Here is a 53,767-nt window from a genome sequence, read left to right on the forward strand (position 1 = left end):
TCGAGCGGGGCGCGTACGGCGCGCCGTCCGGACGGACCGTCCGGATCGCCGACGACCTCGAACGATCCGTGCGCGACAGCGTCCTGCACACCCCGGAGGAACTGGACGCGCTGCTGGCCGCCGGGCCGTCCCGCGCGGCGGCCGAGCCCGACCGGGGGACCCGGCTCGAGGTCACCGGCGAGACGACACTGGCGGCGGCGAGGCGCCTGGGCGACGCCTCGGAAGTGCCGTTCGCACTCAATTTCGCCTCCGCCAAGAATCCCGGCGGCGGCTTTCTCAATGGCGCGCACGCGCAGGAAGAGGGCCTCGCGCGCTCCTCCGGCCTGTACGCGTCGCTGCGCGCCCGGCGCCGGTTCTACGACTTCCACCGCGAGCAGGGCGACCTGCTCTACAGCGACCACATGATCTACTCGCCCGCCGTCCCGGTGTTCCGCGACGACGCGGGCCGGCTGCTGGAGGAGCCGTACCCGGTGGCCTTCCTCACCTCGCCCGCGCCCAACCGCGGCGCGATCCGCGACCCGGAGAAGACCGCGCTGATCCCGGCGGTGCTGGCGGAACGGGCCCGCAAGGTGCTGGCGGTCGCGGCCGTGCACGGCCACGGGCGGCTGGTGCTGGGCGCGTGGGGCTGCGGGGTCTTCCGGAACGACCCGCGGGAGGTCGCCGCCGTGTTCGCCGGGCTGCTCGGCCCGGGCGGGGAGTGGGCGGGCGCGTTCGAGCACGTGGTGTTCGCGGTCTGGGACACCGCCGAGGGCGCGCCCAGGCACGCCGCGTTCGAGGAGGTCTTCGCCGGTCTCACCGGCTGAGCCCCGAGGTTCTTCCCGGGACGGGCCGCCTCCCGTTCGCACGGGGGCGGCCCGCGCCCGCTACAGCTTGGCCAGGATCTCCGCGGCCACCAGCTCCAGGTGATCGAGATCGTGCGGGTCCAGGACCTGGAGGTACAGGCACTCGGCGCCCAGCTCACGGAACGTGCCGATCTTCTCCAGCACCTCGCCGGGCGTCCCGGCCAGGCCGTTCTCCCGCAGCTCGGGCACCGCGCGGCCGATCGCGTCGGCCCGCCGCTTCACCTCGGCCTCGTCCCTGCCGACGCACACCACCTGCGCGGCCGAGTACACCATCGGCTTGGTGCGCCCCGCCTCCCGGCAGGCCGCCCGCACCCGGTCGAACGCCGCCGCCGTGTCCTTCGCCTGGTGGAAGGGCACGTTGTACTCGTCGGCGTGCGCGGCGGCCAGGCGCGGCGTGCGCTTGGCCCCCACCCCGCCGATCAGCACCGGCGGCCCGCCGTCCTGCGCCGGCTTGGGCAGCGCCGGAGACTCGGCGAGCCGGTAGTAGCGGCCCTCGAAGTCGAAGGTGGAACCGGCCGGCGTCCGCCACAGCCCGGTGATGATCTCCAGCTGCTCCTCCAGCCGCTCGAAGCGCTCCCGCAGGCCGGGGAAGGGAATCCCGTAGGCGGTGTGCTCGGCGTCGAACCAGCCGGTGCCGATCCCGAAGTCGACCCGGCCGCCGCTCATCTGGTCGACCTGCGCGACCGAGATCGCCAGCGGGCCGGGCAGCCGGAACGTCGCCGCCGTCACCAGCGTGCCCAGCCGGATCCGGCTGGTCTCGCGGGCCAGCGCGCCCAGCGTGACCCAGGAGTCGGTGGGCCCCGGCTCCCCGGACACGTCCCCCATCTTGAGGTAGTGGTCGGAGCGGAAGAAGGCGTCGAAGCCGAGGTCCTCGGCGGCCTTGGCCACCGCCAGCAATGTCTCGTACGCGGCCCCCTGCTGGGGCTCGGTGAAGATCCGAAGACGCATGATCCCATCCTCGTACGAACGGCCGGCCCCGCGCGCCGCGGGGCCGGGAAACGTCCCGGATCCCGCCGGGCGTCAGTCCCGCCAGGACGGCCGGTACTTGGTCGACTGCTCCTTCTGCTTGGGCTGGTACTTCGTCGCGGGCCGCCCCTCCGGCGCGGAAGGCCGGCCCTGCTGGCTCTGCTGACCTTGCTGACCCTGGCTCTGCTGGCCCTTCTGCGCGGGCGCGGCGCCGTCCACGGTCGTGCGGACCTGAGTCCGGTTGTCGGTCAGGTCCGTCTCGCGGGTCGAGGTCGTCACCCGCACCGGCGCCCGCAGGACCGTGCCGGGCCGCACGTCCTGGGACGGCCGCAGCGTGATCCGCATCGACCGCTCCTCGCTCGCCTCCAGCGTGCCGATCGAGCACGCCACCGTCGCACCGCCGCGGGTGCACGAGCTGTGCTGGAAGTCCCCCATGTTGTCGGTGCGGACGGCCCCGTCCGGCAGGCTCGCCGTGAGGATCACGTTCCGCGCCCGGTCCGGACCCGCGTTGCGGACGGTCACGTCGTACGGGACCTCCGCGCCTGGCCGGACCCTGGCCGGGGCCTCCGCCTCCACCGAGACGTCGGCCACGTCCCGCGCGCCCCCCGTCGCGTGCGCCGCAGCGTGCGCGCCCGCCGGCGCGACGGCGCCGAGCAGCGGCGCCGCGGCCAGCACGGCGAGACGGAGCGCGGCCGCGCGCCCCTTCGATGCGTCGTTGTTCATGTCGCCCCCCGTCGACCTGGCCGGACACCGGTCGGGTCCAGCCGATGATCTTCGTTCTAGCGGCTGCGCGCTTGATCATCTAGCCCGGGCGCGGCGTGTCCACCGACGCGGACGGTCAAACTTCGGCCAAGCCCGTGCGCTATCCGGCCGTGAGCAGCACGATGGCCGCCGCGACCCCGGCGAGCCCGGCCGCCTGCGCCCGGCGGAGCCGCTCGCGCAGCACGGTGACGCCCAGCAGCACCGGGATCGCCGGGTACAGCGAGGACAGCACGACGGCCACCGCGACCAGTTGCAGCCGGGCCGCGAGCATGTAGCAGACCAGCGCGAGCGCCGCCAGGCCGCCGGTCAGCGCCGCCCACGGGACGAGCCGCGCGGGCAGGCCGCGGGCCCCGTCCGAGGTCCGCGGCGAGGTCCGCAGCAGCGGCAGGATGGCCAGCGCCGCGGCGCACCGGCCCGCGACGACCGGCCAGAGCCCCGACTCGGGGCCGGCCTGGGCCAGCGCGAGGTACTGCACGCCGATCCCCACCCCGGCGATCATGGCGTCGATGGTCGCGGCCCCGCTCCCGGGACCGCCCTCGCCGTGCCCTCCGTCGCCGTTCCCCGCGTCCCGCGAGACCAGCCACAGGGCGGGCACCGCGACGGCCACGCCCAGCCAGGCCGGCGCCGACGGGCGGTCGCCCAGCAGCACGACCCCGGCCAGCACGGGCAGAGCGAGCCCGTTCACCGCGCTGACCGGGACGACCACGCTCATCGTCCCCCGGCTCAGCCCCCGGTAGAGGTAGAGCATGCCGAGCCCGGTCCCGACGCCCGACAGCGCCGCGGCCGCCAGGGTCAGGACGAGCCCGCCGAGCTGCCCGGCCAGGGCGACGGCGGCGAAGCCCGCGCGGCGCGACAGCAGCCCGCCCGCCACGTCGGCGATCCCGTACAGCACCGCCGAGGCCAGCGCGAGCAGCGGCCCCATCAGCCGCCCTCCCTCCCGGCGCCGTCGTCCCGCTCCCGGGTACGGCGGCGCTCGGCCGCGCCGACGGGGCAGGCGGCGCCGGCCGTGCAGGCATCGCGGTCGCACAGCCGGCACATCCGCTCGGCGTCGCCGACCTCGTTGTACAGGCGGGTGAGCAGCCGGGACAGCAGGTCCGCCAGGGTCTCCCGCTCGCCCGCGCCGAGGGCGTCCAGCGCGGCGGCCAGCGGGGCGTCGCGGGCGGCCAGCAGCTCGCGCGCCGTGCTCCGTCCCCGCCCGGTGAGCCGGACCGGCACCGCGCGCCCCGGCCCGCGGCCGCGCTCGACCAGGCCGGCGGCGGCCAGGCCGTCCACCATGCGGACCGCCGCCGACTGCGTCAGCCCGACGCGCCGCCCCAGCTCGGTGACGGTGACCTCGGGGGAGGCGGCCAGGACCACCAGCGCCGCCGCCCCGCTGGGCGCGACACCGGCCGCCCGCGCGGCCCCGGCCAGGACCAGGTCCGTCACGGCGAGCGCGGTCGCCCCGAGCAGATTCGCGGTCCGGCTGTCATGCATGACTCATGCATACCCGCGAGAATGCGCCGAAACGCCAAGCTCCGCGTCCGTCACGGCTCCTGAGGCCCGCCCACGTCCGCGACGCCCGCGCCGGAGCCCGCGACGCCCGCGCCGGGCCCCTCGCGGACCGGCAGCCGGACGGTCACGACCAGCCCGCCGCCCTCCCTCGGCTCGGCGGCCACCGACCCGTGATGGGCCGTCGCCACCGCCCGCACGATCGACAGCCCCAGCCCCGACCCGCGGTCCGAGCGCACCCGGTCCTGCCGCAGCCGGCGGAACGGCTCGAAGATCGTCTGCACCTCGTACGGCGGCACCGCCGGCCCCGTGTTGGCGACCACCAGCTCCGCCGCGCCGTCCCGCCGCCCGGTGGCGATCCACACCTCGCCGCCGTCGCGGTTGTGCCGGATCGCGTTCTCCACCAGGTTCTGCACCAGCCGCTCCACCAGCACCGGATCGCCCGCGGCGGGCGCCGCCCGCGCGGTCTTCCGCACCGTCAGCCGCCGTTCCGCGGCCTCGGCGGCCGCCTGGTCCAGCACGTGCCCGGCCACGTCCGCCAGGTCCAGCAGGGCCGGGTCGCTCACCGCGTTCTCCCCGCCGGCCAGGGTGAGCAGCCCGTCGATGAGCCGTTCGTGCCGGCCGTTCACCACCAGCAGCGACTCCCCCAGCCGCCGCACGTCGTCGGTGGCGTCCGGGCGGCGCAGCGCCACGTCCACCAGCGTCCGGTTGATCGCCAGCGGGGTGCGCAGCTCGTGCGAGGCGTTGGCGACGAACCGGCGCTGCCCGTCGAACGACCGCGCCAGCCGCTCCAGCATCGTGTCGAAGGTGTCGGCCAGCTCCCGGACGTCGTCGCGCGGCCCCCGGTAGGCGATCCGCTCGGTGAGGTTGTGGCCGTACGCCACCCGCCGGGCGGTCTCGGTGATCGCGTGCAGGGGACGCAGCGCCCGGTCCGCCAGCAGCCAGCCCAGCCCCAGCGCCGCCGTGCCCACCACGGCCAGCGCGATGCCGCCCTGGGTCAGCAGCGACCGCGTCGTCGTCTCCTGGTAGTCCTGGCGCTCCCGGATCAGCACCCCCTCCACTTGGCGCATCGTGAAGTCGTGCGCCGGCGGCGCCGCACGCCCGGCCCCCTCCGGGACGGGACCGCTCGGCGCGATGGCCGTCCTGACCGCGCCCGCCGGCTGCATGGTCTGCCGGAGGTTGTTCTGCACCAGGAAGTAGGTGAGGGCCAGCAGGACGATGCCCGCGGCGATGAACAGCCCGCCGTACAGCAGCGTGAGCCGCACCCGGATCGTGGGCCTGAACCTGTCGGCGGCGATGAGCGTCATGGGATGCGGTACCCCGCTCCCGGGACGGTCTCGATCACTGGCGGGTCGCCCAGCTTGCGGCGCAGCTTCATCAGCGTCACCCGCACGGTGTTGGTGAACGGGTCGGCGTGCTCGTCCCACGCCTTCTCCAGCAGCCGCTCCGCGGACACGACCGCGCCGCCGGCGCGCAGCAGCTCGGCCAGCAGCCCGAACTCCTTGCGGGCCAGGTGCACGTACCGGCCGTCCCGGTAGACCTCGCGGCGGGCGGGGTCGAGGCGGACGCCGGCGCGCTCCAGCAGCGGCGGGTCGGCCGGGCGGGCGCGGCGGCCCAGCGCGTGCACCCGCGCCACCAGCTCCTCGAACGCGAACGGCTTGGTCAGGTAGTCGTCGGCGCCCAGCCGCAGCCCGTCCACCCGCGCCGGGACGGCGGCGGCCGCGGTGAGCATCAGCACCCGCACCGGCGCGCCCGATTCCACGACGGCGCGGCACACGTCGTCGCCGTGCACGATCGGCAGGTCCCGGTCCAGGACGAGCACGTCGTAGTCGTTGACGCCCAGCCGCTCCAGCGCGGCGTCGCCGTCGTTGACGACGTCGACGGCCAGCGCCTCGGCCCGCAGCCCCTCGGCGATCGAGTCGGCGAGCATCCGCTCGTCCTCGGCGATCAGTATCCGCACGGTCCCGTCCCCATCCACCCGTTCGTACCGGTCCGCGCCACAGCATCCGGCAACCGGCGTAACGCGGGCATAACGCGAACCGGTTACGCGGGGGTTACCGGCCGCCGACTGGACTGCTCCCCGGATTCGGAACCCGCCGGGAACGGCCCGGCGGGCGGTCACGAGGAGATCGATCGATGCGACGGCAAGCGCTCGCGGCGCTGGTCATGGTGCCGCTGCTCGCTCTCGGGGCGTCGTCCTGCGGGGGCGGGGACGGCCAGGGGAACGGCACCGCCACCGGCAAGCCCGCCGCCAAGGAAGCGGACAAGATGCGCGAGTTCGCCAGGTGCATGCGCGCCAACGGCGTGGACATGCCCGACCCGGACGCCGAGGGCCGGGTCTCGATCCGGCACTCGGGCCCGCCCACCAGGATCGACGAGAAGATGAAGACGGCCCAGCAGAAGTGCCGCCATCTGATGCCGAACGGCGGCAAGCCGCCCAAGCCCAAGCCCGAGCAGCTGGCCAAGATGCGCGCGGAGTCCAAGTGCATGCGGGAGAACGGGGTACCGGACTTCCCCGACCCCGACCCCGCGTCCGGCGGCATCGCGATCAAGGCCCGGAAGGGCGGCGGCCTGGACCCCGACAGCCAGACGTTCAAGAACGCGCAGAAGAAGTGCGCCCCCGCCGGCGCGCGGATGGTCACCCACGGCGGCGACGGCCCCGGCCTGAGCGGCAGCGGGGACGGCAAGTGAGGAGGTCGCGCGCCGCGGCGCTGAGCGCCGCCGGGGTGGTGGTGGTCGCCGGCGCCGGGCTGGCGACCACCGGCCTCGGCGGCGGTGGCCGTCCCGCCCCCGCGCGAGGGGCGCTGCCGCCCGACACCACGGCCGTCGAACGGACCACGCTGGTGGAGACGCAGCAGGCCGACGGCACCCTGGGCTACGGCTCGGAGCGCACGGCCGCGGGCTCCGGCGGCGGCACCGTGACCTGGCTGCCCCGGCCGGGCGACCGCATCACGCGCGGGCGGACCGCCTACCGGGTCGACAACCGTCCGGTGCCGCTGCTGTACGGGTCGCTGCCCCTCTACCGGACGCTGTCCGAAGGCCGCGAGGGCCCCGACGTCAAGCAGCTCGAACGCAACCTGCGGGCCCTCGGCTACACCGGCTTCACGGTCGACGGCTCCTTCGAGTCCGGCACCACCGCCGCCGTCAAGCGCTGGCAGGACGATCTCGGGGTGCCCGAGACCGGGACGGTGGCACCCGGCTCGGTGCTGATCGCGTCCGGCGAGATCCGGGTCGCCCAGCGCAGAGCGACCGTCGGCGACCGGCTCGGCGGTGCGGTGTTCACCTACACCGGCACCGCCCGGAAGGTCAGCGTCGACCTGGACGTGCAGTACCAGCGGCTGGCCAGGAAGGGCACGGAGGTGGAGATCGAGCTGCCGGAGGGCGACACCGTCAAGGGCACGATCACCGCCGTGGGCAAGGTCGCCAAGCAGGGGCGGGGCGAGGACCCGACCACGGTGGCGGTCACGGTCGCGGTCGAGGGGCAGGGCTCGCTCGGCTCCTACGACAAGGCGCCGGTGACCGTGCGCATCACCGCCGACCGGCACGCGGGCGTGCTGGCCGTGCCGATCGCGGCGCTGACGGCCCGTCCGGGCGGCGGCTACGCGGTGCAGGTGGTGGAGGGCGGCCGGGTCCGCACCGTGCCGGTGGAGACCGGCGTGTTCACCGGCGGCAAGGTGGAGGTCTCCGGATCGGGCCTGGCCGAGGGCATGCGCGTGGGGGTGCCCAAGTGAGCGAAGCGGTCGTGGAGCTCCGCGAGGTCACCAAGACCTATCCGGGGGACGTCACCGCGCTCGACGCGGTCTCGCTGTCGGTCGCGGCGGGCGAGCTGGTGGCGATCGTGGGGCCGTCCGGCTCCGGCAAGTCCACCATGCTGCACATGATCGGCACGCTGGACCGGCCGAGCTCGGGCACCGTCCTGGTCCGGGGGCGGGACGTGTCGCGGCTCCCGGACCGGCGGCTGTCGGCGCTGCGCGCCCGCCGGATCGGGTTCGTGTTCCAGCAGTTCCACCTGGCGCCCGGGGTGACCGCGCTGGACAACGTCGCCGACGGGCTGCTGTACGGGGGCGTCCCGGTGGGCGGGCGCCGCCGCCGCGCCCGCGCGGCGCTGGAGCGCGTCGGGCTGGGGCACCGCCTCGGCCACCGGCCGCACCAGCTGTCGGGCGGTGAGAAGCAGCGGGTGGCGATCGCCCGCGCGGTGGCGGGCGAGCCGGCGATGCTGCTGGCCGACGAGCCGACCGGCGCCCTGGACTCGGCGTCCGGCGCCGGGGTGCTCGATCTGCTGCGCGAGCTGGCGGCGGGCGGCACGACGGTGTTGCTCATCACCCACGACCGGGACATCGCGGCGACGCTGCCCCGCCGGGTGCGGATGCACGACGGCCGGATCGTCGGGGACGACCGCGCCGTCCCCGGCGGGACCCCGGTGGAGGCCGCTCGATGACCACCACCGTGGACGACGACGCGCCCGCCCGGCTGGGCGCCGGCGACGTGCTCCGGGTCGGCGCCGCGGGCCTGCGCGCCCGCCCGCTGCGGGTGTTCCTGTCCGCGCTCGGCATCGCGATCGGCATCGCCGCGATGATCGGCGTGGTCGGGATCTCCACCTCCAGCCGCGCCCAGCTGCAGGCCACCCTGGACCGGCTCGGCACCAACCTGCTGACGGTGGCGCCCGGCCGGGACTTCTTCGGCGCGGACGCCGGCATGCCCGAGGAGGCGGTCGGCATGATCGGCCGGATGGCGAAGGTGGAGTCGGCGTCGGCGACCGGCAAGGTCACCGACACCGCCGTCTACCGCAACGACCGCATCCCGGAGGGCGAGACGGGTGGGATCAGCGTGCTGGCGGCCCGGGTCGACCTGCCCCGCACGGTGGGCCTCACCATGGCCGCCGGGACGTGGCTGAACGACGGCACCGCCCGGTACCCGGCCGTGGTCCTCGGCTCGGCCGCCGCCGAGCGGCTCGGCGTGGCCGCGCCCGGCGCCCAGGTCTGGCTGGGGTCGCAGTGGTTCACCGTCGTGGGCATCCTGGAGGCCAACGGCCTGGCGCCCGAGCTGAACGCGGCGGCGCTGGTGGGCTGGGACGCGGCGCGGGCCCGGCTGGGCTTCGACGGCCATCCCACGACGGTCTACACGCGCGCGGAGAAGCACGCGGTCGAGGAGGTGCGGGAGCTGCTCGCGGCGACCGCCAACCCGGAGTCGCCCAACGAGATCGAGGTCAGCCGGCCCTCGGACGCGCTGGCCGCCCAGAACGCCACCGACCAGGCGTTCACGGGCCTGCTGCTGGGGCTGGGCGGGGTCGCGCTGCTGGTCGGGGGCGTCGGCGTGGCCAACACGATGGTGATCTCCGTCCTGGAGCGCCGGGCGGAGATCGGCCTGCGCCGCTCGCTGGGCGCCACCCGGGGGCAGATCCGCCTGCAGTTCCTCACCGAGTCCCAGCTCCTGGCGGCTCTGGGCGGGGTGGGCGGGGTCGGCCTGGGCATCGCGGTGACGGCGGTCTACGCCGTCAGCCAGGACTGGCCGACGGTCGTCCCCGCGTGGGCGATGGCCGGGGGGATCGTCGCGACCCTGGCCATCGGCGCGGTGGCGGGCCTCTACCCGGCCATCAGGGCCGCCCGCCTCTCTCCCACCGAAGCCCTGGCGGCCCCCTGACCCCGGAGACGGCGGGGAAGGCGCGTCAGCCGACCTCGGCGCGGGCCTGCACGGTGCCGCCGGACGTGAACGTCACGGTCTTCGGCGTGAAGTCGCCCTTGGCGCACACCTTGCCGATGACCATGTTGCCGGGGCCCAGGGTCACCGACTCCAGCTCGGCGGCGTCCTGGCCGAGCGCCCGGCCCGCGTCGCGGACCGCCCCGTCGGCACCGGCGAGGGCGAAGTACATGGGGTTGACCTCCAGCGTCCCGGGGGTCCGGTTGACGACGGTGACGCGGGCGCAGGAGAAGTCGCCGCCGTGGTAGAGGGTGCTCGGGCGGAACCCGGCCTCCGCGGCGCCGAGCCCGACCGGCCCGGTCGCGTTCCGGCCGATCGCGGGTGGGGCGGACTGGGCGGCGGTCGGGTCGGCGTCTTCGGTGCAACCGGCCGCGAGCAGGGGCAGGGCCAAGGCCAGGACCAGGGGCAGGGCGGCGGCCAGGGCCAGGTTCGTCACGATGGTGCGCAAGCGGTTCGTCCCCGTTTCTCAGGCATGCGTGCATGACCTGACGGGGACGTCCGCGCACCGTGTGCGGCCGGCCAAACCGCGGTGCCCGGGACGTGAGTCATGTCGGGCACGACCGAGTCTACGTACGAATCCGCAGGTCAGCGCCCCTGCGGGTAAAAGCGGGTAAAAACTAGCCCTTGACGAGGGTGTTACCGGCTCATCGTTCACGGCGGCTCCTCAGATGGGCCTACTTGCTGCCCGAGTTCGAATCGGGCTCGGGTACGGGCTCGGCGAGGATCTCCAGCGCCTCGTCGACCTCGTCCGGGTTCCCGCGGAACGGATCGGACTCGGTGCCGAGGTTGCGCATCAACCGATCGAACGCCGCGGCCTTCCGGCCGACACGCGCCCGCTCCGCGTCGCTCACGACGTCGCCCTCCGCAGGACCGCGTCCAGCTCGCGTCCGAGGTAGTCGACGGCGCCCTGCAGGTCGTCGCAGCGGGCCATGTGCGCGCCCGTGGACGAACGGAACCACGCCCCGCTCGCCGCCATGCTCACCGTCTTGCCGGTCTCCGGCAGGGACGGGTGGACGACGCGCAGCCGCACGGGCAGCTCGTGCGGGCGGACCTCGACCCGCCAGCCCGCCTCGGCCAGCGCCCGGCCGAGCTCCCGGAGGATCTCGACGTCGGTCATCGCCAGCCGGCGCAGCCGGTTGCCCAACTCGTCCGCGGTGACGGCCTCGACCTCGGAGACCGCGTGCTGTGCGGGCCAGCCCGTTGCCCGGTCGATCTCGGGCAGGCGGATCGCCCACCAGTTGCCCCGGTCGGTGTGGATGATCGACCAGCCCGGAAAGTCCCGGACGAGCTGAGCTTTGGTCTCCTCGTCCGTCGCCGACGCCGTCACCGGCCCACCCCGCGCAGCACGTCCTGGATTCGGTCGGCCACTGCGGAGAGTTCGGTGACCGGGCCTACGCCTTGGCCCCACGCGAACCGGACGACCCCGTTCTTGACGACGAACGTGTCGTTCAGGGCGGGGTCGTCGGGGTTGGTGACGTGCAGCACCGTGCGGCTGCGCGCCGTCCGCGCCTCAGCCGGCCAGCCGCGCGCGACGAACTCCTCGTGGAGCTTGTTCAGGTGGGCGATGTCGTCCATGCCCACGGACAGTAGGCATGCGAACACACTCCGATTTCACAAGTGTGAAATCGGGGGAAGAAAGTCAGTGCGGGATGCCCATCCGTGCGACCATCCCGCGCAGTTCCCGGGTCGTCGCGCGCGCGTGCGCCTGGGTGTAGAGCACCGCCACCGCCTCCTGGACCGGCTTGTGGTTGCGGATCCACTGCGGCGCGGCGTACTCGGCCCGCAGCAGCCACCGTTCTGCCTGGCCTTGGGTCTTGCGGTCCCGCGCCAGGCCTCGGCCCACGTCGGCGAGGAAGGCGGCGTACCGGCCCCGGCGCCCGGCAGTCTGGCGGTCCGGGGCGCCGGTCAGCTTGGACTCGTCCACTCTGCTCGCGAGTTCGAGGACGGCGCCGCCGCGCTCTCCGTACTCCACGTTCACCGCGACGTCCCAGACGCGCACGTTGGTGGTGGAGAAGCTCATCCAGTTCTCGTCCGGCGTGTCCGGCTGGTGTACGGCGAGGGCGGCGGCCTCGCTCAGCCAGCTGCGCGCGCGGTCTGCGTCCTTCTCGACTGCCGCGGCCAGCGATGCCGACAGGCCGAGCATGCCCAGGACCTGCTGGCCGCGCGTCCCGGTGGCGTGGGCCTGGAGTGCTTCGGCCGCGCGTTCGGCGGCCGCCAGCGTCCTGTTCCACGAGCCGACACGCGGCATCGTGTGCACGCGGCAGAACGCGGCCTGCCCAAGGCGGACCGGGTCGTCGAGGATCGCCGCGGCTTCCTCGGCACGGACGGCGGCCAGGTGCGCCAGGTCCGGGTATCCGAGGTCCTTGCTGGTGAACGTCGCCGCGGTGCACGCCTCGACCAGCGTCTCGAGCGCGACGCGGTAGGCGGCCTCGTCGGCGGGGTCGGCGGCGTGCAGGTGGAGTTCGTCCAAGAGGTCGGGCAGGGCGCGGCCCACGGCCACGTAGTCGCACGCCTGGTGGTGTGCCTCGATCTCGACCATCTCGGCGACCAGTTCGTCCAGCGGCCGGGCGCGTTCGGCGGCCGGCGCCACGAGGCTGTTGGTCTGGAGCGCGAGCCGGATCGGGGGGATGACGGCGTGCGGGTCGGACTGGGCGGGGTCGCGGCCCAGGTGGGGTCCGCCGACCAGTTCGGTCTCCGACACGCGCAGCGCGCCGGCCAGCGCGGAGATGTGGGAGCGGCGGTCAAGGGACCGCAGGCCGCGCTCGGCCATGGACAGGAACGAGACGGACAGGTCGGCCTGCCCGGCGAGCTGGGCGAGGCTCATCTGCCGCCACCGCCGTAGGGCCCGAAGTCGGGCACCGACGGTAATCCCATCGTGCATTGGCCCTGCACCTTCCTGAGTGGTCGCGCCTTCAGGCTAAGGCGCAGGGCCGAATCTCGTCAGTGCGTCAGGCCACTTCGGCGCGGGCCAGCTCCTGCAGCAGCTCATCGGTCATCGCCACGATCGCCGGGGTGAACTTCCCCTTCGCGCATACGGTGCCCTTGGCCGTCTCGCCGGGCGCCAGCGTGGTCGTGGGCACCTGCCCCTGGTAGTCGCCCAGGGCGTCGCTGCTCTCGTGCTTCTCGCCCTTGCCGTCGACGAGGGAGAAGTACAGCGGGTTGACTGCGAGGTTGCCCTTGCGCTGGTTGGTGATGGTGACGCGGACGCAGGACAGGGCGCTGCCGTCGCTGAGCACGCTGGCCTTGGCCTTGGCCGGCGTCGCGGCCAGCTTCACCGTGGTCTTCTTCTTGGGCTTGGCCGAGCCGGCACCCTTGTCGGCGGGCTGGACGGCGGTGGGCTCGGCGCCCTCGATTTCGCAGCCGGTCACGGTGAGGACCGCGGTGAGACCGAGGGCGACGGCGGTGATGGAGGTGCGCATAGTGGATCCCCGTTCATCAGGATGGTCCGTGGCGGGGGCGTGGCCCCCGCGAAGCACGGTGATGATGAGACGAAACGATCACGGTCCGCGTTGACGCGGTCAGCGTTCTGTCACCATGCGGCCATGCGGGTCAGAGCGAGGGACTAGCCCTTGACCAGCACCGCCAGGCACTCCACGTGCTGGGTCATCGGGAAGGCGTCGAAGGCGCGCAGGGTCTCCAGGGTCCAGCCCCGCTCGCTGAAGTAGGACAGGTCGCGGGCCAGGGTGGCGGGGTCGCAGGAGACGTAGGCGATCTTGCGGTCGGCCAGCCGGGCGATCTGGTCGACGACCTCGCGGCCCGCGCCCGCGCGGGGCGGGTCGAGGACGACGACGTCGGCGCCGCGGACCCGGGCGCCGCGGTGGTGGCCGCCGCCGCGCTTGGACTGGGTGCGGTCCGAGCCGTCGGCCCGGCCGAACTCCAGGTCGGGCAGGACCTCCTCCACCTGGCCCCGCTCCACCGCCGCCTGCGGCAGGTCGCGCAGGTTGAACTTGGCGTCCCGGACGGCCTGGGCGTCCGACTCGACCCCGACCACCAGGCCGTCGGAGCCGACGCGCTCGGCCAGCAGGGCGGCGAACAGGCCCACGCCGCAGTAGAGGTCGACGGCGATCTCGCCCGGTTTCGGGTCGAGGGCGTCCAGGACGGCGTCGGCCAGCAGCTGCGCGGCGCCGGGGTGGACCTGCCAGAACCCGCTGCCGCTCACCTGGAACAGGCGGCCCGACACCTCCTCGCGCACGTACGGCACCTGCGCGGGCGCGCCGCCCGGCCCCGGCTTGCGGGGCGGGCCCTTGCGGACCAGCCGGACCGGGACGTCCAGCCGCGGCACCCGGGCGTTGCGGCGGCCCTTGAGGGAGACCAGCCGGTCGCCGGTGGTCGCCGACACGATGCCCTCGACCGACGACGCCCCCGGCCAGCGCTTGCGCTCGATGCCCATCAGCTCCACCCCGGGGTGGGCGATCAGGCACTCGTCGACCGGCTCGATGTCGTGGGAGCGGTGGCGGCGCAGCCCGATCACGCCGTCCACGGCGGTGAACTGCACCCGGGTGCGCCAGCCCAGCCCGGGGCCGCGGTCGATCTCGGCGGGCGGAGAGGGGACCTCCTCGACGGTGACGCCGCGGGTGATGCCGGCCACCCGCTGGAGCTGCTCCTCGACCACGGCGGCCTTCAGGCGGCGCTGGGCGGGCAGCGAGGCGTGCTGCCAGTCGCAGCCGCCGCAGCGGCCCGGCCCGGCGAACGGGCAGGGCGCCGGCACCCGGTCCGGGGACGCCTCGAGGATCTCCACGGCGTCGGCGCGCAGGAAGTTGCGGGTGCGGTCGGTGACCCGGGCCCGGACCCGCTCCCCCGGCAGGGCGTGCCGGACGAACACCACCCGGCCCTCGTACCGGGCCACGCAGAATCCGCCGTTGGCGACGTTGCCGACCTCCAGGTCGAGCAGGTCGGGGGTTTCGGGCTCGAGATCAGTCACGGTCCGAAACGATACCGCCGCCCGGGCGTGCTCCCTCCTGATCGGACGGCGCGCGCGGGGGACGGCGCGAGGCGCCCGGCGCGACCGGCTCGGGCCGGCCCTTGAGCCGGTCGGACGAGCGCAGCTGCCACGGCACGCTGGTGACCATGACCCCGGGCACGAACAGCAGCCGGCCTTTGAGCCGCAGCGCGCTCTGGTTGTGCAGCAGATGCTCCCACCAGTGGCCCACCACGTACTCGGGGATGAACACGGTGATCACGTCGCGGGGGCTCTTGCGGCGCACGTTCTTGACGTAGTTGAGCACCGGCCGGGTGATCTCCCGGAACGGCGAGTCGAGGATCTTGAGCGGGACGGGGACGTCCAGCGCGTCCCACTCCTCCTGGAGCCGCCGCGACTCCTGCGCGTCCACCGCGACCGTGACGGCCTCCAGCGTGGACGGCCGGGTGGCGCGGGCGTACGCCAGGGCCCGCAGCGTCGGCTTGTGGATCTTCGACACCAGCACGATCGCGTGGTTGCGGGCGGGCAGCGCCACGTCCTCACCGCTGGGCACCAGTTCCGCGGCGACCCGGTCGTAGTGCCGCCGGATCCCCTTCATCAGCAGGAACAGCACCGGCATCGCGATGCAGACGATGTAGGCGCCGTGGGTGAACTTGGTCACCAGCACGACGACCAGGACCGTTCCCGTCATCATCAGGCCGAAGGCGTTGATCGCGCGGGCCCGTTTCATCTCGCGGCGCGCGGCCGGGGCGGTCTCGGTGGCCAGCAGCTTGTTCCAGTGCCGCACCATGCCCGTCTGGCTGACGGTGAACGACACGAACACGCCCACGATGTAGAGCTGGATCAGCTTGGAGACGTCGGCGTCGTAGGCGTAGATCAGCACCCCGGCCGCGGTGGCCAGGATGATGATGCCGTTGCTGAAGGCCAGCCGGTCGCCGCGGGTGTGCAGCTGGCGCGGCAGGTAGCGGTTCTGCGCCAGCACCGAGCCCAGCACCGGGAAGCCGTTGTAGGCGGTGTTGGCGGCCAGCACCAGGATCAGCGCGGTCATCAGCGTGACGAAGCCGAACATCACCGGGGCGTTGCTGAACACCGTGTGCGCGACCTGGGCGACCACCGGGTCCTGCTGGGAGACGTCCCGTCCGGTGGCCGGGTCGATCAGGGTGCTGCCGTGGCTGGGGTCGGCGAACTTGGCGTCGGTGATGTAGGCCAGCGCGGTCACGCCGCAGAACATCGTCATCGCGATCACGCCGAGCAGCAGCAGCGTGGTCGCGGCGTTCCGGCCCTTGGGCTTGCGGAAGGCGGGCACGCCGTTGCTGATCGCCTCGACGCCGGTCAGCGCGGCGCAGCCGGACGCGAACGCCCGCATCAGCAGGAAGATCAGCGCGAAGCCGCCGACGCCCATCTCCTCGCCGCGGACCTCGAAGTGCGCGGTCTCGGCCTGCAGGTCGGCGCCCATCAGAAGCCGGCCGAACCCCCAGACCAGCATGGAGAAGATGCCGAACATGAACAGGTAGGTCGGGATCGCGAAGGCCATCCCGGACTCCTTGAGCCCGCGCAGGTTGAGCACGGTCAGGATGACCACCAGGATGATCGCGGCCGCGACCTTGTGCTCCCCCACGATGTGCACGAAGGCCCCGAGGTTGGCGACCGCCGAGGAGATCGACACCGCGACGGTGAGGACGTAGTCGACCAGCAGGGCGCTGGCCACCACCACCCCCCAGTTGCCGCCCAGGTTCTCGGTGGCGACCTCGAAGTCGCCGCCGCCGCTGGTGTAGGCGCGCACGTTCTGCCGGTACGAGGCGACCACCGTGAGCAGGATGACCACCACGGCCAGCGCCACCCAGGGGGTGAACTGGTAGGCGGCGAGCCCGGCGATCCCCAGGGTGATGAGGATCTCCTGCGGGGCGTAGGCGACCGAGGACAGCGCGTCGCTGGCGAACACCGGCAGCGCGATCCTCTTGGGAAGCAGCTGCTCGTGCTGCTGGGCGCTGCGCAGCGCGCGGCCCAGCAGTGCGCGTTTCACAAGGTCGGGAACCTTCGACACGGAAGGAGACTCTAGCCCCCGCGGCCGACGTCCCTGTGATAAGCCCACCCCTTGGGGGCGAATCGCGTCCAGCCGCTGGTGGGCGTGGCGGGCGGCGGTCCGGCCGGGTAGTACTTGTCTGGGCGGATGTGTAGTTTTGCAGCCCGGCAGCAGCAGTGAGTGAGCGATCCCGCGTAGGAACGGGGAAGGAACGGGAACGGGCGTGCATATCGTGATCATGGGGTGCGGCCGCGTCGGGTCGACGCTCGCCCATATCCTGGAGGACAAGGGTCATTCGGTGGCCATCATCGACCAGAACCCGGAGGCCTTCCGCAGGCTCCGCAGCGGGTTCAAGGGCCGCCGCGTCACCGGTTTCGGCTTCGACCGCGACGTGATCGCCGAGGCCGGCATCGAGCACGCCTCCGCGTTCGTGGCGGTCAGCAGCGGCGACAACTCCAACATCATCTCCGCCCGGGTGGCCCGGGAGACCTTCGGCGTCGACAACGTGGTGGCGCGGATCTACGACCCCCGCCGCGCCGAGGTCTACCAGCGCCTGGGCATCCCGACGGTGGCGACGGTGCGGTGGACCGCCGACCAGATCCTGCGGCGGCTGCTGCCCGAGGGCGCCGAGCCGCTGTACCGCGACCCGACCGGCGAGGTGGTGCTGGCCGAGCTGGACACCGGGCCGATCTGGGTCGGCGACAAGGTGACCACGCTGGAGGAGGCCGCCGACACCCGGGTGGCGTTCCTGTCGCGGATGGGCGAGGCGCTCGTCCCGCACGCCGACACGGTGATCCAGGACGGCGACATCGTGCACATCATCGCCCGTGCCGGCGATCTGGAACGGATCAACGCCGCGGTCGCGGTGCGCACCGAGGAGGACGCGTGATGCGGGTCGCGATCGCCGGGGCGGGGGCGGTGGGCCGCTCCATCGCCCAGGAGCTGCTGGAGAACGGCCACGAGGTGCTGCTGATCGACAAGAGCCCCAAGGCCATCAAGGTGGAGATGGTGCCGCGGGCCGAGTGGCTGCTGGCCGACGCCTGCGAGATCGCCTCGCTGGACGACGCCGCGCTGGAGCGCTGCCAGGTGGTGGTCGCCTCCTCCGGGGACGACAAGGTCAACCTGGTGGTGTCGCTGCTGGCCAAGACCGAGTACGGGGTGCCGCGCGTGGTGGCCCGGATCAACCACCCCAAGAACGAGTGGCTGTTCAACGAGTCGTGGGGTGTGGACGTGGCCGTCTCCACGCCGCGGCTGCTGTCGGCCCTGGTGGAGGAGGCGGTCAGCGTCGGCGACCTGGTCCGGCTGATGACCTTCCGGCAGGGCGAGGCCAACCTGGTGGAGCTGACGCTGCCGGAGGACGCGCCGCTGGGCGGCGAGCGGGTCGGGTCGGTGGACTGGCCGCGCGACACCGCCCTGGTGGCGATCCTGCGGGAGGGGCGGGTGCTGGTGCCAGCCGCCGACGACACGCTGGAGCCGGGCGACGAGCTGATGTTCGTGGCCAGCCAGGACGTGGAGGACGAGCTGGCCGAGCTCCTCGGCGCCCGCTGAGCGACGGCGCCCGCGGCGTCCCGGGGCCCGCCGGGCCCCGGCCGTCAGCGGGCGCCGGGCCCCGGCCGGAGCGGGGTGCGGCCGCGGGCCAGCACCCAGACCATCACGGCCAGCGCCGCCACCTGCAGCGGCCAGCCCATGGCGATCTTGGTGGCGCCCAGCAGCGCGCTCTGGTCGCCGTCGGCGAGGTAGATCGGGTACTGCACGACCACCCGCAGCACGCAGGGCGCCAGCAGGATCCAGGTCAGCCGGGAGCACAGCCGCAGGATCTGCGGGTCGGACCGCCAGCCGGTCGGGTCGCCGGTGACCGAGCCGATGATGAAGCCCACCACCGGCCAGCGGGCCAGGATGGACACCAGCATCGCCACCCCGTAGCCGGCGTTGACCAGGATGCCGGGCATGAAGGCGTCCTCGGCCTTGCCCGAGCGCAGCGCGAAGAACGCCGCGATCGCGATGCCGAGCAGGCTGTTGAGGACGAACTGCGGGTTGGAGCGCTGGACGAGCCGGACCGCCAGCAGCAGCACGGCCGCGCCGATGCCGACCGTGACGGCCGTCCTGACCTCGTGGGTCACGACGTAGGTGGCGGTGAAGCCGATGGTGGGGACGGCGGCCTCGACCATGCCGCGGACGCCGCCGAGCGCCTTGGACAGCTGCGCCCGCACCGCCGCCTCGACGGTGTCGTGCGCGCTGCCGCCCCGGGCCGCCGCGGTCGCGCCGCCGTCCGCGCCCTCCGCGGCGTCCGCGGCGTCCGCGCTCTCCGCGGCCTTGGCGGTCTCGGCCTTGGCCGTCTCGGTCTCGGCGCTCTCGGTCTCGGCGGCCGCGCCGGTGGCCGCCGGTCCCTCGCTCATCGGTCGCAAGGCGTCCTCTCCCGCTCGGATCGTTCGGTGGGTACGTCCGTCACGAGCCGCCGCGCAGTTCGTACCGGGGATTGAACATGACCTTGCGGCCGTCCTGCACGCTCACCAGGCCCTCGGCGTGCAGCCGCCGGCCGGGGTCGATCCCGGCGATCTTCCGCCGGCCCAGCCAGACCAGGTTGATCACGTCGGTGCCGTCGTAGAGCTCGGCCTCCAGGGCCGGGGCACCGCCGCGGGGTCGCAGGGTCACGGTCCGTAGCGTACCCGCCACGCGGGCGCGCTTGCGCGCGGCGCACGCCGTGATCGGCGTGGCCCCCTCCTCGTCGGAGGTCTTCTGCAGTTCCTCGGCCTCCAGCTCGGCCTTGCTGGAGGCCATGCGGCGCAGGAAGCGCCGCAGCCCGCCGCGGCCGCGCCCGTCCTCGGGAGCGGCGGTGGAAGCGGGCTCGCCCGTTTCCGGCTTCCTGTCGGCCGGCACCTCGTCCATGTTCGAAACCCTAAGGCATCACACCGCCCGACGAACCGCCCGACGGCCGACGAAGCTCCAGATGAGCGGATGGATGGCGAGATCTGGGGATCTCGTCCTGACCCCCGGGGCCTTCACCGAACCGAGACCGCGCGGGCGGCCCGGCACGGCCACGCCGGGACGGCCGACGGGCTAGGTTGGCGTGCGTCTATCACTCTGAGTAAACAAATCACTACGAATCAGTACGGAATTGAATGAACGCGGCAAAGGCAACGGGGGCGGCAATGCTGCGACGCGCGTATCGGCTGGTACCGGCCATGGTCCTGGTGGCGCCGGGGGCCGTGGCGTGCGGGGGCGGCGACGGCGGAGGGGACGGGTCCGGGGGCCCGGCCGGGCGGGCGGCGCCGTCCCCGCCCGCCCCGATCCGGTTCACGCCCGGCGACGGGGCCCGCGACGTGCGGCCCGACCGGCCGGTGATCGTCACGGCGGCGCGCGGAACGCTCCACAAGGTGGTCCTGCGGGGCGGCGGCGACCGCGCCGACGGGCGGCTGTCCCCCGACCGGCTCACCTGGCGCACCCGCTGGACACTGCGTCCCGCCACCACCTACACGGTGACCGCGACCGGCACCGGCGCCAGGGGCGAGCCGACCGCGCTCACCGGCCGGTTCACCACGCTCCGGCCGCCGGGGACGTTCGCGATCAGCGACGTCACGCCGCGCGCGGGCGAGGTGGTCGGGGCGGGCATGCCGCTGATCGTCACCTTCGACCGGCCGATCGCGCGCCGCGCCGCCGTGGAGGAGGCCCTGGAGGTCCGCATGCGGCGGGCGGTGCCGGGCGCCTGGCGCTGGACGGGCCCGCGCCAGGTGGTGTTCCGCCCGCGCCGCTACTGGCCGTCGGGCCAGCGGGTGACGCTGCTGGCCCACACGGCCGGGGTGCGGGCGGCCCCCGGCGTGTACGGGGCGTCCGGCCGGACGGCGGGGTTCCGGGTGGGCGTGCGCCGGATCAGCACCGTGGACGTGCGGCGGCACCGCATGACCGTCCAGGAGAACGGCAGGACGGTGCGGTCGGCGGGCATCAGCGCGGGCAAGGGCGGGACGCGGGCGTACACCACCACCAGCGGCGTCCACCTGGCGATGAGCAGGAACGACCCGATCACCATGACGTCGGCCTGGATGGGCGTGACCGACGAGGACGACCCCCGCTACTACAAGAAGAGCGTGCGCCACGCCGTGCAGATATCCAGCAGCGGGGAGTACGTGCACGCGGCGCCCTGGTCGCTCCGGCAGCAGGGGCGCGCGAACGTCAGCCACGGCTGCGTCAACGCCTCCCCTGAGTTCGCCCAATGGTTCTACGCGCGTTCACTGCGCGGCGACATCGTGCACGTGACGGGCACCGACCGCGCCCTGGAGCCCTACAACGGGTGGGGCTTCTGGCAGCTCTCGTGGAAGCAGTGGATGGCGGGCAGCGCCCTCGAGCGCCCGGTCGTGGACGGTCGCGCCCACTGATGTCCCGGTTCGGTCAGTGCGGGATGGGGACGGCGGTGCCGGAGACGCGGACGCGGGTGTCGTCCTCGCGCAGTTCCACGTGCAGCACGCCCGGCCGCCGCATGTCCTCGCCCTGGTGGAGGGTGAGCCGGGCGGCCGGGGCGACCTCGACCGCGCCGAGCCGCCGCAGGTAGGCGCCGAACGCGGCGGCCGCCGCCCCGGTCGCGGGGTCCTCCACCACGCCGCCCACCGGGAACGGGTCGCGCACGTGGAAGGTGTCGGGCGTCTCCCGCCAGGCCAGCTGCACGGTGGTGAGGTCGCGGGCGGTCATGTACGCGGCGAGCCGGTCGAAGTCGTAGTCGAGGTCGGCCAGCCGCCGCCGGGTCCCGGCCGCCAGCACCAGGTGCCGCGCCCCGGCGTAGGCGACGCGGGGCGGCAGCGCGGGGTCGAGGTCGGCCTCGTCCCAGCGCAGCGCGGCCAGCGCCTCGGCGAGGTAGCTGGGGCTGATCTCCTGGACGTAGGGCTCCACGCTGGTGAGCGTCGCGCGCGGCAGGCCGTCCGGGCCCGCCTCCACCTCGACCGGGACGAGCCCGACCTGGGTGGCGAACGAGATCGTCCCGGGCCCGGAGCGTTCCGCCAGGGCCACGGCGGTGGCGATGGTGGCGTGGCCGCAGAACGACACCTCGTCGCGGGGGCTGAAGTAGCGCACGGCCCACGTGCGCCCGGGCTCGCCGAGGTGGTCGGGGGCGCGGGTGAGGAAGGCGCTCTCGGAGTACCCGACCTCCGCCGCGATGGCCAGCATCGCCGAGTCGTCCAGGCCGGTGGCGTCCAGGACGATCCCGGCCGGGTTGCCGCCGCACGGGTCGGTGGTGAACGCCGCGTACCGGAGCACGGTGGGGGGCGACACGTCCCGCGCCATGGCGGGCGGCGGAGTCATCATGGCCGCGCCAACACCTCCGCCGCCGCTTTTATTCCCATTTGTCGATAAATCAGGGGGTTTCCTGGCGGGCGGGCCGGCGGAACAGCGGCAGCCTCGCCCGCGCCACGTCCAGGAAGAAGCCCACCTCGGCCACCCGCAGCAGCCGGGCGCCCGCGACGTACAGCAGCCCGCCCCCGAGACCGCCCACCGCCATCGCCAGCACCCCCGGCACCCGGTCCCCGGGAAGGTGCCCGAACGCCCACACGCACCCGGCCGCGAACAGCCCGCCCGGCAGCGCCGCCAGGTACAGCAGCGTCAGCGAGCGCAGGATGCGCCGCCCGTCCATGCCGCCCAGCCTCCGCCGCAGCACCAGCGTCGCCCCCGCCGTGCCCACGACGTAGAACAACCCGTAGGACACCGGAAGCCAGAACACCACGTGCCGGGCCGGCAGCAGCGCCAGCAGCCCCACCGCCATCGCCGCCTGCGCCAGGCCCGCCGGAACGGCCAGCAGCCCCGGCGTCCGGGTGTCCCCCAGCGCGTAGAACACCCGCATCTGCAGCTGGAACAGCGTGAACGGGATCACCATCACGGCGAACACCATCAGCACCAGCCCGATCCGCCGCGCGTCGACCGGCTCGGTGCTCCCGTACGCGAACAGCAGCACCGCCCCCGGGACCGCGAACACCAGCATCGCCACCGACAGCGGCACCAGCAGCGCCGAGGCCAGCCGCAGCCCGCGCGAGAAGTCGGCCCGCAGCAGGTCACGCCGCCCGTCGGCCACGTGCGCGCTCATCCGCGGCAGCAGCGCGGTGATCACCGACACCGCGATGATCGCGTACGGCAGCTGGAACACCACCTCGGCGAACTTGTACGCCGCCAGCCCCGCGCCCGGGGCCCCCGACTCCTCGGCCGCCCGCGCGCCCGCGCGGGTCGCCACGTTCGTGGAGACCAGCAGCCCGCCCTGCGCCACCACGATGTAGACCAGCATCCACAGCGCGCTCCGCGCCGCCTCCCCGAAACCCGAGCCGCGCAGGTCCAGCCGGGGCCGCCAGCGGAACCCCGCCCGCCACAGCGACCAGACCAGGATGAGGCTCTGCACCGCCGTGCCCAGCGCCGAGCCAAGCGCCAGGAGGGTCAGCTCGCCGTCGGTCACCGAGTCCACGGTCCGGCCCGGCCCCGCGACCGCCAGGAACGCCGCCCCGGCCCCGACGGTGATGAGGTTGTTGACGATCGGCGCCCACATCGGCGCGCCGAACCGCTCCCGCGCGTTCAGCAGCGCCCCGGCGACGCCGCTGACGCCGATGAACAGGATCTGCGCCAGCAGCAGCCGGGTCAGCAGCACCGCGATGTCGTACTGGCGGCCCGCGTACCCCGCGTACGCCGACACCAGCGGGCCCGCCGCCAGCATCGCGGCCGCGGTGAGCACCAGCAGCCCCGCCACCGCGGCCGTGAACAGCCGGTGCTCGGTGGCGGCGCCGCCGTCGGCGTCCCGCCTGCGCCGCTTGACCAGGAACGGCACGAACACGCTCGACAGCAGCCCGCCCAGCAGCAGCGCGTACACCGCGAAGGGGATCATGTCGGCGGTCTGGTAGGCGTCGCCCAGCAGCCCCACGCCCAGCGCCGCGCTCAGCACGGTGGTGCGCAGGAACCCGGTGGCGCGGGAGAACACCGTCCCGATCGCCATGACCGCGCTGGAGTGCGCCACCCCGGGCCGGGCCGCCCGGGCGGCGGTGCGGACCTCGTCCCGCTCGGCGCCCGGCCGGTCGGCCACGCCCGGGTCCCCGACGTCGCCGGGGTCGCGCATCGGGACCAGGCCGATCTCCGGCTCGGTGGGCGGCTCGTACCGCTCGGCGGCGTCGAAGACCGCGGGCATGACGGCCGCGCCGCGCTCCTCCCCGGCCCGCCGCTCCCGGCCCCGCCCGCCGCCCGCCCGCCCGGCCGGCTCGCCGCCGCCGGGCGCCTCCTCCCGCTCCTCGCTCAGGAGCGATCGCGCGCCGTCCTCCGGTTCCCGATTCACCCGCTCGTCCACACGAGGGACCCTACGCGCCCCCGTCCACCCCCCGTGACCACCGCCGACCAGCACCGCACCCCGTGCACGCCGGAGCGGGGCGTCCGCCTCGCGGCGGGCGCCCCGCTCCCGGGTGCGCGGTTCTGGTTCTCAGACGTTCACCGCCTCCACCGCCGGGACGCGGACCGCGCGGCGCGCCGAGCCGACCGCCGACGCCATCGTCAGCGCCACCGCGATGGCGACGACCGCCGCGAAGGTCAGCGGCTCCAGCTCCGGCAGCGCCGTCCCGGCCCGGGCGACGCCGAACGGCAGGACGGTGAACAGCGACGCGAACGCCCCGCACGCCACCCCGATCCCGGTCAGCAGCACGCCCTCCAGCGTCACCGCGCCCAGCACCTGGCCCGGCGTCGCGCCCGCCAGCCGCTGCTGCCCGAACTCCCGGCGCCGGTACGCGGTCGCCGCGATCAGCGTGTTCACCAGCATCAGCGCGGTGAAGACCAGGATCATCCCGATGACCACGAAGTTGAGCGTGGCGATGTTCTTCTGCTCCACCGTGGACGCCAGACCGGCCGCGGCCATGGCGTCGTTCTCGATCTCCTGCAGGTAGAGCGTGCCGACCGCGGCCCCGGTGAACAGGATGATCGGCATGACCGCCCCGGCCATCTGCCCGGTCCGCCGGCGCAGCGTGCTCACCGCCAGGTCGCCGGCCACGCCGAACCACCCCAGCGGGCGGGCCAGCAGCGCGGCGGCCGTCCGGATCAGCCACGGCGCCAGCAGCGCCAGCCCCAGCGAGGCCAGGATGTCGGCCTGCCCCGCGGTCGCCATGGCGTCCATGCCCTTGCCGCGCATCACCGTGGCGGTGACCACGGCCAGGTTCAGCGCCACCAGCAGGAACACGATCCCGGCCGCGACCCTGACCCTGCCCGCCCTGACCCGGCCCACGGCCGCGTCGGCCAGCGACTCGGCCACCCGGCCCCGCACCGTCCGGCGCACCGTGATGACGGCGGCGCCGGCCGCCGACACCAGCGTGATGCCCAGGCCCATCGCCAGGGCGAACGGGCCGAAGGAGTACGGCACCGACTCCGGCACCTGGTCGGTGGAGTGCAGCAGCTCCAGCAGGCCGGTGCCCGCCAGGTAGCCGGGCAGGACGGCCAGCGCCCAGGCCGCCACGGCCAGCCCGGACGCCTCGCCCACCACCATCCGGCCGATCTGGGCCGGGGTGGCGCCCACGCTCTTGAGCAGCGCCATCTCCTCGGCCCGCTGCCGGACCGACAGGGTCAGCGTGGAGGTGACCGCGAGGACCACCAGCATCAGCCCCCAGACCCCCACCACCGTGGCCATGATCACCAGCGTCTCCCGGGCCGCGCCGGTGGCCTCGCCGGCCACCGCGGTGTCCAGCATCGACGCGAAGGCCATCAGGATCGTCGCGCCCAGGAACATCGCCAGGAAGCTGGCGGCGAACCCGCCCGCCCGCGCCCGCAGCGACCGCAGAGCCAGCCCGAGCATCGTCACACCCCCGCCGCGACGCGCTGGCGCTCGACCTCGTCGGCCAGGTGCGTCATCCGCTCGGCCACCGCCTCGGCGGTGGGCGTCTGCAGGCTGCCGACCAGGCGGCCGTCGGCCAGGAACAGCACCGCGTCGGCGTACGAGGCCGCGACCGGGTCGTGGGTGACCATGACCACGGTCCGCCCGTACAGCCGCACCGACTCCCGCAGCAGCTCCAGCACCTCGCGGGCGCTGCGGGTGTCGAGCGCGCCGGTGGGCTCGTCCCCGAACACCACCTTCGGCTCGGTCACCAGCGCCCGCGCGATCGCGACCCGCTGCTGCTGGCCGCCCGACAGCTCCGCGGGCAGGTGGTGCAGCCGGTCGGCCAGCCCCACCCGTGCCAGCACCTCGCGGGCGCGGGCCCGGTCGACCTTCCGGCCCGCCAGCTTCAGCGGCAGCGTCACGTTCTGCATCACCGTCAGCGTCGGCAGCAGGTTGAACTGCTGGAACACGAACCCGATCCGCTGCCGCCGGAACTTGGTCAGCGCGGCCTCGCCGCCCCCGGCCGCCAGCTCGGCGCCGTCGACGTAGACCCGGCCCCCGGTCGGGCGGTCCAGCCCCGCCGCGCACTGCAGCAGCGTGCTCTTGCCGGACCCGGACGGGCCCATCACCGCGGTGAACGTCCCGGTCGGCAGCGACAGCGACACGCCGTCCAGCGCCGCCACCCGGTTCCCCGCCGTCCCGTAGACCTTGCGCACGTCCTCAAGCCTCAGCGCCTCCCCGGTGCCGACCGGCTCGCCCGCCCGCCGCCTGCTCCCCAGCATCGCCCTACCTCCTTGAACTCCTCCACGACCGCCCCTCGGCGCCTGGAATCGACGCTACGGAGCCCGCGGGCGGCCGACGATGGTCCCAGACCGCCGCTCGAGGTAGGCAAAACCCCACCTTCCCGCACCCGCGGCCCAGCAAGATCGGCCAGAATCGGGGCATGGAACCGGTACCTGAGGACTGGACGCGCGCGCTGGCGATCGTGGCGCACCCCGACGACCTGGAGTACGGCGGCTCCACCGCCGTCGCCAAGTGGACCGCGCAGGGCAAGACCGTGGTGGAGCTGCTGGCCACCCGGGGCGAGGCGGGCATCGACGGGATGGACCCGGAGGAGGCGGCCCGGGTCCGCAGCGTCGAGCAGGTCGAGGCGGCCCGCGCGGTCGGCGTGGAGAACGTCGAGTTCCTGGACCTGGCCGACGGGATCCTGGAGTACGGGCTGCCGCTGCGCCGGCTCCTGGCCGAGGCCATCCGGCGGCACCGGCCCGAGGTCGTCCTCTCGCTGAACTTCCGCGACACCTTCCCCGGCGGGGGCTTCAACATGGCCGACCACCGGGCGCTCGGCCTGGCCGTGGTGGACGCCATGCGGGACGCCTCCAACCGCTGGGTGTTCCGCGACCTGGACCTGGAGCCGTGGCAGGGCGTCCGGTTCGCGCTGTTCGGCGGCTCCCCGGAGTGCACCCACTACGTGGACGTCACCGGCCACCTCGACGCGGGCATCGCCTCCCTGGAGGCCCACAAGGTCTACTTCGCCGGGCTGGGCGAGGAGTTCGACGCCCGCGAGTTCCTGACCGGCCTGGTCGGCCCCGCGGGCGAGCAGGTCGGCGTGACCCACGCGATGCCGTTCGAGCTCATCGAGCCCTGACGCCGGCGGGGCGGGTCAGGCCGTCCTGCGGTGGACGGCGAACGAGGTGGTCCCGCTCAGGTCGCCGAGGCCGTAACCGTCGAGGACGACCACGTACCGGGGGCCGACGAGGTGCGGCAGCCCCGGAAGCCGGTCGGAGACGACGCGCCCCGCGCCGTCGGCGGTCAGGAAATCCCCGCTGTTCGCGCCGGCGGGCCCGTACGAGGTCGGCTTCTTCCACGTCACGAACAGCCGGTCGTCGTGGGCGGTGACCCCGGTGATGGCCGTCCAGGGCAGCGCGGCGAAGGCGGCGCGGCCCGGGGCGAGCCGCACGGCGACGGCGTAGGGGACCCGGTCGCGGCCGCTTGCGGTGACCCTGCCGTCCGGCCTGGAACCGGCCACCGCCCGGCACGCCACAAGCCGCTCGCCTCCCTCGCAGCGGTCGAGCGGCGCGCCGGTGCGGGCGAGCTCGCGGCCGGTGGACGGGTCGAGCGCCGCCGCGCCGTCGGGAAGCCGGACGATGACCGCCGTGGCCCCGGCCAGGTGGAGCGGCTCCGCTCCGGGACGGCTCCAGCGTGGCTTGCCGGTGGCCGCGTCCAGCCCCGCCACGCCGCCGCCCCGCTTCCTGACCACGACGATCCCGCCGGCGACGCCCACGGGATCGTGGCCGGGCCGGGACCACGCCCTGCGCCCGGTCGCGGCGTCCAGGACGGTCGTGACGACGTCGTCGGGACGGGAGTACACGGAGCGGTGACCGGAGCCGGCGGCCACCGTCCGGCCGGAGGCGACCACGGTCGTCGGTGCCCGCTCCTTCTCCGAGAACGCGGTCTTCCACCGGACCTTGCCGTCGACGGGCGACAGCGCCACCACTCCGTTCTCACCGCGCGTCCTGGCGTCGCCGTCGGACACGTCCGTGTACGGCACCACCAGCAGCCGCTCGCGTCCGGGTCCGGCGGCGACCTCGAAGTCCGCGGAGGCCAGCCGGAGGCCCGCGCCGAGCGTGCCTTCCACCGACACCGACCAGCGTTCCCGGCCGGTCGCGGCGTCGGCGGCGCCCACCCGCCAGCCGTTCCCGCCCCGGGCGTCCCGCCCGGAGTAGACGAGCGTCTCGTCGACGAGCCGCAGCCGCGCCACGCTCCGCAGTCCGAGCTCGCTCGCCCCCGCCGATCCCGAGCGCAGCGTGGCCTTCCCCTGCCACAGGGGGCGCGCTTCCACGGCCAGCGGCCCCTGCTCCGGAGCGCCGGAGGGGTCAGGGCCCGGCGGACGGACCGGTCCGGCGGCGGCACGGTGGATCGCCAGCCCGTTCGGCTCGGCGCGACCGGTGTCGCCCTCGACCCGGGTCCGGAAGGCGAGGAACCCGTCCGCGACGGCCGCGACCGGCTGGGGCAGCGCGTCGCCGAGCCTGTTGCCGGCGCGGTCCACCACGGCGCCGACGTGGACGTCGTCCTCGTCCAGCGAGCTGAGGAAGATCCGGTTCCCGTGGACGGCGTCCACCGACACCTTGGCGGCCCCCGCGCCGAGCACCCTCCTCCCGGTCATCGACGGCACGCCGCTCCCGCCCGCGATCCGGACCGTGACCAGCGAGCCGGACCGGACGGAGCAGGCGATGAGGCCGTGCCCGTCGTCGGCGCACCCGGCCACCTGCGCGCGCAGCCGGTGCACCACCCCGCCGGTCGCGGTGCTCACCAGCAGGCTGCCCGAGCCGTCCACCGTGCTGCCCGTCCGGACGACGGCGTGCGTGGGCGTGGCCGCCATGAGCTGGGAGCTCGTGTGGCCAGAGCCCAGGCTCCAGCGGTCCCGTCCGGTGGCGGCGTCCAGGGCCACCAGCGACACCTGCCCGAACTCGGAGGGCCCGGTCTCGGAAAGGCCGGCCGGGGTGTCGGACATCCCCGCGTACTTCTCGGCCAGGACGACATCTCCAGCGAACCGCAGGCCCCAGACGCCCGGCCGCCGCCACAGCTCGCGCTTTCCGGCGGCGTCGAGCGCGACCGTCACCAGCCCGTCCCCCGAGGCGGTGCGGGCGACGGCCAGGACGGCACGGTCACCGGCCGCCATCGGCCGGATCTCCCCGCCGAGCCGCTCCAGCGCGTCGCCGTCGTCCTCGCCCGGCCGGACGATCGGGCGCTTCCACCGGACGCTCCCGTCCCGGCCGGACAGGGCCGCGACGCCCTGCTCACGCGGCGCCTCGAAGGTGTCGCCGACGTAGTAGGGGACGAGGACGGTCCAGTCGTCCCCGGTCCCCGCGAGCACCGGGCGTCCCGTACCGCCCAGCGCTCCACCGGCCGTCGACCCCGTCCGGGCCGCCTGGTACACGGCTCCGCCGCCGCCCTTGAGGGTCGCGCCGCGCTCCAGGGTCCAGCGGGGCAGCCCGGTCGCCGCGTCGACCACCGCCAGCCGGCCCTCGGCGTCGCCGACGACGGCGTCGCCACCGCGCAGCTCCACGCCCGTCCTCTTGTTCAGGCCGAGCCTGACCCCCTCCCACAGGGGCCGCTCGCTGAAGGAGACGGGGCCGGGACTCCTCTCCCCGTCAGGCAGGGGCTCGGGGCCGGGCTCGGACCCGGCGGAGAACCACACCCAGCCCCCGGCGACCAGGACCGCCACGGCGAGGGCGACCGCGGTCCAGCGCATCCGTCCGCTCATGGGCCCGCCCCCGCCGCATCGAAGTGATCTTCAATGGATGGGACTCCCCCGGCCGCCGGGAGGTTCCGCCCCGGTTTTAGCCCTCCTTTCGGCGGCGGGCGGGATCATCCTCGGGAGCGGCGGGGCGGGAGCGAAGGGCGGGTCCATGGCGGGACGAACGGCTCCGATCCACCGGTACGGCGGGCGCGACCTGTGGCGCCGGTCCCTGGAGTGGAACGGCATCGCCGTCGAGCACGTCCGCTGGCGGGCGGCCGATGACTCCGAGGGCCTCACCGAGCGCCCCGAGCACCTGCTGTTCGTCACCCTCTCCGGGACGACCGGGCGCACCACCGCCGTCGTCGACGGGGAGCGCCGCTCGGAGACCGCCGACTTCCCCGGCGCGGCGACGTTCATCCCCGGCACGCGCCGCCGCTGGACCCGCTACCAGGGCGGGACGATCACCTATGCCGCGCTCCGGCTCGACCCGTCCCACCTGCACGCCCTCGGCGGAGCCGGCCGCCTCGGCGACACCCGCCGGATCGAGTTCGGCGCCTTCACCAACCGGCCCGACCCGTTCCTGCACCAGCTGGCCGCGGCGCTGGTGGACGGCCCGCCCGGCGGCGGCGCCGCCGACCAGCTCTTCGCCGACAGCCTCGCGACGACGCTGATGCTGCACCTCGTCCGGCGCTACTCCAACCTCGCCGGGCCGCACCGGGCGGCGGCGCCGCGCCGTCCCCGGCCCCTGAACGGGACGGCGCTGCGCGCGGTGCTCGACCACATCCACGGCAACCTCGGCGAGGACCTGCGGATGGACGCTCTCGCGGCCGTCGCCGGGATGGACCGCCACCACTTCGCGCGCGCGTTCAAGGCCGCGACCGGGACCCCGCCTCACCGGTACGTGACCGAGCGGCGCCTGGAGCTGGCCGCCCGGCTGCTGCGCGAGCGCGCCGACCCGCCGCACGCGATCGCCGACATCGCCTACCAGGTGGGCCTGTCCAGCCAGAGCCACCTGACGACCGCGTTCCGCAGGCGGTACGGGGCGACGCCGCACGCCTACCGCCGCGCCCACGGCGATCCGGTCTGAACCCTAGAGCCCTAGAGTTCGACCAGCCCGTCCTTGAACACCTTCCCCGGGTACCAGGGGGCGGAGTCGATGCCGGAGAACCCCGGGATCGACTCCATGTACCGCACCATGCGGCGCCGCGCCGCGCGGTCGGGCAGCGGGCCGCGCATGGCCGCGACGTTCTCCTCGGCGTGCGCCGGGTTCGTCGTCGCGGGCAGCACGCACGTGACCCCCGGGTGCGAGATCACGTACTTGAGGAAGAACTGCGCCCAGGTCTCGCAGCCGAACTCCCGCGCGAACCCGGGCACCCCGCGGTCGCCCACGACCGCGTGCAGCCGGGCCTTCTCCAGCGGCATGTTGACCATGACGGCGGTGCCGTGGTCGGCCGCCGCCGGCAGGATCCGCCGCTCCGCCTCCCGCATGAAGATCGAGTACCGGACCTGGACGACGTCCAGGTCCCCGGTGCGGATCCAGCGCTCGACCGCCGGGGCCTGCTCGGGGATCTCGTGGTGGGTGACGCCCAGGTACCGGATCCGCCCCTCGCGCTTCAGCCGCCGCAGGATCGGCAGGATCATGGGCGCGTTGGTCAGGCTGTGCACCTGGACGGCGTCCAGCCGGCTCCGGCGCAGCCGCCGCAGCGACTGCTCGAACTGCCGCACCGCATGGCTGTCGTCGTTGAAGAACTCCCCGCACGCCCAGCTCTTGTCGGTGAGGAAGAGCCGGTCGGTGATGCCCAGCTCGCGGGCGAACTCCCCGACGTTGGCCTCCGACGTCCCGTACAGGGCGGAGGTGTCGACCACCCGGCCGCCGCCCTCCCAGAACCGGCTCATGACCTCCTTGATGTGGCCGCGCGGGGCGTGCGGCAGCTTGTCGAAGGTCATGAACGTGCCCAGTCCCACCGCCGGGACCCGTTCGCCGGTGCCGGGGATCTCCCGCGTCACCAGGTCCCGTCCGCCCGGAGCGCGCCCGCCGGGGGCGCCGCCGGACGCGGTCGCGGTGCCGCCGCTCGCCCCCGCCGAGGTCGGCGCCCGCGCGCCCGCGCCCGCCACTTTGATCACTTTCCGCCGCGAGGGCCGTTCCGCCGTCATGTCCGCTCCTCGTTCCCGCATCGTCCGCGATCGGCTCGTATCGCGGCCGATGCTGCCGGGCGGGCGGGAGGGGCGTCTTTCACGTCCGTGCCGGTTGCGAAATCGTGGCGCGGGCGGAAGGGCGGGAGGCGGGCCCGCGGTGAAAGGCCGGGTCAGCGGACCTCGGTGATCTCCGGTCCGCGTTCGAAGGGGTTGAAGGTCTCGACCTTCTCCTCCTCCTCGTCCTCGGACGCCTCGCTGAACTCCTTGGGGATCTGCAGCTCCAGCAGCTCCCGCGGGGGCATCGGCGACTCGCCCCGGACGATCACGATGTTGCGGAACACGTCCTCGAGGACCTGCCACTGCTCCTCGTCCTCGATCGCGGCGCCCTGCACCACGGCCTGCAGGAACCAGCGCGGGCCGTCCACCCCGATGAAGCGGATCAGCTGCGGCGCCCAGCCCTGCTCGATGAACTCGGCCGGGATCTGCTCCCGGACCTCCTGCGGCATCTCGGCGAGGACCTCCTCGGTCAGCGCCGCGGGGACCATCGCCAGCAGCTCGGGGCCGAACGGGCCCTCGTTGTCCTGGGTCTGGCCCTGGGCCTCCTCCTGGATGTCCTTGGCGGTCTCCCGCCGGACCTCGTCCCAGATCCCGCTGCGCTTGGGAGCGGCGAACGCCTGCAGCTGCATGGCGCTCTCCTCGTACTGCACCAGCACCGCGACCGGGCGCCCGTCCAGCGGGTTGCCCTCGTCGTCGACCTGGGTGGCCTCGAAGTTCACCTGGAAGCCCAGCCCGGGTGCCACCGGCACCTGCAGCGACCCGAAGTCCAGGCGCTGCAGCTCCGGGTACTCGTCCTCGGAGTCCCAGGGGCCGCTGCCGGCGTCATTCTCGGGAGCCTCGTCGGCCGCGGCGTCCTCGGCCGAGGCGACCTCGGTCTCCTCGTCGGCCGGCTCGGGCCCCTTGGCGGGCTCATCGGCCTGACGGCGACGTCCAAAAGCCACGACTCACGCTCCTTCTTCGCTCTGCCCATTATCGGCGAACCCGCCAGTGGAACCGAACCCGCCGGTGCCGCGCGCGGATCCCGGAAGCTCGGTGACCTCGTGGAAGACCGCGCGCTCCACCCGCTGCACGACCATCTGGGCGATGCGGTCGCCGCGCCGCAGCCGGACGGTGCCGCGGGGGTCGGTGTTCAGCAGGGTCACCTTGATCTCACCCCGGTAGCCGGCATCGACGGTACCGGGAGCGTTCACTATGGTCACCCCCAACCTAGCGCCCAATCCGGAGCGGGGGTGAACGAAGGCGGCGTAGCCGTCGGGCAGCGCGATGGAGATGCCGGTGGGCACGACCGCGCGCTCCCCGGGGGGCAGTTCGACGTCGACGCGGGCGACCAGGTCCGCGCCCGCGTCACCGGCGTGCGCGTAGGACGGGAGGGGCAGTTCGGGGTCCAGCCGGCGGACGAGGACGTCGACCTTGTTCGTCACGGAGTGTCACCTCACGGTCGCGATGGCGGGGACGGCAGTCATGGCTCGCCCTACGGCCACAGAACCGTTCGGACCGGCCAGACCGACCTTACCGATCGTCCCGGCCCGCTCCGTCCAGGCGCGCCCGCGCTCACGGGAAGCCGCGCGCGCTGGAACCCTTGAGCCGGTCCGGGCGTCGATGTGGGTGGATCGATCGCACCGAGGAAGGCCCGCCGTGTTCCTGCTGCCGCTGCTGCTCGCCGTGGCCGACCTCTTCACGGGGCAGAGCACGGCGGCGAGCCTGGCGGCGCTGACGATCGCGGGCCTGCTGCTGCTGGCCGCGCGCCTCGTCGTACGGCGCGGCCGGCGCGCCTTCCCCGCGGGCGTCCGCACCACCCTGCGCGAGCGTACGCTCCGCACGGCCTTCCTGTCCCAGCGCGACCCCGACGCGGCGGGGCGCCCCCGTCCCAGAGCCCCCGGGCTGGAGATCACGACCGTCCCGTCGATCTCCTCCTCGTCCCGGAAGGCTCCTCATGTTCCTGCTCGACGTCCCCGTCTCCATCACGCATGACCTGGTCGGCTCGCTGGCCGGCGCGCTCGACCCGGTCGCGGGCGGCCTGGCCGCTCCCGCCGCGATCATCCTGTTCACCGCCGCCGTACGGCTGCTGCTGGTGCCGCTGGCGGTCGCCCAGGCCCGCGGCGAACGGGCCCGGCTGCGGCTCCTCCCCAAGATGCGGGCGCTGCAGAAGAAGCACGCCCGCGACCCCGAACGGCTGCGCCGGGAGATGGCCGGCCTGTACGCGGCCGAGGGGGCGTCGCCGCTCGCCGGGTGCCTGCCCGCCCTGGCGCAGTGGCCGTTCTTCGCCGTCATGTACCAGCTCTTCGTCTCCGCGACCGTGGCCGGCCACCAGAACCTCCTGCTGACGCACACCCTGGCGGGCGTCCCGCTCGGCCAGAACCTGCTCAGCGTCGGGCTGTTCTCCCCGGGCGCCCTGGTGTTCCTCGTGCTGCTCGTCCTGCTGGGCCTGGTGGCGTGGTGGTCGTCGCGGCGGGTGACGGCAGAGGGGCCGATGGGGCGCGTGGCGCGGCTGCTGCCGTTCGGCACGGTGGCGGTCGCGGCGTTCGTCCCGCTGGCGGCGGGCCTCTACCTGCTGACCTCCACGGCGTGGGCGGCGGCGGAGCGGGCGATCCTGCACCGCCGCGTGGTCGCGGCGTCCTGACATTTGGCTCTTGAGGCCCGGCTCTTGAGGCTCGGCGCTTGACGCCGTGGCGGGCGGTGGTTTCGATGGAAACCGAATCGCATTCTGACATTCTGACGATGGATTCCGACCACGGAGGGACGGCATGACGACCCGGACCCACCGCCCGCCCGACGCCGACCTGTCGGACCTGACGTTCTGGTCCCGGCCCCCGGCCGCCCGGGAGCGGGCCTTCGCGACCCTGCGCGAGCTGGACGACCCGCCCTTCTTCCCCGAGCTCAAGCTGCCCCTCATCAAGTCCGGCGCGGGCTACTACGCGCTGGTCCGGCACGCCGACGTGGTGGAGGCCAGCCGCACCCCCGACGTCTTCAGCAGCGAGCCGTGCTCCAACAGCATCGCCGACCTCCCCCGCTACATGGCCCGCTACTTCGGCTCCATGATCAACATGGACGATCCGCGGCACGCCAAGATCCGGCGGATCGTGTCCCGCGCGTTCACCCCGCGGGTGCTGGCCAAGCTGGAGACCGACCTGCAGGCCACCGCGACCCGGATCGTCGACGACCTGCTCGCCCGCGCCCCCGGCGACCGCGCGGGCGGGGACTTCGTCACGGACGTGGCGGCGCGGCTGCCCGTTCAGGTCATCTGCGACATGATGGGCATCCCCGAGGCCGCCCGCCCCATGGTGTACGAGGCGACCAACACCATCCTGGGCCTGGGCGACCCCGAGTACACCGGCGGGCGCGCGTTCGTCCGCGAGCGCATCACCCGCTCCGGCGTCCTGTACGGCCTCGCCCGGGCCATGACCGCCGGGTACGAGCTCAACCACCTGGCCATGAAGCTGGCCCGCCGGCGCCGCCGCGACCCCGGCGACGACCTCGTCTCGGCGCTGGTGGCCGCCGACGTCGACGGCGAGTCCCTCACCGACCAGGAGATCGGCTCCTTCTTCATCCTGCTGGTCGTCGCGGGCAACGAGACCACGCGCAACGCCATGTCGCACGGGCTCAAGCTGCTGACCGACAATCCCGGCCAGCGCGAGCTGCTCCTGGACGACTTCGACGGCCGCGTGGCCGGCGCCGTGGAGGAGATCGTCCGCATGGCCACGCCGGTCATCCAGTTCCGCCGCACGGTGACGCGCGAACACGAGATGAACGGCCATCTCTACCGTCCCGGCGACAAGGTCCTGCTCTTCTACAACTCCGCCAACCGCGACGCGACGGTGTTCGAGGACCCCGGCGTCTTCGACATCACCCGCTCACCGAACCCGCACGTCGGATTCGGCGGCCCCGGACCCCATTTCTGCCTGGGCGCCAATCTCGCCCGCCGCGAGATCACCGTGATGTTCCGGGAACTGTTCACCCGGGTCCCGGAAATCCGCGCGGCGGGCGAGCCGGACCGCCTCTTCTCCAATTTCATCAACGGCATCAAGCACTTGCGCTTCACGTACTGACGGTCACCGCGGATCAGGCGAGCAGGCCGAGGCGCTCGGCCAGCCGGGCGCGGTGGTGCCGCGGCGAGCCCAGCAGGAGCTGGGCGCTCTTGGCGCGCTTGTAGTAGAGATGCGCGTCGTGTTCCCAGGTGAACCCGATGCCGCCGTGCAGGAGCAGGTGGTCCTTGGCGACCTGGAAATAGGCGCGGCCCATGTACGACTGGGCCGTCGCCGCGGCCACGGGCAGTTCCTCCGGGCTCTCGTCGGCGGCCCACGCCGCGTACCGGACGACCGACTCGGCCTGCTCCAGGACGCAGTGCATGTCGGCCAGCCTGTGCTTGACGCCCTGGAACGAGCCGACGAACCGGCCGAACTGCACGCGCAGCTTGGCGTACTCCACGATCGTGTCGAGGCACCGGCGCAGGCCGCCCAGCTGCTCGGCCGCCAGCGCCACGGCGGCCAGGTCCAGCGCCCGCCGGACCGCCTCCCCGGCGTCGCCGGACCCGATCCTGCGGGCCGGGGCGCCGGCGAACTCCACGCGGGCCTGCGGACGGGTCAGGTCGAGCGTGGTCAGCGGCGTGCGCGTGACCCCGGCGGCCCCCGCCTCGACGGCGAAGAGCCCCAGCGGCCCGTCCCCGTCCACGACCTCGTCGGCCAGGACCGCCGCGACCAGGACCAGGTCGGCGTCCGCGCCGTTCAGCACGTGCGGCGCGACACCGTGCAGCGCGTGGCCGCCGCCCTCCGCCGCCCGCGCGCCCGGCGCCTCCTCGCCGGGCACCGGGACCGCGAAGGTCGCCACCGTGCCGCCCGACGCGATCCCGGGCAGCAGCCGCTTGAGGGCCTCCGCGTCGCCGGACTGGAGCAGGACGTTCGCCGCCAGCACCGCCGAGGCGAAGTACGGCGACGGCGTCAGCGCGGCCCCCAGCTCCTCCATGACCACGGCGACCTCGGCGTGCCCGGCGCCGGCCCCGCCGTGCTCCTCGGGGACGGCCAGCCCGGCCAGTCCCAGCTCGCCGGTCAGCCGCTCCCACGTCCGCCGGTCGTAGGGCTCGTCCGACTCGGCGATCGCGCGGACCCGGGCCATCGGCGCGGTGTCGGCCAGGAACGCCCGCACGGACCCCGCCAGCTCGTTCTGCTCCTCGGTGCGGATCAGCCTCACCGGCCCGCCTCCTTCTCCTGCGTGCCGACCTTGAGGTCGCGGAACGGGACGCCGCGGTCCACCTGCGGCTCGCGCGGCAGCCCCAGCACCCGGTCGCCGATGATGTTGCGCATGATCTCGTTGGTGCCGCCGCCCAGCGCCATCCCGGGCGCGAACGACAGCGCGGCGGCGATGCTGCCGCGGCCCTCGGAGGCCACCGCGTCCGGGCCGAGGATCTCGCTCGCGACATCGGCCCCGGTCATGGTGAGCTCGGCCAGCAGCAGCTTGGCGACCGACCCGCGCGCCCCCGGCTGGATCCCCGCCCTGGCCTCCTGCGCGAGCCGGGCGTTGAACAGGTCGAAGGCCCGCTCCGCCAGGTACAGGTCCACGAGCTGGTCGCGGACCGCGGGGTCGGCCGGCAGCCCCCGCTCCCGCGCGGCCTCGGCCATCGCGGCGTACGAGGCGGGCCGCTCGATCCGGGCCGCGCCCGTCCCGATCGAGACCCGCTCGTGCAGCAGCGTCGTCACCGCCGCCGACCAGCCCCCGTTCACCTCGCCCACCACCTGATCGGGGGCGACGCGGACGTCGTCGAAGAAGATCTCGTTGAAGTGCGCGTCCCCGGTCATGTCGCGCAGCGGCCGCACCGTCACGCCCGGGTCGTGCATGTCGATCACGAACATCGTGATGCCCTGGTGCTTGGGCACGTCCGGGTCGGTGCGCGCGATGAGCAGCCCGTAGTCGGCCAGCCGCGCCGCCGACGTCCACACCTTCTGCCCGTTGACGACCCAGGTGTCACCGTCCAGTACGGCGCGGGTCTGCAACGACGCCACGTCCGACCCGGCGCCGGGCTCGGAGAACATCTGGCACCAGATCTCCTCGCCGCGCAGCATCGGCCGGATGTGGCGCCGCTTCTGCTCCTCGGTGCCGATCGAGATCAGCGTCGGCCCGCACATGCCGAGCCCGATGCCGAACGGCGCGATGGGCAGGGTCAGGTCGCGCGCCGCCTCCTGGAAGGCGCGCTCCTCGGCCGCGCTCAGGCCCTGCCCGCCGTACTCCGCCGGCCAGGTGATGCCGGAGTATCCGGCGTCGTACAGCGCGGCCATGAAGGTCTTGGCGGTCGTGAGATCGGCGTCGCGGGGCAGGCCGCGCGCGTTGGCCTCCAACCAGGCGCGGGCCCGCCGGCCGTACTCGTCCAGATCCGTCATGCAGCGCTCCTCCGACCACGACGATCAGTGACCACTTACGCTAATCCCCCGCGCACCCGAATGTCATTCGGTTCAGATGGGCGGGGGATCGCCGGCCGACGGATCGGACGTAACGCAGGAAGCGAAGGAAACGAAGGAAAAGGACGGATCAGGCGAGCGTGACCTCGACGGACAGGCCGTCCGGGGACTCCTCCAGGGACAGTTCGGCGATCCGGCCCGCCGAGACCAGGTCGCCGCGCGCGACCCGGCCGGTCGCGGCACCCCGGACCGCCGCGTGCCGGACGTCGGCGCGCATCGACGCCCTGGCCTCGGACTTGGCCTTGCGGACCTGGCGCAGCACCTCCGCCGTCGCCGCCAGCACCGCCGGATCACCGCCCGCGGGCAGATCGGCCGCCTCCGGCCACGCGGCGCGGTGCACCGAGCCGTCCCGCCACCACGACCAGACCTCCTCGGTCACGAACGGCAGGATCGGCGCGAACAGCCGCAGCAGCGTGGACAGCGCGATGCGCAGCGCGGCCCTGGCCGACCGCGCCTCGGGTCCGTCCCCGTACGCGCGCGCCTTCACCAGTTCCAGGTAGTCGTCGCAGAACTCCCAGAAGAAGCGCTCGGCGCGCTCCAGCGCGCGGGTGTAGTCGTAGCCCTCGAACGCCTCGGTGGCCTCGCCCACGACACCGCCCAGCGCGGCCAGCATCGACAGGTCGAGGGGCTCGGTGACGGCCGCGTCCGGCGCGACCTCCCCCAGCCCCAGGACGAACTTCGACGCGTTCAGGATCTTGATGGCCAGCCGGCGGCCGACCTTGATCTGACCGGTGTCGAACGCGGTGTCGGTGCCGGGACGGCCGCTGGCCGACCAGTACCGGACGGCGTCGGAGCCGTACTCCCGCAGCAGCGCGATCGGCGTGACGACGTTGCCCTTGGACTTGGACATCTTCTTGCGGTCGGGGTCCAGGATCCACCCCGACAGCGCGGTGCCCGTCCACGGCAGCGTCCCGTGCTCCAGATGGGCGCGGACGACCGTGGAGAACAGCCACGTGCGGATGATGTCGTGGGCCTGCGGGCGCAGGTCGTAGGGGAACACGCGGGAGAACAGGTCCGGGTCGCGCTCCCAGCCGCCCGCGATCTGCGGGGTGAGCGAGGAGGTCGCCCAGGTGTCCATCACGTCCGGGTCGCCGGCGAAGCCGTTCGGCTTGCCGCGCTGGTCCTCGGTGAACCCGGGCGGGACGTCCGAGGACGGGTCGACCGGCAGCGCGTCCTCCGCCGGCACGATCGGATCGTCGTGCAGCGGGTCGCCGGAGTCGTCCAGCCGGTACCAGACCGGGATCGGGACGCCGAAGAACCGCTGCCGGGAGATCAGCCAGTCGCCGTTGAGGCCCTCGACCCAGTTCTCGTAGCGGGCCCGCATGTAGGACGGGTGCCAGACCAGCTCGCCGCCCCGCGCCAGCAGCCGCCCGCGCAGGTCGCGGTCGCGCCCGCCGTTGCGGATGTACCACTGCCGGGTGGTGACGATCTCGAGCGGCTTGGTGCCCTTCTCGTAGAACTTCACCGGCCGGACGACCTTGCGCGGCTCGCCGTCCAGGTCGCCGGACTCCCGCAGCAGCTCGACGACCCGCTCCTTGGCCGAGAACAGCGTCCGGCCAGCCAGCTCGTCGTAGGGCCGCGCCGGGACGCCGGGCGGCGGCTCGGCGGCCAGCCGGCCGTCCCAGCCGACGACCGCGCGGGTGGGCAGGTCAAGCTCGCGCCACCAGGTGACGTCGGTGACGTCGCCGAAGGTGCAGATCATCGCGATGCCGGTGCCCTTGCCCGGGTCGGCCAGCCGGTGCGCGAGGACCGGGACCTCGACGCCGAACAGCGGGGTGCGGACGGTCGTGCCGAACAGCTCCCGGTAGCGCTCGTCGTCGGGGTGGGCGACCAGCGCGACGCACGCGGGCAGCAGCTCGGGCCGCGTCGTCTCGATGTAGACCGGCCGGTCGTCCCCCAGGCCCTGCCCCTCCGGGGACGACCCCGGACCCCGGAAACGGAGTTTGTAGAACGCGCCGGGCTGGTCGCGGTCCTCCAGCTCGGCCTGGGCGACGGCGGTGCGGAACGTGACGTCCCACAGCGTCGGCGCCTCGGAGACGTACGCCTCCCCGCGCGCCAGGTTCCGCAGGAACGCGCGCTGCGACGCCGCGCGCGCCTCCTCACCGATCGTGGTGTAGAGGTGGTTCCAGTCGACCGACAGGCCGACCCGGCGCCACATCTCCTCGAACGCCTTCTCGTCGACCTCGGTGAGCCGCTCGCACAGCTCGATGAAGTTGCGCCGGCTGATCGAGATCTGCCGCTTGGGGTCGGGTTTCGCGGGCGGCTCGAACTCCGGGTCGTACGGCAGCGACGGGTCGCAGCGGACGCCGAAGTGGTTCTGCACGCGGCGCTCGGTGGGCAGGCCGTTGTCGTCCCAGCCCATCGGGTAGAAGACCGTGCGGCCGCGCATCCGCTGGAAGCGCGCGACGGTGTCGGTGTGGGTGTAGGAGAAGACGTGGCCGACGTGCAGGGATCCGCTGACCGTGGGCGGCGGGGTGTCGATGGAGTAGACGCGCTCGCGCGGCTGCTCGCGGTCGAAGCGGTAGGTGCCGTCGTCGTCCCAGCGGCGTACCCACTTCTCCTCCAGGCCGTCCAGGGAGGGCTTGGGAGGAACGTTCGGAGTACGCGGCTGTGCTGTCATGCGTCAATGGTATTGACATCCGGACGGGACGCGGCCCGATTGGCGCCGGGGCGGCAGGCATGGCGAAGGTCTTCCGGGGCACGCCATTCCGGTAGCGTCGGTCGGACGCGGACGACGGAAGGACGATCATGGCGGACAGAGGCGACCTGGGCTGGCGGGTGATGGCCGGTGCCGCGGCCTTCGCGGGCGGTTTCGTCGCCAAGAAGGCGATCGCATTCGCCTGGAAGAAGAGCACCGGCAAGGAGCCGCCGACCAATCCCGAGTCGCCCGAGGTCGAGCTGAAAGAGGCGATCGGCTGGGTCGTGGTGATGGGCATCGGCATGGAGCTGGCCCGGTTGCTGGCCACCCGGGCGGCGGCGAAGCAGTGGGCGAAGGGGACCGGGGAACTGCCCTCGCACCTCAAGACCGAGGTCTGAGGCACCCCTTCCCTTCCCGGTCGTGGTCGGTCCCGTACACGCGAAGGGACCGGCCACGATGCCCCCTCGACGGCGGAGCCCCAAAGGACGGGCGCCAAGGGGACGGGCGTCAGGGGCCGGACGGGGAGAGCGGGCCGGGGTCTGCGAAGGCTGGACGGGGACCGGGGCCGGGACCGGACGGCCGGGTGACCATGGCGCGGGCGGGCAGGGGATGAACGCGCCCGCGGCCTGAGCGTCGACCGGTGTCGCGGCCGTTACGGGCGTTTACGTCGGAACTTGCGCGGCTTGCCGGACTCCAGGGCCGGCTTCGGATGCGGCGGCCCGGGCAAGGGATGCGGCCTGGCCAGCGGCGCCGGGGTCAGCAGGTCGGCGGCCAGGTCCTTGCGGACGGCCGCGGCGAGGCCCTTGGTGGCGGTGCGGTTCAGCACGGCGCCGGCGGCGGCCCCGGTCAGGAACGGCCCGAGCATGGTCATGTTCTTGCCGAACGCGGTCAGCAGCCGCTTGCGCAGGGCCGACTTGGCCGCCGAGCCCAGCGCGCTGGTGAACGAGCCCGCCTCCAGCGGGTTGATGCCGCGCTGACGGGCCCAGGAGGTGACGAACGCGGCGCCCCGCGTGGCGCCCGAGCCGTCGACGCGCACCCCGTACACCTCGTGCAGCTCGGCGATCATCTTGACCTCGATGGCCGCGACCACCAGGGTCTCGGCCGCCAGCTGGGCGGGGGTGGTCAGCAGCAGCGGCGGGGCGGCGAACTGCGCGGCCGCCAGCGTGCCGGCGGCCGCGCCCACGGCGGTGGTGGTGTTGGTCGCCACCCGCACCACGCTGTCGGCCAGCTCCTCGCCGGTCAGCCCGCGGTGGTGCGCGCTGAGGGTCTGCACGTCCCGGACGGGGATGTGCGGCGCCGCCGCGACCATCAGATCGGCCAGCCAGCGCCCCCGCGCGATGCCCACGGCCCCCGCCCTGCGGGCGGACTGGCCCAGCAGCCGGGCCAGCCGCCCCAGCAGGCGGCCGCGGGTCTCGCGGTCCATGTCCTCCCCGCCGGAGAGGCGCCCGATCAGCTCGCCGATCTCGGCGGAGCCGTCGGCGCTCTCCGGCAGGAGGTCACCGTGCCCTTCGTGCTCGTTGTCCGCGCCTCGGTCGTCCTCGTGGCGTTCGAGTTCTCCCGTCACCTGCGGCGCCTCTCAGGCGGCGCATTCGCGGCAGACCGGCTGGCCGTTCTTCTCCGTGGCCAGCTGGCTGCGGTGGTGCACCAGGAAGCAGCGGGTGCAGGTGAACTCGTCGGCCTGGCGCGGGACGACCCGGAAGGTCAGCTCCTCGTTCGACAGGTCGGCGCCCGGCAGCTCGGCCACCTCGCCGGCGTCCAGGTCCTCGTCGATGATGCTCGCGGCCTTGTCGGCCCGCCGGGCCTGGAGCTCCTGGAGGCTGTCCTCGCTGAGGTCGTCGTCCGTCTTACGCGGGCTGTCGTAGTCGGTCGCCATCTTCTATCTCCATCCCCCTCAGTGCTTTATGCGCCCCGTCGCGCGGATCTAACGCACGGGGGGCCGTTCTTGTGCCCGATCCGGGCGGGAAATTCTGTCACGGGCGGTGGCGTGCGACACACGAGGCGCGACGGGTCCCTGTGGTGACACCGATCACCTGGACCCTCTCTCGCCGGTGTGGCGCATGTCACAGAAGCGGACGGCCGTCACGACGTTGATCAGGGCCGAGACGCCCACCCGGGCATCCCGCGGCGGCGGGGATCATACCGGTCCCGGCGGCCTCGTGCGCGCCGACCCGGCCGCGGGTGGCCATCGAGCGGAACCGATCCGGGCGGAGGCGAACCGGACGCCGCGGTGAAACGTCTGAAGTTACGCGATATCGTGCCCGCCTGAGGCGTGAGGAGGCGGCCCCGCGGGCGGGCGGAACCGGCGGAGACCGGCGACCGTCGGGGGACGGCGACAACACCGGATCATTACCAGCTAGTAACCAATACCGAATCATCGCGGGACATCACTGCGGGTCACGGGAGGATCAGAATGCCGGATGCCGCTCCGCTGGAGCCAGGCGATCCCCGGGCACTGGGTCAGTACGAGGTCGTCGGGCGGCTCGGCGCGGGCGGGCAGGGCGCGGTCTTCCTCGGCAAGGCGCCGGGCGGCCAGTACGTCGCCGTCAAACTGCTGCACGCCCAGATGGCGAGCGACCCGGCCGCGCGCGCCCGGTTCACCCGTGAGGTGAACGCGGCGCAGAAGGTCGAGCCGTTCTGCACCGCCCGGGTGTACGAGGCCGACCTGCACGGCGACCAGCCCTACGTCGTCAGCGAGTTCATCGACGGCCCGTCGCTGCACGACGTGGTCGCCCACAACGGCCCGCGCGGGGCCGCCGAGCTGGAGCGGCTGGCGATCGGCACGGTCACCGCCCTGGCCGCCATCCACGAGGCCGGGATCGTCCACCGCGACTTCAAGCCCAACAACGTCATGCTGGCCTCCGACGGGCCGCGGGTGGTCGACTTCGGCATCGCCCGCACGGTCAACTCGCAGGAGAGCGCGGTCACCGCGACCGGCATGGTCGTGGGCACCCCCGGCTACCTGGCACCCGAGCAGCTGACCGGGGCGCCGCTGACGCCCGCGGTCGACATCTTCGCCTGGGGCGCCACGATGGTGTTCGCCGGCACCGGGCAGTCGCCGTTCGAGGCCGACACCCTGCCGGTGATCATCAACCGGATCCTCAACGAGGAGCCGGACCTGTCCGCGCTGCCCCCCGGGCCGCTGCGCGACATGATCGGCCGCTGCCTGTCCAAGGACGCGGGCCTGCGCCCGCCGGCCGCGCAACTGCTGCTGCACCTGCTCGGCTCCGTCGGGGCGGCCCCGTCCAACCCCTCGGCCGGCCAGGAGGACCTGCTCAACCAGGGCACCCGGATCGCCGCGCAGATGCCGGCGCCGCCGCGGGTGCCGCCCGCGCCGCAGCACGCCCCGCCGCCGCAGCCCATCACGCCGCCCCCGATGCCGATGCACCAGGGCCCGGGCCCCAACACCCCGCCGCCGCAGCCGATCACGCCGCCCCCGATGCCGATGTACCAGCAGGGGGCGACGCCACCGCCGCCGATGCCGATGCCGATGCAGCAGGGCGGCATGCCGCCCGGTCCGCGGCCGCCCTACCCGGGGCCGCCGCCGCAGCAGCGGTCCTCGTCCAACGGCCCGGTCATCGCGGGCATCGGGTGCGCCGTGCTGGCGGTCCTGGTGATCGTGGTGATCGTGGTCGTCGCGCTGGCGAGCGGCGGCGATGACGACGACCCGCCCTACACCCTCCCGTCCGTGCCGACGCCGGTCTACACGCCGCCGTCCGACCGCCCGACCAGCGGGTCGAGCGCCTCCGACCGCGGCGTCAGCGGCATCTACAGGGGCACCGGGTTCCAGCCCGGCGCCGGGACGGGCCGTACGAGCTTCCAGGTCCGCTTCGGCATGTTCAACAGCGCCGCCAACGGCACCTACACCTACAGCGACGGCAAGACCTGCCGGACGAGCCTGAGCCTGCTGTCGGGCAGCGAGCAGGCCGGGCGGGCCGAGTACCGGGAGACCCCGTCGGCCGGTCAGGACCCGTCCGAGTGCGCGGCCGGCTACGTCACCTTCAGCAACTTCACCGGCACCACCATGCGCTGGGAGTGGCGGCAGACCCAGGGCTCCGGCTCGGCCGCGGCCTACGGGACCGTGATCGAGACCGGATGATCGAGAACTGATCCAGGGCGGCGATCCGGTGCCGTGAGGCACCGTCGATCGGCTGGGGCCGTACCGGCTGATCGGCCTGCTCGGGGAGGGCGGCCAGGGCTCGGTCTTCCTCGGCGAGGAGTCCCCGCCCCCCGGAGACGACGACCTTCCGCCCGAAGACGACACGCCGTCCGGCGGGCGGGTGGCGATCAAGCTGCTGCACGCGCGGCTCAGCGGGGACGCGCGGGCGCGGGCGCGCTTCGCCGCCGAACTGCGGGTGGCGCAGCGCGTCGCGGCCTTCTGCACCGCCCGCATCCTGGACTCCGACGTGGAGGGCGACCGCCCCTACATCGTCAGCGAGTACATCGACGGGCCGCCGCTGTCGCGGGTGCTGGCCGACGAGGGGCCGCGCTCCGGCGCCGACCTGGACCGGCTGGCCATCGGCACCATGACGGCGCTGGCCGCGATCCACCAGGCGGGCGTGGTGCACCGCGACTTCAAGCCGCACAACGTGCTGCTGGCCCCCGACGGCCCGCGCGTCATCGACTTCGGCATCGCCCGTGCGCTGGACGCCACCGGCACGCTGTCCAGCACCGCCGTGGGCACGCCCGCGTACATGGCCCCCGAGCAGATCACCGGCGGCCCGGTCGGGCCGCAGGCGGACATCTTCGCCTGGGGCGCCACGATGATCTACGCGGCGAACGGGCGGCCCGCGTTCGGCCAGGACTCGATCCCCGCGGTCATGCACCGCATCCTCAACTTCCCGCCCGACCTGGGGTCGCTGGGCGAGCCGCTGCGCGGGCTCGTCCAGGCGTGCCTGAACAAGCAGGCGGCGCACCGGCCGTCCTCGCAGCAGGTGCTCATCCACCTGCTGAACCTGGCCGGCAGCCTTCCTCAGGCGGGCGGCGCCGGCGGCGGGACGGGGCCGCGGGCACCGGAGACCGAGCCCGCCGCGATCATCAACCACGGGGCCGAGGTCGTCTCGACCGACACCGGCATCCGGCTCGCCTCCGTGCCGGGCGCGCCCCCTCCGGTCCCGCCGTCCCCGCCCCCACCCGCGCCGGCGCCATTCCCGCAGCCCCAGCCGAACGCCTGGACGCCCGCGACGCCAGGGCCGTACCAGCAGCAGTGGGGCCTGCCGGGCACATGGCCCAACGAAACCGGCGGCCGCAAGAAGCGGGGCATCGGCGTCCTGGCCGGGGCGGGCAGCGCCGCGCTCGTCGCGCTGATCGTGGCCGGCAGCGTCATCGCCGTCCAGCTCCTCGGCGACGACGACGGCGCTCCCGAGCGCGACACGCCCGGAGGCAGGACGGGCGGGCAGCTCAGGATGTCCCTGGACTCCGTCTCGAGCGACAGCACCGGCCTGTCGCCGTCCAACGCCGGGTACGGCACCGAACGGATCGTGGCCAAGCAGCTCTACACCGGGCTGGTCGAAACCGCCCCCGACGGCACGGTCCGCAACCGGCTGGCCACCTCGATCACGCCCGACTCCACCTGCAGGAGCTGGAAGATCGAGGTGCGCACCGGCACGAAGTTCACCGACGGGACGCCGGTGACGCCCGAGTCGTTCGTACGCGGCTGGACCCGTGCCGCGCAGGCCGAGAACGGGCTGGCCTCGCTGCTGATCGGCGGGGTCAGGGGGTTCCAGGACGTCGCGTCCCGCAAGAGCTCCACGATGTCCGGGCTGCGGGCGTACGGGTCGGGCTTCCAGGTCGACCTCGACGGCTCCGACTGCGAGTTCGGGCGGCGGCTGGGCGACCCCCTCCTCTTCCCGGTCCCGGAGAGCGCGGGGGCGCCCGACAACGGCGCCTACAACGACCAGCCCGTCGGCAACGGGCCGTTCAGGGTGGAGTCCTACGTCAAGGACCGCACCGTGACGCTGGTCCGCAACGACGTGTGGGCGTTCGGCAAGGCCAAGCTCGACCGGGTCGTGATCGACCTGTCCTCCGACGCCCTCATCAAGGGGCGGACCGGTTTCCAGGGGCAGCTGTACCAGTGGGCGCCGCTCGACTCCGCGAACCTGGGCGCGTCCCGCGGCGACCGGTCCATGGTCTCCAGGACCACGACGGGCCTCAACTACCTGGTGCCGCTCACGGCGCGCGGGCCGATGGCCTCCGACAAGGCCAGGCTCGCGGTGTCGTACGCCCTCGACCGCGCGGCGCTGAGCAGCGGCCTGTACGGCGGCGCGTACCCGGCAGCGAACGGGATCGTCCCGCCCACCATCGCGGGTTTCGGCAAGCCCGGCACCTGCGCGTCGTGCGACAGGCACGACCCGGCTCGCGCCAGGGCGCTCGCCCAGGAGGCCAAGCTGGGCCCGGGGACCACCGTGCCGCTGTACGTGCGGAACACCGCCACCCACAAGCGCTGGGGCGAGATGGTGGTGGCCCAGCTCAACCGCACGCTCGGCTGGTCGGTGCAGCTGAAGCCGGCCGGCGAGCTCGACCTCCGCGGCTACGCCAGGGAGATCACCTCCAAGGACGCCTCGGGGCTGGCCACCTTCGCCTGGCGGGCCGACTACCCCTCGGCGCACAACCTGATGCGGCCGCTGCTGGCGGGCGACCAGGCCGCCACCGCCGACAACGGCAAGACCAATTTCTCGGGCTGGCGCAACGCCGAGTTCGACCGGATCATGAACGAGGTCCTCGGGATGCCCGACGAGGCCGCCCGCACGAGCCGGCTGCGCGAGGCCGAACGGATCGCCCTCGACCAGATGGCCCTGATCCCGGTCGTCTTCACCGGGAACGCCGCGCTGCGCAGCGACAAGCTGGTGGGCCTGGGCATGGACTACGACGGAGACCCCACGCTGGCCACCGCCGCGTACAAGTGACCGCGGCGGCGCCCAGTGCGGCACGGTGGGCCGGAGGACGGCATGGAAGGCGCTGAAACGTCCCCGGGAGGCGTCAGGAGGCCGCGGCGGGGGGCGGGCCCAGCGGCAGCAGCACGGTCACGATGAGGCCGCCGCCGTGGCGCGGGGCCGCGTGCACGGACCCGCGGTGCGCCAGCACCACCGACCGCACGATCGACAGCCCCAGCCCGGCGCCCTTGGCCGACTCGACCCGGTCGGAGTTGAGCCTGCGGAACGGCTCGAACAGCCGCTCCACCTCGTAGGCGGGCACCACCGGGCCGGTGTTCTCCACCTGGACGGCGGCCAGCCCCTCCAGGACCCCGGTGCGCACCCACACCTCGCCGCCGTCGGCGTTGTGCTTGACCGCGTTGTCGACCAGGTTGGACACCAGATGCTCCAGCAGCACCGGGTCGCCCAGCGTGGTGCCCGCGGTCAGCTCCTGGTGCACGGTGATCTCGTGCTCGCGCTCGCCCGCCCGGCGCGCGGAGTTCTCCAGCACGGCGACGGCGACCTCGGCCAGGTCGACCGGGGTGCGGTTGGTCAGCTCGCGCTCGCTGCGCGCCAGCAGCAGCAGGCCCTCGATCAGCCGCTCGTGGCGGGCGTTGGTGGCCAGCAGCGTGCGGCCGACCGTGCGCAGGTCGTCGGAGACCTCCGGGGCGCCCAGCGCCACCTCCAGCAGCGTCCGGTTGATCGCCAGCGGGGTGCGCAGCTCGTGCGAGGCGTTGGCGACGAAGCGGCGCTGGGAGTCGAAGGCCTGGCCGAGCCGCTCCAGCATCGCGTCGAAGGTGTCGGCCAGCTCCTTGATCTCGTCGTCGGGGCCCTCCAGCGCGATCCGCTCGTGCAGGGTGCTCTCCGACAGGCGGCGGGCGGTGGTCGTCACCCGCTGCAGCGGGCTGAGCGCGCGGTCGGCGACGAAGTAGCCGAGGACCAGCGCGATGATCCCGACCCCGGCCAGCGCCACCAGCGACCGCCCGACCAGCTGCCGCATCGTGAGCTCCTTGAGGACCTCGGGATCGAGCGGGCCGGACGGGGTGACGATGATGTAGCCCTCCGGGAAGACCTGGTCGAGGATCTGCCCCACCAGCAGGTACGTCACGAAGAGCAGCAGTGCCCCGGCCATGAAGAACAGCAGGCCGTACAGGACGGTGAGCCGCAGCCGCACGCTGACCCGGCCGGGCAGGCCGCGCAGGTCGGCGCGGATCCCGGGGCCGCCGCCGCGCGGGCCGCCGCCCCTGCCCCGCGCAAGGCCTCCCGGCACGGGCCTCGTCGCCGCCCCCGTGAGCGACGTGGCCCCGGCGAGCGGCGGCACGGCGCCCCCCGCGCCCCCGGCCGGGCCGGTGTTCCCCGGGGTGGTGGCGGGGCCGGTGTCGCCCGGGCCGGTGTTCCGCCGCGCCGCGGGGCCCTCGGCGGGCTGGGCCGGGTCCTGCGCGGCGGCCGTCCCGGCGGCGGGGCCGGCGGCCTGATCGGAGCTCACAGGCGGTACCCCACGCCCGGCACCGTCTCGATCACCGGCGGGTCGCCCAGCTTCTTGCGCAGCGTCATCATCGTGACCCGGACCACGTTCGTGAACGGGTCGATGTGCTCGTCCCATGCCTTCTCCAGCAGCTGCTCGGAGCTGACCACCGCGCCGTCCGCGCTCAGCAGCACCTCCAGCACCGCGAACTCCTTGCGGGTCAGCTCGATCGCGCGGCCGTCGCGGGCCACCTCCCGGCGGGCCGGGTCGAAGGTGATCCCCGCCCGCTCCAGCACCGGCGGCAGCGGCGCCGCGGCGCGCCGGCCCAGCGCGCGCACCCGGGCGATCAGCTCGGCGAACGCGAACGGCTTGGCGAGGTAGTCGTCGGCCCCGATGGACAGGCCCTCGACCTTGTCGTCCAGCTCGCCCGCCGCCGTCAGCATGATGATCCGCGCCGGGTAGCGCTGCGTCACCAGCTGCTTGCAGACGTCGTCGCCGTGCACCCGGGGCAGGTCGCGGTCGAGGACGATCACGTCGTACTCGTTGACGCCCGCCCTCTCCAGCGCCCCGGCGCCGTCGTAGGCGACGTCCACGGCCAGCGCCTCGCGGCGCAGGCCGGTGGCGATCGCGTCGGCGAGCACCCGCTCGTCCTCGACGACTAGAACACGCACTGTGCCCCCCTCATCGGTCCGGTGTCCGGGACGGCGGCCCCCCGGGGCGCGGAGCCGTCCACGATCAGGTATGCCACGGCGCCCGTAAGACGCCCGTAAGCCCCGTCCTAAAGCCGCCACCGCCGGTCGCCGGCGGTCGCGCCCGGGGGCGGCCGCCGTTCACGTTCCCGTCAAGGACCCTGCTCAGGAGGGTCTCGCGACTCACCGCGAATCCACCGGAAAATCACCGTAAAGCCACGTGACAGAAACAGGTTTATCTTCAGCGTAGGTCTGGGTAGGGAGGGCCTGATCCGGAGGGAGGCCCATGGGCGAACTGTCACGCACGATCCAGCAGCGACTCGACGACGCGTACGAGTCGTTGCGCCACGCCCACGCCGACGGCGACATCTACCTGGCCGACATCCGCCAGGAGGAGATCAAGGAACTGCGCCGGATCGCAGCGAATCACGATATCGGCGTCGAACCACCCCGCTGCGACTGAACAAGGACGCCAGATCCACGGGGCGGTCACGACGGACGCAGCGCCCGGCGCGGCCGCCCCGACGATCCCCCTCCCGGGGAGCCTCCTCCGGATCCCCGGGAAACGCGAAGACCCTCCGGATCCCTGAGAATCCCAGAAGACGCCGTAGAGCCCGCTGAGACGCGCGGGGCCCTCTCCCCGGCCCCTCAGCCGCGGGTGGGCTCCAGCGGCTTCAGAAGGGCGTGCAGGGCCTCGAACGTGCCCGGCCCGCCCGCGACGGTCAGCTCCGGCCCGGCGGGAGCGCCGTCCAGGCCCTCGATCCGCCCGCCCGCCTCCTGCACGACCAGCGCGCCCGCCGCGATGTCCCAGGCCTGCACGCCGCGCTCGTAGTAGGCGTCGACCCGTCCCGCGGCCAGCGAGCACAGGTCCACGCAGCAGGAGCCGCCGCGGCGGATGTCGCGGACGTTCGGCAGCACCCCGGTCAGCACCCGCGCCTGGTGGGCGCGGCGCTCGGCGGCGTACCCGAACCCGGTGGCGACCAGCGCCCGCTCCAGCGGCACGCCGGCGTTGCAGCGCAGCTCGCGGGTGCCCGACGCGGTGTGCAGCAGGGCACCGCCGCCCCGCACCGCGGTGTAGGTCTCGCCGCGCCGGGGCATGTCCACGGCCCCGGCCACGGTGACGCCGTCGACCTCGGCGGCGATGCTGACCGCCCAGTCGGGCAGGTCGTAGAGGTAGTTGACGGTGCCGTCGATCGGGTCGATCACCCACCGGACCGCGCTGGCCCCGGCCCGGGTGCCGCCCTCCTCGCCGAGGAAGCCGTCGTCGGGACGGACCGCGCGGATCCGCTCGATGATCAGGCGTTCGGCGGCCTGGTCCATCTGGGTGACCACGTCGGTGGGGCTGCTCTTGGTCTGCACCACGTCGGGCCCCTCGGCGGGGCGCTTGTCGACCAGCATCCGGCCGGCCTCCCGCGCGGTGGCCACCGCCAGCTCCAGCAGGTCGTCGGGCAGGCTCATCTCAAGGTCCCCCAAGCTCGCGGCGTTCTGAAAGCGATCGGTCGGTCTGTCGGCGCCCGGTCAGCCGCCGGCGGCGCGGTGCTCCAGCAGGAGTTCGCGGGGCAGCGCGGCGAAGCGCGGGTCGGTGTGGGGCGTCGCGGCGCGGGCGAAGGCCATCCCCAGTTCCCCGGCGCGCCTCGCGGCCTCGACGTCGAGGTCGTACTTGACCTCCATGTGGTCAGAGACGAAGCCGATCGGCACCACCGCGACCGCCGTCACGCCGTCCCCGTGCAGCTTGTCCAGGTGGTCGACCACGTCGGGCTCCAGCCAGGGCTGGGAGGGCGGTCCGCTGCGGCTCTGGTAGACCAGCGACCACGGGACGCCGGGCGCGGCGCGCTCGGCGACGGTCTCCGCGACGCGTTCCAGCTCCGCGACGTAGTCGGGACGGCCGGGCTGGGCCAGCGGGACGCTGTGCGCGGTGAAGACCAGGCGGCGGGCGCCGTCCTCGGGAAGCTCGTCCAGGGCGCGGCGCGCGGCGTCCACGAACGGGTCGGCGAACCCGGGCCGCAGGCAGTACACCGGCAGCTTGTCGATCTCCGGCGCGCCCGGCACCTCGGCACGCGCCCGTTCGATGTCCTCGACGTACTGGTCGCTGCACGAGTAGCCGCTGTAGGCGGAGGTCACGAACGCCGCCGCGCGCCGGACGCCGTCGGCCGTCATCCGCCGCACGGTGTCGGCCAGGTACGGATCCCAGTTGCGGTTGCCCCAGTACACCGGCAGGTCGAGCCCGTGCGCGGCGAAGTCGGCCTCGATGGCCGCCTTGAGCTCCCGGCACTGCCGGTTGATCGGGCTGACGCCGCCGAACAGGTGGTAGTGCTCCCCCACCTTCTCGAGGCGCTCGCGCGGGATGCCGCGTCCCCGGGTGACGTTCTCCAGGAACGGGATCACGTCGTCGGGCCCCTCCGGCCCACCGAAGGACACCAGGAGCAACGCGTCGTACGTGCCCGCTTCACTCATGCCTCCATCCAACCAGCCGGGACGCCGTGCCCCTCCACGGGTAAGGCCCGCGGTGGCCAGGATCACGCCACCCGGCGCCCGCCTCCCTCGCCTCTAGCGGTACTGGTCGGAGTAGGCCTTGGCCAGGGCGAGGACCTTCTGGACGTACCAGTCGGCGTGGTTGTAGTGCCAGACGGCCCGGTAGAGCTGCTTGCCTCCCCTGCCAGCCCCGTTCGCGCACAGGTAGCGGGCCGCTCCGGGGATGGCGTCGTAGGGGTTCATGATGTCGGCCTTGCCGTCGCCGTCGCCGTCCACGCCGTAGGCCTTCCAGGTCGCGGGCATGAACTGCATGGGGCCCAGGGCCCCGGCGCTGGAGCGGCCAGGGTTGCGCCCGTGGTCGCTCTCGACCTGGCCGATGGCGGCGAGGACCGTCCAGGACAGGCCGGGGCACGTCTTGGCGGCGCTCTTGTAGAGGTCGAGGTAGCTGCCGTTGGCGGGCGACTGGAAGCGCTGCTCGTGCAGGTTCACGACGTTGGCGGCCGGTCCGAGGATCCGGCCGACCGCCCGCACGGTGGTGGCGGGCGGGACGCCCGGCGCGTTGACCAGGACGGCGATGTTGGGGACCAGGCCCATCGACCGCCCGGTCTTCTGGTGGACGAGCATGTCGATGCCCGGCAGGCCCAGCGCCCCCGAGCCGCCCATCATGATGGTCGGCATCGTGCGGCCCACCACCGCGTACGGGAAGCCCTTGCTGAGCCGCAGCTGCTCGGCGGCGGTGGCGGAGACCACGAACTGGTCGGCGGCCAGCGCCGTCCACAGGTCCTCGGCCTTGGCGGTGCGCGGCGGCGTCCAGGAGCGGAACGTGGACGGGTCGACCGCGAAGGCGTTCACCGAGCGGCCCTGGAGCTGGACGGCCCCGCCCGCCACGGCGATCACGTCCCGGACCCGGCCGAGCTTGGCGATTCGCTGGACCTGGGCCGCGGAGATGGGGCCGCCGCCGACCGCGAGGACGTCCGGCGGCACGACCCGGCGCAGCGGGGCGACCCGGGCGCCGTCGGCGACGTTGGTCACCGGGCCGCCCGGCCCGGCGGGGCCGCCGGAGGGCCGGTCGCGGTCGCGCGGGGCGGCGGTGCGGCGGTCCCGGTCGTCCTGGGCCTGGACGGCGGCGTAGGCGCCCCCGCCGAGGCTCCCGGCGATCAGCAGCGCGATCGTGAACACGGCGCGGCGCGGCCCCGTGCGGCGTCCCGGCCGGGCGG

At 74.0% G+C, this 53,767-nt stretch carries 51 protein-coding genes (1 of these 51 cut by a window edge); 17 read left to right on the plus strand and 34 right to left on the minus strand.

The genetic code is table 11. The annotated features are described in order from the left end of the window. A protein-coding gene (locus tag ACFPZN_RS23395; RefSeq protein ID WP_378284242.1) for a TIGR02452 family protein crosses the window boundary here: on the plus strand, positions 1-803 show its 3' portion. Its footprint begins 49 nt before the window's first position; 803 of the gene's 852 nt are visible here — the last part of the coding sequence; its start codon lies off the left edge, out of view; it ends in the stop codon at positions 801-803. A gap of 60 nt (positions 804-863) precedes the next feature. Here ACFPZN_RS23395 and ACFPZN_RS23400 read toward each other — a convergent pair whose 3' ends face one another. The 6 genes from ACFPZN_RS23400 to ACFPZN_RS23425 all read right to left on the minus strand — a co-directional run bounded on the left by ACFPZN_RS23400 (position 864) and on the right by ACFPZN_RS23425 (position 6,018). Beyond that, positions 864-1,790 carry an LLM class F420-dependent oxidoreductase gene (locus ACFPZN_RS23400; protein WP_378284243.1) on the minus strand — a complete coding sequence of 309 codons (927 nt, stop codon included), beginning with the start codon at positions 1,788-1,790 and terminating at the stop codon, positions 864-866. A 72-nt stretch (positions 1,791-1,862) separates the two neighbouring features. Then, a complete protein-coding gene (locus tag ACFPZN_RS23405; RefSeq protein WP_378284244.1) occupies positions 1,863-2,531 on the minus strand; it encodes a DUF11 domain-containing protein in 669 nt (222 codons plus the stop codon). Between the two features lie 139 nt (positions 2,532-2,670). Further along, on the minus strand, positions 2,671-3,492 hold the full coding sequence (locus tag ACFPZN_RS23410) for an EamA family transporter (RefSeq protein WP_378284245.1): 822 nt from the start codon (positions 3,490-3,492) through the stop codon (positions 2,671-2,673). Then, on the minus strand, positions 3,492-4,043 hold the full coding sequence (locus ACFPZN_RS23415; protein ID WP_378284247.1) for a MarR family winged helix-turn-helix transcriptional regulator: 552 nt from the start codon (positions 4,041-4,043) through the stop codon (positions 3,492-3,494). Before ACFPZN_RS23415 ends, ACFPZN_RS23410 begins: the two co-directional genes overlap by 1 nt. Positions 4,044-4,093: 50 nt before the next feature. Then, positions 4,094-5,365, minus strand: a complete 1,272-nt coding sequence (locus ACFPZN_RS23420; RefSeq protein WP_378284248.1) for a sensor histidine kinase — start codon at positions 5,363-5,365, stop codon at positions 4,094-4,096. Continuing rightward, positions 5,362-6,018: a response regulator transcription factor gene (locus tag ACFPZN_RS23425; protein ID WP_378284249.1), complete on the minus strand. Its 657-nt coding sequence runs from the start codon at positions 6,016-6,018 to the stop codon at positions 5,362-5,364. Before ACFPZN_RS23425 ends, ACFPZN_RS23420 begins: the two co-directional genes overlap by 4 nt. Before the next feature lie 176 nt (positions 6,019-6,194). Between ACFPZN_RS23425 and ACFPZN_RS23430 the strand changes: the two genes are divergently transcribed. Genes ACFPZN_RS23430 through ACFPZN_RS23445 form a run of 4 tightly spaced genes read left to right on the plus strand, consistent with a single transcriptional unit; the run spans position 6,195 to position 9,698 of the window. Next, positions 6,195-6,749 (plus strand): hypothetical protein, encoded by a 555-nt coding sequence (locus ACFPZN_RS23430; protein ID WP_378284250.1) that lies wholly within the window; start codon positions 6,195-6,197, stop codon positions 6,747-6,749. Beyond that, complete coding sequence (locus ACFPZN_RS23435; RefSeq protein WP_378284251.1) at positions 6,746-7,789, plus strand: peptidoglycan-binding protein; 1,044 nt, start codon at positions 6,746-6,748, stop codon at positions 7,787-7,789. Before ACFPZN_RS23430 ends, ACFPZN_RS23435 begins: the two co-directional genes overlap by 4 nt. After that, positions 7,786-8,496 (plus strand): ABC transporter ATP-binding protein, encoded by a 711-nt coding sequence (locus ACFPZN_RS23440; RefSeq protein ID WP_378284252.1) that lies wholly within the window; start codon positions 7,786-7,788, stop codon positions 8,494-8,496. The genes ACFPZN_RS23435 and ACFPZN_RS23440 overlap by 4 nt, the downstream gene beginning before the upstream one ends. After that, positions 8,493-9,698: an ABC transporter permease gene (locus tag ACFPZN_RS23445; RefSeq protein WP_378284253.1), complete on the plus strand. Its 1,206-nt coding sequence runs from the start codon at positions 8,493-8,495 to the stop codon at positions 9,696-9,698. The genes ACFPZN_RS23440 and ACFPZN_RS23445 overlap by 4 nt, the downstream gene beginning before the upstream one ends. Positions 9,699-9,723: 25 nt before the next feature. Here ACFPZN_RS23445 and ACFPZN_RS23450 read toward each other — a convergent pair whose 3' ends face one another. The 8 genes from ACFPZN_RS23450 to ACFPZN_RS23485 form a co-directional block, all read right to left on the minus strand. Then, positions 9,724-10,203 carry a hypothetical protein gene (locus ACFPZN_RS23450; RefSeq protein WP_378284254.1) on the minus strand — a complete coding sequence of 160 codons (480 nt, stop codon included), beginning with the start codon at positions 10,201-10,203 and terminating at the stop codon, positions 9,724-9,726. A gap of 226 nt (positions 10,204-10,429) precedes the next feature. Next, complete coding sequence (locus tag ACFPZN_RS23455) at positions 10,430-10,606, minus strand: hypothetical protein (RefSeq protein WP_378284255.1); 177 nt, start codon at positions 10,604-10,606, stop codon at positions 10,430-10,432. Beyond that, positions 10,603-11,082 carry a hypothetical protein gene (locus ACFPZN_RS23460; protein WP_378284256.1) on the minus strand — a complete coding sequence of 160 codons (480 nt, stop codon included), beginning with the start codon at positions 11,080-11,082 and terminating at the stop codon, positions 10,603-10,605. Before ACFPZN_RS23460 ends, ACFPZN_RS23455 begins: the two co-directional genes overlap by 4 nt. After that, complete coding sequence (locus ACFPZN_RS23465) at positions 11,079-11,330, minus strand: hypothetical protein (RefSeq protein WP_378284257.1); 252 nt, start codon at positions 11,328-11,330, stop codon at positions 11,079-11,081. The genes ACFPZN_RS23460 and ACFPZN_RS23465 overlap by 4 nt, the downstream gene beginning before the upstream one ends. Positions 11,331-11,394: 64 nt before the next feature. Beyond that, a complete protein-coding gene (locus ACFPZN_RS23470; RefSeq protein WP_378284258.1) occupies positions 11,395-12,636 on the minus strand; it encodes a helix-turn-helix domain-containing protein in 1,242 nt (413 codons plus the stop codon). A 67-nt stretch (positions 12,637-12,703) separates the two neighbouring features. After that, entirely contained in the window at positions 12,704-13,174 is a 471-nt protein-coding gene (locus ACFPZN_RS23475; RefSeq protein ID WP_378284259.1) for a DUF4352 domain-containing protein, read from the minus strand. Positions 13,175-13,317: 143 nt separating this feature from the next. Then, the gene (locus ACFPZN_RS23480; protein WP_378284260.1) at positions 13,318-14,676 is read right to left on the minus strand and encodes a class I SAM-dependent RNA methyltransferase; all 1,359 of its coding nucleotides are present in this window, start codon (positions 14,674-14,676) and stop codon (positions 13,318-13,320) included. Next, positions 14,669-16,717: an APC family permease gene (locus ACFPZN_RS23485; RefSeq protein ID WP_378284261.1), complete on the minus strand. Its 2,049-nt coding sequence runs from the start codon at positions 16,715-16,717 to the stop codon at positions 14,669-14,671. Before ACFPZN_RS23485 ends, ACFPZN_RS23480 begins: the two co-directional genes overlap by 8 nt. Before the next feature lie 202 nt (positions 16,718-16,919). On the opposite strand from ACFPZN_RS23485, the gene ACFPZN_RS23490 reads away from it, so the two are divergent. Together ACFPZN_RS23490 and ACFPZN_RS23495 are read left to right on the plus strand one after the other, a co-directional pair. Beyond that, a complete protein-coding gene (locus tag ACFPZN_RS23490) occupies positions 16,920-17,585 on the plus strand; it encodes a potassium channel family protein (protein WP_378284262.1) in 666 nt (221 codons plus the stop codon). Continuing rightward, a complete protein-coding gene (locus ACFPZN_RS23495) occupies positions 17,585-18,244 on the plus strand; it encodes a potassium channel family protein (RefSeq protein WP_378284263.1) in 660 nt (219 codons plus the stop codon). Before ACFPZN_RS23490 ends, ACFPZN_RS23495 begins: the two co-directional genes overlap by 1 nt. Positions 18,245-18,288: 44 nt before the next feature. Here the strand turns inward: ACFPZN_RS23495 and ACFPZN_RS23500 are convergent, their stop codons facing one another. Continuing rightward, complete coding sequence (locus tag ACFPZN_RS23500; RefSeq protein ID WP_378284264.1) at positions 18,289-19,092, minus strand: DUF3159 domain-containing protein; 804 nt, start codon at positions 19,090-19,092, stop codon at positions 18,289-18,291. A 49-nt stretch (positions 19,093-19,141) separates the two neighbouring features. Further along, a complete protein-coding gene (locus tag ACFPZN_RS23505; protein WP_378284265.1) occupies positions 19,142-19,582 on the minus strand; it encodes an OB-fold nucleic acid binding domain-containing protein in 441 nt (146 codons plus the stop codon). A gap of 263 nt (positions 19,583-19,845) precedes the next feature. Here ACFPZN_RS23505 and ACFPZN_RS23510 point away from each other — a divergent pair, with 263 nt between their 5' ends. Continuing rightward, the gene (locus tag ACFPZN_RS23510; protein ID WP_378284266.1) at positions 19,846-21,066 is read left to right on the plus strand and encodes a L,D-transpeptidase; all 1,221 of its coding nucleotides are present in this window, start codon (positions 19,846-19,848) and stop codon (positions 21,064-21,066) included. Positions 21,067-21,079: 13 nt separating this feature from the next. Here the strand turns inward: ACFPZN_RS23510 and ACFPZN_RS23515 are convergent, their stop codons facing one another. The 4 genes from ACFPZN_RS23515 to ACFPZN_RS23530 form a co-directional block, all read right to left on the minus strand. Next, on the minus strand, positions 21,080-21,985 hold the full coding sequence (locus ACFPZN_RS23515) for a PhzF family phenazine biosynthesis protein (RefSeq protein ID WP_378284267.1): 906 nt from the start codon (positions 21,983-21,985) through the stop codon (positions 21,080-21,082). Between the two features lie 49 nt (positions 21,986-22,034). Next, entirely contained in the window at positions 22,035-23,837 is a 1,803-nt protein-coding gene (murJ, locus tag ACFPZN_RS23520) for a murein biosynthesis integral membrane protein MurJ (RefSeq protein ID WP_378284297.1), read from the minus strand. 285 nt (positions 23,838-24,122) lie between these two features. Continuing rightward, a complete protein-coding gene (locus ACFPZN_RS23525) occupies positions 24,123-25,478 on the minus strand; it encodes an FtsX-like permease family protein (protein ID WP_378284268.1) in 1,356 nt (451 codons plus the stop codon). Positions 25,479-25,480: 2 nt separating this feature from the next. Next, positions 25,481-26,281, minus strand: a complete 801-nt coding sequence (locus ACFPZN_RS23530) for an ABC transporter ATP-binding protein (RefSeq protein ID WP_378284270.1) — start codon at positions 26,279-26,281, stop codon at positions 25,481-25,483. Between the two features lie 161 nt (positions 26,282-26,442). Between ACFPZN_RS23530 and ACFPZN_RS23535 the strand changes: the two genes are divergently transcribed. Continuing rightward, positions 26,443-27,144 carry a PIG-L deacetylase family protein gene (locus ACFPZN_RS23535; RefSeq protein WP_378284271.1) on the plus strand — a complete coding sequence of 234 codons (702 nt, stop codon included), beginning with the start codon at positions 26,443-26,445 and terminating at the stop codon, positions 27,142-27,144. A gap of 15 nt (positions 27,145-27,159) precedes the next feature. Here the strand turns inward: ACFPZN_RS23535 and ACFPZN_RS23540 are convergent, their stop codons facing one another. Further along, a complete protein-coding gene (locus ACFPZN_RS23540; protein WP_378284273.1) occupies positions 27,160-29,763 on the minus strand; it encodes an outer membrane protein assembly factor BamB family protein in 2,604 nt (867 codons plus the stop codon). 145 nt (positions 29,764-29,908) lie between these two features. On the opposite strand from ACFPZN_RS23540, the gene ACFPZN_RS23545 reads away from it, so the two are divergent. Then, entirely contained in the window at positions 29,909-30,826 is a 918-nt protein-coding gene (locus ACFPZN_RS23545; protein ID WP_378284274.1) for a helix-turn-helix domain-containing protein, read from the plus strand. A gap of 11 nt (positions 30,827-30,837) precedes the next feature. Here ACFPZN_RS23545 and ACFPZN_RS23550 read toward each other — a convergent pair whose 3' ends face one another. The 3 genes from ACFPZN_RS23550 to dut form a co-directional block, all read right to left on the minus strand. Beyond that, positions 30,838-31,893, minus strand: a complete 1,056-nt coding sequence (locus ACFPZN_RS23550; RefSeq protein WP_378284275.1) for an aldo/keto reductase — start codon at positions 31,891-31,893, stop codon at positions 30,838-30,840. 152 nt (positions 31,894-32,045) lie between these two features. Then, a complete protein-coding gene (locus tag ACFPZN_RS23555) occupies positions 32,046-32,873 on the minus strand; it encodes a DUF3710 domain-containing protein (protein ID WP_378284276.1) in 828 nt (275 codons plus the stop codon). A 3-nt stretch (positions 32,874-32,876) separates the two neighbouring features. Continuing rightward, the gene (dut, locus tag ACFPZN_RS23560; RefSeq protein WP_378284277.1) at positions 32,877-33,353 is read right to left on the minus strand and encodes a dUTP diphosphatase; all 477 of its coding nucleotides are present in this window, start codon (positions 33,351-33,353) and stop codon (positions 32,877-32,879) included. A 214-nt stretch (positions 33,354-33,567) separates the two neighbouring features. On the opposite strand from dut, the gene ACFPZN_RS23565 reads away from it, so the two are divergent. The 3 genes from ACFPZN_RS23565 to ACFPZN_RS23575 all read left to right on the plus strand — a co-directional run bounded on the left by ACFPZN_RS23565 (position 33,568) and on the right by ACFPZN_RS23575 (position 35,978). After that, on the plus strand, positions 33,568-33,903 hold the full coding sequence (locus tag ACFPZN_RS23565; RefSeq protein WP_378284278.1) for a DUF6412 domain-containing protein: 336 nt from the start codon (positions 33,568-33,570) through the stop codon (positions 33,901-33,903). After that, entirely contained in the window at positions 33,866-34,552 is a 687-nt protein-coding gene (locus tag ACFPZN_RS23570; protein WP_378284279.1) for a YidC/Oxa1 family membrane protein insertase, read from the plus strand. Before ACFPZN_RS23565 ends, ACFPZN_RS23570 begins: the two co-directional genes overlap by 38 nt. 124 nt (positions 34,553-34,676) lie before the next feature. After that, positions 34,677-35,978 carry a cytochrome P450 gene (locus tag ACFPZN_RS23575; protein ID WP_378284280.1) on the plus strand — a complete coding sequence of 434 codons (1,302 nt, stop codon included), beginning with the start codon at positions 34,677-34,679 and terminating at the stop codon, positions 35,976-35,978. A gap of 13 nt (positions 35,979-35,991) precedes the next feature. On the opposite strand, the gene ACFPZN_RS23580 is transcribed toward ACFPZN_RS23575, so the two are convergent. The 3 genes from ACFPZN_RS23580 to valS all read right to left on the minus strand — a co-directional run bounded on the left by ACFPZN_RS23580 (position 35,992) and on the right by valS (position 40,998). Beyond that, positions 35,992-37,116, minus strand: a complete 1,125-nt coding sequence (locus ACFPZN_RS23580) for an acyl-CoA dehydrogenase family protein (RefSeq protein ID WP_378284281.1) — start codon at positions 37,114-37,116, stop codon at positions 35,992-35,994. Further along, the gene (locus tag ACFPZN_RS23585) at positions 37,113-38,300 is read right to left on the minus strand and encodes an acyl-CoA dehydrogenase family protein (RefSeq protein WP_378284282.1); all 1,188 of its coding nucleotides are present in this window, start codon (positions 38,298-38,300) and stop codon (positions 37,113-37,115) included. Before ACFPZN_RS23585 ends, ACFPZN_RS23580 begins: the two co-directional genes overlap by 4 nt. 148 nt (positions 38,301-38,448) lie before the next feature. Beyond that, entirely contained in the window at positions 38,449-40,998 is a 2,550-nt protein-coding gene (gene valS, locus ACFPZN_RS23590) for a valine--tRNA ligase (protein WP_378284284.1), read from the minus strand. Positions 40,999-41,126: 128 nt separating this feature from the next. On the opposite strand from valS, the gene ACFPZN_RS23595 reads away from it, so the two are divergent. Continuing rightward, on the plus strand, positions 41,127-41,414 hold the full coding sequence (locus ACFPZN_RS23595; RefSeq protein ID WP_378284285.1) for a DUF4235 domain-containing protein: 288 nt from the start codon (positions 41,127-41,129) through the stop codon (positions 41,412-41,414). Between the two features lie 254 nt (positions 41,415-41,668). Here the strand turns inward: ACFPZN_RS23595 and ACFPZN_RS23600 are convergent, their stop codons facing one another. Together ACFPZN_RS23600 and ACFPZN_RS23605 are read right to left on the minus strand one after the other, a co-directional pair. Further along, on the minus strand, positions 41,669-42,580 hold the full coding sequence (locus ACFPZN_RS23600; RefSeq protein WP_378284287.1) for a hypothetical protein: 912 nt from the start codon (positions 42,578-42,580) through the stop codon (positions 41,669-41,671). 12 nt (positions 42,581-42,592) lie between these two features. After that, positions 42,593-42,889 (minus strand): DUF4193 domain-containing protein, encoded by a 297-nt coding sequence (locus tag ACFPZN_RS23605; protein ID WP_117404125.1) that lies wholly within the window; start codon positions 42,887-42,889, stop codon positions 42,593-42,595. Between the two features lie 537 nt (positions 42,890-43,426). On the opposite strand from ACFPZN_RS23605, the gene ACFPZN_RS23610 reads away from it, so the two are divergent. Both ACFPZN_RS23610 and ACFPZN_RS23615 read left to right on the plus strand, forming a co-directional pair. Further along, positions 43,427-45,112 carry a serine/threonine-protein kinase gene (locus tag ACFPZN_RS23610; protein WP_378284288.1) on the plus strand — a complete coding sequence of 562 codons (1,686 nt, stop codon included), beginning with the start codon at positions 43,427-43,429 and terminating at the stop codon, positions 45,110-45,112. Between the two features lie 76 nt (positions 45,113-45,188). After that, positions 45,189-47,918, plus strand: coding sequence for an ABC transporter substrate-binding protein (locus ACFPZN_RS23615; protein ID WP_378284298.1), 2,730 nt, complete (start codon positions 45,189-45,191; stop codon positions 47,916-47,918). A 73-nt stretch (positions 47,919-47,991) separates the two neighbouring features. Here the strand turns inward: ACFPZN_RS23615 and ACFPZN_RS23620 are convergent, their stop codons facing one another. Both ACFPZN_RS23620 and ACFPZN_RS23625 read right to left on the minus strand, forming a co-directional pair. Further along, on the minus strand, positions 47,992-49,410 hold the full coding sequence (locus ACFPZN_RS23620) for a sensor histidine kinase (RefSeq protein WP_378284289.1): 1,419 nt from the start codon (positions 49,408-49,410) through the stop codon (positions 47,992-47,994). Further along, the gene (locus tag ACFPZN_RS23625; RefSeq protein ID WP_378284290.1) at positions 49,407-50,060 is read right to left on the minus strand and encodes a response regulator transcription factor; all 654 of its coding nucleotides are present in this window, start codon (positions 50,058-50,060) and stop codon (positions 49,407-49,409) included. Before ACFPZN_RS23625 ends, ACFPZN_RS23620 begins: the two co-directional genes overlap by 4 nt. Positions 50,061-50,364: 304 nt before the next feature. Between ACFPZN_RS23625 and ACFPZN_RS23630 the strand changes: the two genes are divergently transcribed. Next, on the plus strand, positions 50,365-50,541 hold the full coding sequence (locus ACFPZN_RS23630; protein WP_378284291.1) for a hypothetical protein: 177 nt from the start codon (positions 50,365-50,367) through the stop codon (positions 50,539-50,541). A 185-nt stretch (positions 50,542-50,726) separates the two neighbouring features. Here ACFPZN_RS23630 and ACFPZN_RS23635 read toward each other — a convergent pair whose 3' ends face one another. From ACFPZN_RS23635 to ACFPZN_RS23645, 3 genes are all read right to left on the minus strand, one after another. Further along, on the minus strand, positions 50,727-51,536 hold the full coding sequence (locus ACFPZN_RS23635) for an inositol monophosphatase family protein (RefSeq protein WP_378284292.1): 810 nt from the start codon (positions 51,534-51,536) through the stop codon (positions 50,727-50,729). Positions 51,537-51,596: 60 nt separating this feature from the next. Then, a complete protein-coding gene (locus ACFPZN_RS23640) occupies positions 51,597-52,532 on the minus strand; it encodes a ferrochelatase (protein ID WP_378284294.1) in 936 nt (311 codons plus the stop codon). Between the two features lie 93 nt (positions 52,533-52,625). Continuing rightward, on the minus strand, positions 52,626-53,767 hold a 1,142-nt coding region (locus ACFPZN_RS23645; RefSeq protein ID WP_378284295.1), incomplete at its 5' end, for a lytic transglycosylase domain-containing protein.

Origin of the sequence: Actinomadura rugatobispora (assembly GCF_042656285.1) — a bacterium.
Lineage (GTDB): Bacteria > Actinomycetota > Actinomycetes > Streptosporangiales > Streptosporangiaceae > Spirillospora > Spirillospora rugatobispora.

Coding starts and splice junctions, on each gene's coding strand:
- ACFPZN_RS23400 (WP_378284243.1), bottom strand. CDS start 1,790: ATGCGTCTTCGGATCTTCACCGAGCCCCAGCAGGGGGCCGCGTACGAG.
- ACFPZN_RS23405 (WP_378284244.1), bottom strand. CDS start 2,531: ATGAACAACGACGCATCGAAGGGGCGCGCGGCCGCGCTCCGTCTCGCC.
- ACFPZN_RS23410 (WP_378284245.1), bottom strand. CDS start 3,492: ATGGGGCCGCTGCTCGCGCTGGCCTCGGCGGTGCTGTACGGGATCGCC.
- ACFPZN_RS23415 (WP_378284247.1), bottom strand. CDS start 4,043: ATGCATGACAGCCGGACCGCGAATCTGCTCGGGGCGACCGCGCTCGCC.
- ACFPZN_RS23420 (WP_378284248.1), bottom strand. CDS start 5,365: ATGACGCTCATCGCCGCCGACAGGTTCAGGCCCACGATCCGGGTGCGG.
- ACFPZN_RS23430 (WP_378284250.1), top strand. CDS start 6,195: ATGCGACGGCAAGCGCTCGCGGCGCTGGTCATGGTGCCGCTGCTCGCT.
- ACFPZN_RS23445 (WP_378284253.1), top strand. CDS start 8,493: ATGACCACCACCGTGGACGACGACGCGCCCGCCCGGCTGGGCGCCGGC.
- ACFPZN_RS23465 (WP_378284257.1), bottom strand. CDS start 11,330: ATGGACGACATCGCCCACCTGAACAAGCTCCACGAGGAGTTCGTCGCG.
- ACFPZN_RS23470 (WP_378284258.1), bottom strand. CDS start 12,636: ATGCACGATGGGATTACCGTCGGTGCCCGACTTCGGGCCCTACGGCGG.
- ACFPZN_RS23475 (WP_378284259.1), bottom strand. CDS start 13,174: ATGCGCACCTCCATCACCGCCGTCGCCCTCGGTCTCACCGCGGTCCTC.
- ACFPZN_RS23495 (WP_378284263.1), top strand. CDS start 17,585: ATGCGGGTCGCGATCGCCGGGGCGGGGGCGGTGGGCCGCTCCATCGCC.
- ACFPZN_RS23500 (WP_378284264.1), bottom strand. CDS start 19,092: ATGAGCGAGGGACCGGCGGCCACCGGCGCGGCCGCCGAGACCGAGAGC.
- ACFPZN_RS23505 (WP_378284265.1), bottom strand. CDS start 19,582: ATGGACGAGGTGCCGGCCGACAGGAAGCCGGAAACGGGCGAGCCCGCT.
- ACFPZN_RS23510 (WP_378284266.1), top strand. CDS start 19,846: ATGCTGCGACGCGCGTATCGGCTGGTACCGGCCATGGTCCTGGTGGCG.
- ACFPZN_RS23515 (WP_378284267.1), bottom strand. CDS start 21,985: ATGATGACTCCGCCGCCCGCCATGGCGCGGGACGTGTCGCCCCCCACC.
- murJ (WP_378284297.1), bottom strand. CDS start 23,837: ATGCCCGCGGTCTTCGACGCCGCCGAGCGGTACGAGCCGCCCACCGAG.
- ACFPZN_RS23525 (WP_378284268.1), bottom strand. CDS start 25,478: ATGCTCGGGCTGGCTCTGCGGTCGCTGCGGGCGCGGGCGGGCGGGTTC.
- ACFPZN_RS23530 (WP_378284270.1), bottom strand. CDS start 26,281: ATGCTGGGGAGCAGGCGGCGGGCGGGCGAGCCGGTCGGCACCGGGGAG.
- ACFPZN_RS23535 (WP_378284271.1), top strand. CDS start 26,443: ATGGAACCGGTACCTGAGGACTGGACGCGCGCGCTGGCGATCGTGGCG.
- ACFPZN_RS23540 (WP_378284273.1), bottom strand. CDS start 29,763: ATGAGCGGACGGATGCGCTGGACCGCGGTCGCCCTCGCCGTGGCGGTC.
- ACFPZN_RS23545 (WP_378284274.1), top strand. CDS start 29,909: ATGGCGGGACGAACGGCTCCGATCCACCGGTACGGCGGGCGCGACCTG.
- ACFPZN_RS23550 (WP_378284275.1), bottom strand. CDS start 31,893: ATGACGGCGGAACGGCCCTCGCGGCGGAAAGTGATCAAAGTGGCGGGC.
- ACFPZN_RS23570 (WP_378284279.1), top strand. CDS start 33,866: ATGTTCCTGCTCGACGTCCCCGTCTCCATCACGCATGACCTGGTCGGC.
- ACFPZN_RS23575 (WP_378284280.1), top strand. CDS start 34,677: ATGACGACCCGGACCCACCGCCCGCCCGACGCCGACCTGTCGGACCTG.
- ACFPZN_RS23585 (WP_378284282.1), bottom strand. CDS start 38,300: ATGACGGATCTGGACGAGTACGGCCGGCGGGCCCGCGCCTGGTTGGAG.
- valS (WP_378284284.1), bottom strand. CDS start 40,998: ATGACAGCACAGCCGCGTACTCCGAACGTTCCTCCCAAGCCCTCCCTG.
- ACFPZN_RS23595 (WP_378284285.1), top strand. CDS start 41,127: ATGGCGGACAGAGGCGACCTGGGCTGGCGGGTGATGGCCGGTGCCGCG.
- ACFPZN_RS23605 (WP_117404125.1), bottom strand. CDS start 42,889: ATGGCGACCGACTACGACAGCCCGCGTAAGACGGACGACGACCTCAGC.
- ACFPZN_RS23610 (WP_378284288.1), top strand. CDS start 43,427: ATGCCGGATGCCGCTCCGCTGGAGCCAGGCGATCCCCGGGCACTGGGT.
- ACFPZN_RS23630 (WP_378284291.1), top strand. CDS start 50,365: ATGGGCGAACTGTCACGCACGATCCAGCAGCGACTCGACGACGCGTAC.
- ACFPZN_RS23635 (WP_378284292.1), bottom strand. CDS start 51,536: ATGAGCCTGCCCGACGACCTGCTGGAGCTGGCGGTGGCCACCGCGCGG.
- ACFPZN_RS23640 (WP_378284294.1), bottom strand. CDS start 52,532: ATGAGTGAAGCGGGCACGTACGACGCGTTGCTCCTGGTGTCCTTCGGT.